Annotated in this window: 55 protein-coding genes (1 of these 55 only partly in view); 25 read left to right on the forward strand and 30 right to left on the reverse strand. The window is 75.5% G+C overall.

Going from position 1 to position 57,270, the window contains the following annotated elements:
- Nucleotides 1-106 precede the first annotated feature (106 nt).
- Complete coding sequence (locus ACRYRX_RS01270) at nt 107-1,771, reverse strand: alpha-keto acid decarboxylase family protein (protein ID WP_432509976.1); 1,665 nt, start codon at nt 1,769-1,771, stop codon at nt 107-109.
- A gap of 102 nt (nt 1,772-1,873) precedes the next feature.
- On the opposite strand from ACRYRX_RS01270, the gene ACRYRX_RS01275 reads away from it, so the two are divergent.
- The gene (locus ACRYRX_RS01275; RefSeq protein ID WP_432509977.1) at nt 1,874-2,329 is read left to right on the forward strand and encodes an Lrp/AsnC family transcriptional regulator; all 456 of its coding nucleotides are present in this window, start codon (nt 1,874-1,876) and stop codon (nt 2,327-2,329) included.
- A gap of 137 nt (nt 2,330-2,466) precedes the next feature.
- Complete coding sequence (locus tag ACRYRX_RS01280) at nt 2,467-4,482, forward strand: alkaline phosphatase (protein ID WP_432509978.1); 2,016 nt, start codon at nt 2,467-2,469, stop codon at nt 4,480-4,482.
- A 66-nt stretch (nt 4,483-4,548) separates the two neighbouring features.
- On the opposite strand, the gene ACRYRX_RS01285 is transcribed toward ACRYRX_RS01280, so the two are convergent.
- Together ACRYRX_RS01285 and ACRYRX_RS01290 are read right to left on the reverse strand one after the other, a co-directional pair.
- Nucleotides 4,549-5,265 carry a hypothetical protein gene (locus tag ACRYRX_RS01285; RefSeq protein ID WP_432509979.1) on the reverse strand — a complete coding sequence of 239 codons (717 nt, stop codon included), beginning with the start codon at nt 5,263-5,265 and terminating at the stop codon, nt 4,549-4,551.
- A 308-nt stretch (nt 5,266-5,573) separates the two neighbouring features.
- A complete protein-coding gene (locus tag ACRYRX_RS01290) occupies nt 5,574-5,945 on the reverse strand; it encodes a VOC family protein (protein ID WP_432509980.1) in 372 nt (123 codons plus the stop codon).
- Between the two features lie 116 nt (nt 5,946-6,061).
- Between ACRYRX_RS01290 and ACRYRX_RS01295 the strand changes: the two genes are divergently transcribed.
- Nucleotides 6,062-6,445: an ATP-binding protein gene (locus tag ACRYRX_RS01295; RefSeq protein ID WP_432509981.1), complete on the forward strand. Its 384-nt coding sequence runs from the start codon at nt 6,062-6,064 to the stop codon at nt 6,443-6,445.
- Nucleotides 6,446-6,648: 203 nt separating this feature from the next.
- Here the strand turns inward: ACRYRX_RS01295 and ACRYRX_RS01300 are convergent, their stop codons facing one another.
- Nucleotides 6,649-8,235 carry a methyl-accepting chemotaxis protein gene (locus ACRYRX_RS01300; protein WP_432509983.1) on the reverse strand — a complete coding sequence of 529 codons (1,587 nt, stop codon included), beginning with the start codon at nt 8,233-8,235 and terminating at the stop codon, nt 6,649-6,651.
- 134 nt (nt 8,236-8,369) lie between these two features.
- Between ACRYRX_RS01300 and ACRYRX_RS01305 the strand changes: the two genes are divergently transcribed.
- Nucleotides 8,370-8,876: a GyrI-like domain-containing protein gene (locus ACRYRX_RS01305; RefSeq protein WP_432509984.1), complete on the forward strand. Its 507-nt coding sequence runs from the start codon at nt 8,370-8,372 to the stop codon at nt 8,874-8,876.
- 15 nt (nt 8,877-8,891) lie between these two features.
- Here ACRYRX_RS01305 and ACRYRX_RS01310 read toward each other — a convergent pair whose 3' ends face one another.
- The 5 genes from ACRYRX_RS01310 to ACRYRX_RS01330 all read right to left on the reverse strand — a co-directional run bounded on the left by ACRYRX_RS01310 (nt 8,892) and on the right by ACRYRX_RS01330 (nt 16,362).
- Nucleotides 8,892-10,724, reverse strand: coding sequence for a SpoIIE family protein phosphatase (locus tag ACRYRX_RS01310; protein WP_432509985.1), 1,833 nt, complete (start codon nt 10,722-10,724; stop codon nt 8,892-8,894).
- Between the two features lie 103 nt (nt 10,725-10,827).
- Nucleotides 10,828-11,307, reverse strand: coding sequence for a DUF2382 domain-containing protein (locus tag ACRYRX_RS01315; RefSeq protein ID WP_432509986.1), 480 nt, complete (start codon nt 11,305-11,307; stop codon nt 10,828-10,830).
- 52 nt (nt 11,308-11,359) lie between these two features.
- On the reverse strand, nt 11,360-12,277 hold the full coding sequence (locus tag ACRYRX_RS01320; protein WP_432509987.1) for a DUF2382 domain-containing protein: 918 nt from the start codon (nt 12,275-12,277) through the stop codon (nt 11,360-11,362).
- A gap of 237 nt (nt 12,278-12,514) precedes the next feature.
- Entirely contained in the window at nt 12,515-13,675 is a 1,161-nt protein-coding gene (locus tag ACRYRX_RS01325) for an aminotransferase class V-fold PLP-dependent enzyme (protein ID WP_432509988.1), read from the reverse strand.
- A gap of 122 nt (nt 13,676-13,797) precedes the next feature.
- Nucleotides 13,798-16,362, reverse strand: a complete 2,565-nt coding sequence (locus tag ACRYRX_RS01330; protein ID WP_432509989.1) for a DEAD/DEAH box helicase — start codon at nt 16,360-16,362, stop codon at nt 13,798-13,800.
- Between the two features lie 118 nt (nt 16,363-16,480).
- Here ACRYRX_RS01330 and ACRYRX_RS01335 point away from each other — a divergent pair, with 118 nt between their 5' ends.
- The gene (locus ACRYRX_RS01335; protein WP_432509990.1) at nt 16,481-17,167 is read left to right on the forward strand and encodes a PAS domain-containing protein; all 687 of its coding nucleotides are present in this window, start codon (nt 16,481-16,483) and stop codon (nt 17,165-17,167) included.
- A gap of 46 nt (nt 17,168-17,213) precedes the next feature.
- Here ACRYRX_RS01335 and ACRYRX_RS01340 read toward each other — a convergent pair whose 3' ends face one another.
- From ACRYRX_RS01340 to ACRYRX_RS01365, 6 genes are all read right to left on the reverse strand, one after another.
- On the reverse strand, nt 17,214-17,618 hold the full coding sequence (locus ACRYRX_RS01340) for a helix-turn-helix transcriptional regulator (RefSeq protein WP_432509991.1): 405 nt from the start codon (nt 17,616-17,618) through the stop codon (nt 17,214-17,216).
- Nucleotides 17,619-17,857: 239 nt separating this feature from the next.
- On the reverse strand, nt 17,858-19,294 hold the full coding sequence (locus tag ACRYRX_RS01345) for a hypothetical protein (protein WP_432509992.1): 1,437 nt from the start codon (nt 19,292-19,294) through the stop codon (nt 17,858-17,860).
- Nucleotides 19,291-20,040, reverse strand: a complete 750-nt coding sequence (locus ACRYRX_RS01350; RefSeq protein WP_432509993.1) for a glycosyltransferase family 2 protein — start codon at nt 20,038-20,040, stop codon at nt 19,291-19,293. Before ACRYRX_RS01350 ends, ACRYRX_RS01345 begins: the two co-directional genes overlap by 4 nt.
- 10 nt (nt 20,041-20,050) lie before the next feature.
- The gene (locus ACRYRX_RS01355; RefSeq protein WP_432509994.1) at nt 20,051-22,174 is read right to left on the reverse strand and encodes a SpoIIE family protein phosphatase; all 2,124 of its coding nucleotides are present in this window, start codon (nt 22,172-22,174) and stop codon (nt 20,051-20,053) included.
- Nucleotides 22,175-22,323: 149 nt separating this feature from the next.
- Nucleotides 22,324-22,773, reverse strand: a complete 450-nt coding sequence (locus ACRYRX_RS01360; RefSeq protein ID WP_432509995.1) for an ATP-binding protein — start codon at nt 22,771-22,773, stop codon at nt 22,324-22,326.
- 106 nt (nt 22,774-22,879) lie between these two features.
- Nucleotides 22,880-23,227 carry a rhodanese-like domain-containing protein gene (locus ACRYRX_RS01365; protein WP_432509996.1) on the reverse strand — a complete coding sequence of 116 codons (348 nt, stop codon included), beginning with the start codon at nt 23,225-23,227 and terminating at the stop codon, nt 22,880-22,882.
- Between the two features lie 238 nt (nt 23,228-23,465).
- Between ACRYRX_RS01365 and ACRYRX_RS01370 the strand changes: the two genes are divergently transcribed.
- Together ACRYRX_RS01370 and ACRYRX_RS01375 are read left to right on the forward strand one after the other, a co-directional pair.
- Entirely contained in the window at nt 23,466-24,404 is a 939-nt protein-coding gene (locus ACRYRX_RS01370; RefSeq protein WP_432510242.1) for a ribose-phosphate diphosphokinase, read from the forward strand.
- Nucleotides 24,405-24,511: 107 nt separating this feature from the next.
- A complete protein-coding gene (locus ACRYRX_RS01375; RefSeq protein WP_432509997.1) occupies nt 24,512-25,234 on the forward strand; it encodes a hypothetical protein in 723 nt (240 codons plus the stop codon).
- A 37-nt stretch (nt 25,235-25,271) separates the two neighbouring features.
- Here ACRYRX_RS01375 and ACRYRX_RS01380 read toward each other — a convergent pair whose 3' ends face one another.
- Complete coding sequence (locus tag ACRYRX_RS01380; protein ID WP_432509998.1) at nt 25,272-27,311, reverse strand: HelD family protein; 2,040 nt, start codon at nt 27,309-27,311, stop codon at nt 25,272-25,274.
- Nucleotides 27,312-27,525: 214 nt separating this feature from the next.
- Here ACRYRX_RS01380 and ACRYRX_RS01385 point away from each other — a divergent pair, with 214 nt between their 5' ends.
- From ACRYRX_RS01385 to ACRYRX_RS01395, 3 genes are all read left to right on the forward strand, one after another.
- Nucleotides 27,526-28,029 carry an SSI family serine proteinase inhibitor gene (locus ACRYRX_RS01385; protein ID WP_432509999.1) on the forward strand — a complete coding sequence of 168 codons (504 nt, stop codon included), beginning with the start codon at nt 27,526-27,528 and terminating at the stop codon, nt 28,027-28,029.
- Between the two features lie 205 nt (nt 28,030-28,234).
- Nucleotides 28,235-29,167 (forward strand): ferritin-like domain-containing protein, encoded by a 933-nt coding sequence (locus ACRYRX_RS01390; protein ID WP_432510000.1) that lies wholly within the window; start codon nt 28,235-28,237, stop codon nt 29,165-29,167.
- Nucleotides 29,168-29,187: 20 nt separating this feature from the next.
- The gene (locus ACRYRX_RS01395) at nt 29,188-30,213 is read left to right on the forward strand and encodes a cell wall-binding repeat-containing protein (protein ID WP_432510001.1); all 1,026 of its coding nucleotides are present in this window, start codon (nt 29,188-29,190) and stop codon (nt 30,211-30,213) included.
- A gap of 41 nt (nt 30,214-30,254) precedes the next feature.
- Here ACRYRX_RS01395 and ACRYRX_RS01400 read toward each other — a convergent pair whose 3' ends face one another.
- The 3 genes from ACRYRX_RS01400 to ACRYRX_RS01410 form a co-directional block, all read right to left on the reverse strand.
- Nucleotides 30,255-30,518, reverse strand: a complete 264-nt coding sequence (locus ACRYRX_RS01400; protein WP_432510002.1) for a hypothetical protein — start codon at nt 30,516-30,518, stop codon at nt 30,255-30,257.
- 111 nt (nt 30,519-30,629) lie between these two features.
- Nucleotides 30,630-31,775, reverse strand: coding sequence for a glycerophosphodiester phosphodiesterase family protein (locus ACRYRX_RS01405; RefSeq protein WP_432510003.1), 1,146 nt, complete (start codon nt 31,773-31,775; stop codon nt 30,630-30,632).
- A 62-nt stretch (nt 31,776-31,837) separates the two neighbouring features.
- On the reverse strand, nt 31,838-32,725 hold the full coding sequence (locus tag ACRYRX_RS01410) for an Fpg/Nei family DNA glycosylase (protein ID WP_432510004.1): 888 nt from the start codon (nt 32,723-32,725) through the stop codon (nt 31,838-31,840).
- Between the two features lie 135 nt (nt 32,726-32,860).
- Here ACRYRX_RS01410 and ACRYRX_RS01415 point away from each other — a divergent pair, with 135 nt between their 5' ends.
- A complete protein-coding gene (locus tag ACRYRX_RS01415; protein WP_432510005.1) occupies nt 32,861-33,478 on the forward strand; it encodes a TMEM165/GDT1 family protein in 618 nt (205 codons plus the stop codon).
- A gap of 163 nt (nt 33,479-33,641) precedes the next feature.
- A complete protein-coding gene (locus ACRYRX_RS01420; RefSeq protein ID WP_432510006.1) occupies nt 33,642-34,034 on the forward strand; it encodes an ATP-binding protein in 393 nt (130 codons plus the stop codon).
- A gap of 43 nt (nt 34,035-34,077) precedes the next feature.
- Here ACRYRX_RS01420 and ACRYRX_RS01425 read toward each other — a convergent pair whose 3' ends face one another.
- The 4 genes from ACRYRX_RS01425 to ACRYRX_RS01440 all read right to left on the reverse strand — a co-directional run bounded on the left by ACRYRX_RS01425 (nt 34,078) and on the right by ACRYRX_RS01440 (nt 36,709).
- The gene (locus ACRYRX_RS01425) at nt 34,078-34,521 is read right to left on the reverse strand and encodes a hypothetical protein (protein WP_432510008.1); all 444 of its coding nucleotides are present in this window, start codon (nt 34,519-34,521) and stop codon (nt 34,078-34,080) included.
- 168 nt (nt 34,522-34,689) lie between these two features.
- Nucleotides 34,690-35,889 (reverse strand): MFS transporter, encoded by a 1,200-nt coding sequence (locus ACRYRX_RS01430; RefSeq protein ID WP_432510009.1) that lies wholly within the window; start codon nt 35,887-35,889, stop codon nt 34,690-34,692.
- Nucleotides 35,890-35,933: 44 nt separating this feature from the next.
- Complete coding sequence (locus tag ACRYRX_RS01435) at nt 35,934-36,350, reverse strand: hypothetical protein (protein WP_432510010.1); 417 nt, start codon at nt 36,348-36,350, stop codon at nt 35,934-35,936.
- Entirely contained in the window at nt 36,347-36,709 is a 363-nt protein-coding gene (locus tag ACRYRX_RS01440; protein WP_432510011.1) for a class II glutamine amidotransferase domain-containing protein, read from the reverse strand. Before ACRYRX_RS01440 ends, ACRYRX_RS01435 begins: the two co-directional genes overlap by 4 nt.
- A 259-nt stretch (nt 36,710-36,968) precedes the next feature.
- On the opposite strand from ACRYRX_RS01440, the gene ACRYRX_RS01445 reads away from it, so the two are divergent.
- The gene (locus tag ACRYRX_RS01445) at nt 36,969-38,045 is read left to right on the forward strand and encodes an alkene reductase (protein ID WP_432510012.1); all 1,077 of its coding nucleotides are present in this window, start codon (nt 36,969-36,971) and stop codon (nt 38,043-38,045) included.
- Nucleotides 38,046-38,171: 126 nt separating this feature from the next.
- Here ACRYRX_RS01445 and ACRYRX_RS01450 read toward each other — a convergent pair whose 3' ends face one another.
- Nucleotides 38,172-39,200 (reverse strand): CapA family protein, encoded by a 1,029-nt coding sequence (locus tag ACRYRX_RS01450; RefSeq protein WP_432510013.1) that lies wholly within the window; start codon nt 39,198-39,200, stop codon nt 38,172-38,174.
- A gap of 111 nt (nt 39,201-39,311) precedes the next feature.
- On the opposite strand from ACRYRX_RS01450, the gene ACRYRX_RS01455 reads away from it, so the two are divergent.
- From ACRYRX_RS01455 to ACRYRX_RS01480, 6 genes are all read left to right on the forward strand, one after another.
- On the forward strand, nt 39,312-40,118 hold the full coding sequence (locus tag ACRYRX_RS01455) for an Fpg/Nei family DNA glycosylase (protein ID WP_432510014.1): 807 nt from the start codon (nt 39,312-39,314) through the stop codon (nt 40,116-40,118).
- Between the two features lie 150 nt (nt 40,119-40,268).
- Nucleotides 40,269-42,038: a PP2C family protein-serine/threonine phosphatase gene (locus ACRYRX_RS01460; protein WP_432510015.1), complete on the forward strand. Its 1,770-nt coding sequence runs from the start codon at nt 40,269-40,271 to the stop codon at nt 42,036-42,038.
- A gap of 108 nt (nt 42,039-42,146) precedes the next feature.
- A complete protein-coding gene (gene pgm, locus ACRYRX_RS01465) occupies nt 42,147-43,802 on the forward strand; it encodes a phosphoglucomutase (alpha-D-glucose-1,6-bisphosphate-dependent) (RefSeq protein WP_432510016.1) in 1,656 nt (551 codons plus the stop codon).
- Nucleotide 43,803: 1 nt separating this feature from the next.
- A complete protein-coding gene (locus tag ACRYRX_RS01470; protein WP_432510017.1) occupies nt 43,804-44,166 on the forward strand; it encodes an RNA-binding S4 domain-containing protein in 363 nt (120 codons plus the stop codon).
- Entirely contained in the window at nt 44,163-45,191 is a 1,029-nt protein-coding gene (locus ACRYRX_RS01475; protein WP_432510018.1) for an oxygenase MpaB family protein, read from the forward strand. The genes ACRYRX_RS01470 and ACRYRX_RS01475 overlap by 4 nt, the downstream gene beginning before the upstream one ends.
- Nucleotides 45,192-45,306: 115 nt before the next feature.
- A complete protein-coding gene (locus ACRYRX_RS01480) occupies nt 45,307-47,253 on the forward strand; it encodes a SpoIIE family protein phosphatase (RefSeq protein ID WP_432510019.1) in 1,947 nt (648 codons plus the stop codon).
- 22 nt (nt 47,254-47,275) lie between these two features.
- Here the strand turns inward: ACRYRX_RS01480 and ACRYRX_RS01485 are convergent, their stop codons facing one another.
- Nucleotides 47,276-48,184: an aldo/keto reductase gene (locus ACRYRX_RS01485; RefSeq protein WP_432510243.1), complete on the reverse strand. Its 909-nt coding sequence runs from the start codon at nt 48,182-48,184 to the stop codon at nt 47,276-47,278.
- Nucleotides 48,185-48,281: 97 nt separating this feature from the next.
- On the opposite strand from ACRYRX_RS01485, the gene ACRYRX_RS01490 reads away from it, so the two are divergent.
- The 4 genes from ACRYRX_RS01490 (at nt 48,282) to ACRYRX_RS01505 (ending at nt 51,916) form a co-directional block, all read left to right on the forward strand.
- Nucleotides 48,282-49,721 (forward strand): glucose-6-phosphate dehydrogenase, encoded by a 1,440-nt coding sequence (locus tag ACRYRX_RS01490; protein WP_432510020.1) that lies wholly within the window; start codon nt 48,282-48,284, stop codon nt 49,719-49,721.
- 112 nt (nt 49,722-49,833) lie between these two features.
- Complete coding sequence (locus tag ACRYRX_RS01495; RefSeq protein ID WP_432510021.1) at nt 49,834-50,196, forward strand: PadR family transcriptional regulator; 363 nt, start codon at nt 49,834-49,836, stop codon at nt 50,194-50,196.
- A complete protein-coding gene (locus ACRYRX_RS01500) occupies nt 50,193-51,221 on the forward strand; it encodes a hypothetical protein (RefSeq protein WP_432510022.1) in 1,029 nt (342 codons plus the stop codon). The genes ACRYRX_RS01495 and ACRYRX_RS01500 overlap by 4 nt, the downstream gene beginning before the upstream one ends.
- Before the next feature lie 281 nt (nt 51,222-51,502).
- Entirely contained in the window at nt 51,503-51,916 is a 414-nt protein-coding gene (locus tag ACRYRX_RS01505) for an ester cyclase (RefSeq protein ID WP_432510023.1), read from the forward strand.
- A 24-nt stretch (nt 51,917-51,940) separates the two neighbouring features.
- Here the strand turns inward: ACRYRX_RS01505 and ACRYRX_RS01510 are convergent, their stop codons facing one another.
- Complete coding sequence (locus ACRYRX_RS01510) at nt 51,941-52,495, reverse strand: MOSC domain-containing protein (protein WP_432510024.1); 555 nt, start codon at nt 52,493-52,495, stop codon at nt 51,941-51,943.
- A 24-nt stretch (nt 52,496-52,519) separates the two neighbouring features.
- The gene (locus tag ACRYRX_RS01515; protein ID WP_432510025.1) at nt 52,520-53,185 is read right to left on the reverse strand and encodes a TetR/AcrR family transcriptional regulator; all 666 of its coding nucleotides are present in this window, start codon (nt 53,183-53,185) and stop codon (nt 52,520-52,522) included.
- A 103-nt stretch (nt 53,186-53,288) separates the two neighbouring features.
- On the opposite strand from ACRYRX_RS01515, the gene ACRYRX_RS01520 reads away from it, so the two are divergent.
- Nucleotides 53,289-54,191 (forward strand): SDR family NAD(P)-dependent oxidoreductase, encoded by a 903-nt coding sequence (locus ACRYRX_RS01520; RefSeq protein WP_432510026.1) that lies wholly within the window; start codon nt 53,289-53,291, stop codon nt 54,189-54,191.
- Between the two features lie 24 nt (nt 54,192-54,215).
- Here the strand turns inward: ACRYRX_RS01520 and ACRYRX_RS01525 are convergent, their stop codons facing one another.
- Together ACRYRX_RS01525 and ACRYRX_RS01530 are read right to left on the reverse strand one after the other, a co-directional pair.
- Nucleotides 54,216-54,752 (reverse strand): hypothetical protein, encoded by a 537-nt coding sequence (locus ACRYRX_RS01525; RefSeq protein WP_432510027.1) that lies wholly within the window; start codon nt 54,750-54,752, stop codon nt 54,216-54,218.
- A 200-nt stretch (nt 54,753-54,952) separates the two neighbouring features.
- Nucleotides 54,953-55,918 (reverse strand): cupin domain-containing protein, encoded by a 966-nt coding sequence (locus ACRYRX_RS01530; RefSeq protein WP_432510028.1) that lies wholly within the window; start codon nt 55,916-55,918, stop codon nt 54,953-54,955.
- 80 nt (nt 55,919-55,998) lie between these two features.
- On the opposite strand from ACRYRX_RS01530, the gene ACRYRX_RS01535 reads away from it, so the two are divergent.
- Nucleotides 55,999-56,820 (forward strand): NAD(P)H-dependent oxidoreductase, encoded by an 822-nt coding sequence (locus ACRYRX_RS01535; RefSeq protein WP_432510029.1) that lies wholly within the window; start codon nt 55,999-56,001, stop codon nt 56,818-56,820.
- A gap of 98 nt (nt 56,821-56,918) precedes the next feature.
- On the opposite strand, the gene ACRYRX_RS01540 is transcribed toward ACRYRX_RS01535, so the two are convergent.
- Nucleotides 56,919-57,270 carry the 3' portion of a patatin-like phospholipase family protein gene (locus ACRYRX_RS01540; RefSeq protein ID WP_432510245.1) on the reverse strand. Its footprint extends 518 nt past the window's final position, so only the last 352 of its 870 coding nucleotides appear in the window; the start codon falls outside the window, past its right edge — the gene reads right to left on this strand; the stop codon is at nt 56,919-56,921.

The raw sequence follows: 57,270 nt of genomic DNA on the forward strand, positions 1-57,270 counted from the left end.
GCCGATCGAGGACACAGCGGCGTCGCCGGAGGGCTGTGTCCTCGATCGGCGCGCGGTAGTCCTTGATCGGCGCGCGGTAGTCCTTGATCACCGCCGGGGTGGGGGGTCAGCGGACGGAGCGCGCGAGCTGGAGCAGGGAGTCGGGGGCGTCGTCGCGCGGCAGGACGAGTTCGACGAACGCCGCGTGGTCCGGGTCGGCGCGCACCTTCCCGAGGACGTCGCACAGCTCGGCGGGCGTCCGGGCCCGGAACACCGGCGTGCGCGGGGCGCCGAGGGCGGCGGGCAGCTTCGTCCAGTCCCAGGCCACGACGTCCTGGTACACGGCCTCGGGGCTGCGGATGGCGCGTTCCACCGTGTACCCGGAGTTGTTGACCAGCAGCACCGTCGGGGTCAGGCCCAGGGACAGCAGCCGCCCCAGTTCCTGGATCGTCAGCTGCGCCGAACCGTCGCCGATGACGAGCACCGTCTCGCGCCCCGGCGCGGCCAGCATCGCGCCCAGCGTCGCGGGCAGCGTGTAGCCGATGGAACTCCACACGGGCTGGCCCAGCAGGTCGCACCCGTCGGGCACCGTCATCTCCAGCGCCCCGTAGAACGACGTCCCCGCCTCGGCGACCAGCAGCGTCCCGGGGTTCAGCCAGCGCTGCAGCAGCGGCCACAGGTCGGCGTGGGTCAGCGGCCCGTCGGGGTCGGCGGGCACGTGCGGGGCCGGGTCGGCGACCGCCCGGGGCGGCAGCGGCGCCGGACGGGGGGACCGCGCCTCCAGCACCTCCTCGAGGATGCGCAGCGACTCCTCCAGGTACAGCCCGTAGAACGCCGACCCGGCGATCCGGGCGTGGTCCAGGTGCAGGTCGACCGCCGCGTCGGGGTCGAAGCCGTGGCTGAAGGAACCCGTGAGGAAGTCGGTCACCACGACCCCGGCCAGCACCAGCGGGGACGCCTCGTCCACCCGCCGCCGCGTCTGCGGGTCGCGGGTGAACCGGCCCGCGTACACGCCCAGCGTCGCCGGGTGCGACTCGTCGAGCATCGCCTTGGACGCCGACTGCGTCGCGATGCGCACCCCGTTCTGCGCCGCCAGGGCCCGCACCCGGTCCTCCAGGTGCCGACGGTGCAGGCGCGGGCCGGCGAGCACGGTGACCTCGGGGGCCTGCCCGAGGAACCGCGTCAGCGCGGCCCGGAACTCCTCGGCGACGGCGGGGTCGGAGTGCAGGACCCGCAGCGGCCGGTCCAGCGGCGCGGCGGGCACCGGCGCGACCGCCACGTCGGCGGGGATCCCCAGGTAGACGGGCTGGGAGGACCCGACGGCCGTCAGCAGGGCCCGGTCGATCGCCGTGCACGCCCCCTGCGCCCGGACGACGACGGCCGCGGCGCTGACCTCCGCCGCGATCCGCACGAAGTGGCCGAAGTCGCCGTCGGCCAGGGAGTGGTGCAGCAGCGCCCCCTCGGCCATCGCCCGGGTCGAGGGCAGCCCGACGACGTGGACGACGGGGACGTCCTCGGCGCGGCTGCCCGCGGTCGCGTTGACGGCCGACAGCTCCCCGACGCCGAAGGTCGTCACCAGCGCCGCCGGCCCCCGTCGCAACCGAGCGTGACCGTCGGCGGTGTACCCGGCGTTCAGCTCGTTGCTGGACCCGACCCACCGCAACCCCGACCCGCCGAGCAGCTCGTCGAGCAGCGCGAGGTTGAAGTCACCCGGCAGGCCGAACAGGTACCGGACGCCGAGCTGCTCCAGGCGGCGGGCCAGGTACGCCCCGACGGTGACGGTGTGAGTCATGGGGCTGATGACACGACATCCCGTCGGAACGTACAAGAGTCGTGCGTGTCGTTGGTCGTTCCGACCAGTCGCGAACGTGATCCGCTGCCTAGGGTGGTCGACGTGACCACTCTCGACGACACGGACCGGCGCATCCTGCTGGCGCTGGACCGCGACCCCCGCGCGACCGTGGCCCAGCTGGCGCTCGACCTGGGCCTGGCCCGGGGGACCGTCCACAGCCGCCTCGAACGCCTCGGCGCCGACCGCACCCTGCGGCCCAACTCGACCCGGCTGGACCCCGCGCGCGTCGGGTTGCCGATGCGCGCGCTGGTCACAGCGGGTGTCGAGCAGGGCGAGTTCGCCGGGCTCGTGGAGGACGTCGCCCGCATCCCCGAGGTCGTGGAGTGCCTCGGGATCTCCGGGGAGGCCGACCTCATGATCCAGATCGCCGCCCGGGACGCCGACCACGTCTACGACATCACCCAGCGCCTCATGCGCTGCCGCGGGATCCGCCGGACGTCGACCTCCATCGTCCTGCGCGAACTGCTGGCGTACCGGATGGACCACCTGCTCGCCTGAGCGCGGGGACGCGACGCGCGCACCGTGCACCGGCGGTTCCCGGCGCGTTCTCCTCGCGTTCGCCGCGCACTGCCACGTTGTGCCTGCCCCCGGAGCCGGCGCGTGGTCGCCGGAGAGCTCGAACGAGAGGTACCTCGGTGACCGACCCCCAGTCCAGCCCCCACGACGACGGCACGCAGGAGCGTCGCGGGTTCTTCACCCGCCGCGGCCTGCTCGGGACCGGTGGTCTCGCGACCGCCGTCGTCTTCGGCAAGGGCCTCGTCGACGCCTCCTCCGCGTCCGCCGCCCCCGCCTACGTGCCGGCGCAGCTGAACGCCAAGGACGCCCACTACTCGACGACCTTCCGCCGCATCGCGCTGCCCGCCGGCACCGGCAGCGCCGTGAGGGTCCTGCCCATCGACCGCGCCAAGTTCCAGGTCGGCGCGACGTTCGACCTGCGGGTCGAGGCCACCGGCGTCGACCCCGAGACCACGAAGATCGTCGTGAAGGTCAGCGACGGCAGCGGCCCCGCCCCCCTGCTGAGCCCGGCGCCGGTCCGCACCAGCTCCGCCGCCGACTCCGTCGAGGTCACCTTCGAGGACCTCGTCTACCCCGCCGAGGGCACCTACACGATCGCCGCCGCGGTCTCCTCCGCCAACGGCTCCGCCTCCCAGGAGGTGGAGCACGAGGTCGTCCTCAGCGAGGCCGGCGGCAAGACCGCGAAGAACGTCATCTTCTTCCTCGGCGACGGCATGGGCCAGGCCGCCATCACCGGCGCCCGGATCCTGTCCAAGGGCATCACCGAGGGCAAGTACGACGCGCTCCTGGAGATGGACACCCTCGACTTCCGCGGGAACGTCACCACCTCCGGCTGCGACTCGATCGCGACGGACTCCGCGAACTCCATGTCCGCGTACATGACCGGCCACAAGTCGGCCGTCAACGCGATGGGCGTCTACCCGGGCAACTCCGAGGACCCGACCGCGAGCCCGCGCGTCGAGACCCTCGCCGAGATCCTCAAGCGCTCGCGCGACATGTCGATCGGCATCGTCACCACCGCCGAGATCCAGGACGCCACGCCCGCCGCGGTGTTCGCGCACACCCGCCGCCGCTCCGAGTACCTGGACATCATGGACCAGGCCCTCACGCCGGGGCAGATGCCCGACGTGTTCATGGGTGGTGGCCGCGCGTCGCTGCTGCCGCAGTCGGTCGAGGGGTCGCGCCGCGAGGACGACCGCGACCTCGTCGAGGAGTTCAAGGACAAGGGCTTCGCGTACGCGGGGACCCGCACCGAGCTGTCGGCCGTCATGGCCGCCGGGACCCCCGACAAACTGCTGGGCACGTTCCACAACGGGAACCTCAACGTCTACATCGACCGCGAGATCACCCCGAACCCCGACGTGCTCGAGCAGTTCGACGACCAGCCCGGCCTGGTCGAGATGACGAAGGCCGCGCTGAAGGTCCTGGAGAAGAACGACAAGGGCTTCTTCCTCATGGTCGAGGGCGCCTCGATCGACAAGTCCGAGCACCCGCTCGACGGCCCCCGCGCCGTGTACGACACGATCGAGCTCGACCAGGCCGTCGGCATCGCCAAGGAGTGGGCGAAGGACCGCGACGACACCCTCATCGTCGTCACCGCCGACCACAACCACGCCATGAGCATCGCCGGGACGCACACCCTCTCGAAGGAGGGTTCGCCCGCGCGCCAGCAGAACGGCGTGTACGCCGACGCCGGGTTCCCGACCTACGTCGACTCCGACGGCGACGGGTTCCCCGACGACCCGAACCCCGACGTGCAGCTGTTCTTCGGCTGGTCGAACCACCCCGACCACCCGGACGACTTCGCGCACAACGCCGTCCTGGCGCAGCCGGCGCTGGAGGACCCCGCCACCGAGCAGGCGTTCCCCAACCCCGACCGCGACCCGGGCGCCGTCGTCCAGATCGGCAACCTGCCGCTGGAGGAGACGAACTGCGTGCACACCGTCGAGGACGTCTTCATCGGCGCCTCGGGCCCGGGCGCGCAGCGCTTCGCGAAGCTGCTGGACAACACCGAGGTGTTCCACAACGTCTGCGCCGCGCTGGGTCTGCAGATCCCCACCTACGCGCTGAAGAGCACCGGGAGCAGGACGGCCGAGGCCGAGGTCTCGGCGCAGCAGGCCGAGCTCGTCGGCTGACGCACGCCCCGGGGCCGTCGCCCGGTGCCGAAGTCGGCACCGGGCGGCGGTCCCTCGCGCGCCGGGTCAGACGTCCACGAGGACGTCGAGCGCCGCGACCTCGCGGAAACCCAGCCGGGCGAACCCCGCCGCCTCGCCGTCGTCGCCGGGGTGGGTGTGCGCGACCTCCGCACCGGTCTCGAAAGCCCTGCGCAGCAACCAGTCCGCCAGCGCCGGGACGGGACCGGCCAGCCCCGCCAGGTACGCGGCCGGGCCCGCCCAGCCGTCCGAGCGCAGCACGTACCCGGTCCCGACCGCGACGCCGTCCCGGTGCGCGAGCACGACGTCGGCCTCGGGCGCGGCCAGCAGCGGGGCGCACCAGGCGGCGGTCGCCGCGCGGTCCCCGCCGAACGCGGCGTGGTCCACCGCGACGACGGCGTCGAGGTCGGCGGGGCCGGCCGGACGCAGGTCCAGGCCGGCCGGGGCCCGCGCGGGCCGCGCGTCCGCCCGGTGCAGCAGCACGAGCCGCTTGCGGAACAGGTGGGTCCCCCACGGCCACGCCGACCCGGCGGGGACCCGCACCCCCCAGGGCACGCCGCGCGCGCCGTACCAGGAGCGCAGGGCGCCGACGTCGACGTCCGCGGCGTCGTGGACGTCGGCGTTGTTCCACTGCGCGTGCGCGAGCCCGCTCGCCATCACCCGCGCGCCGGGCAGCTCGGCCGCGCCCGCGCGCAGCCGGCCGTGCACCTGCCAGGCGTCGCCGTGCGCCGCCAGCGCCCGCCACCGGTCCGTCCCCCCGATCACACTGAGCAGTGTGACGCAGGACACGTCCGGGGGTCGTAACGCTCCCGGGGGCTGCCGCGATGTCGTGGGTGAGTCCGGGGGGCGTGCCCAGATCCGGGGGGACCTGTTCGCGTCGGACTCGTGGGGGAAGCAGTACCCGTGCTCGGTGGTCGGGGGGTCGACCACCGGGGACGAAGCCCGGGAGTCCGGGGGGTGCGTCCCGACCGGGGGGTCGGTGAGGACGCATCGGGCTCGCGGAGCCGCGGTGTCAGCCTGGTGGCCGGGGGGTCGGCCACCAGGCAACCCCGGCGGACCCTCCCTCCGGCAGGTCACTCCGGCAGGTAGAGGCAGAACAGGTGCCCGTGCGGGTCCCGCATCACGCGGACCGTCTCCTGCGGCTGGAACTCCTCGACCACCGCTCCGCCGGCGACGGCGTGCTCCACCGCGGCGACGAGGTCGTCGACCGCGACGTCGAGGTGCACCTGCATCTGCTGGTCACCCGCCTGCGCGGGCCACCGCGGCCGCACGAACGACTCCTCCCGCTGGAACGACAGCCCCGGACCGCCAAGAGGGTCGGCCAGCACGACCCAGTCCGGGTCCTCCTCGCGGGTCCGCAGACCCAGCAGGTGCCGGTAGAACGCCGCCAGCGCAACGGGTTCGGGGCTGTCCAGGACGGTCGAGGTCAAACGCAGGTGCGCCACCGCACCAGGGTCGTCCGTCCCCGCCGCACCCGCACCCCGGCGCTCGTCCCCCGGCCGCCGACACGCGGAGGGCCCCCGCGCCCGGCGCACGGCCCCCGGTGGTCCACCATCGTGACGTGAGCGCCCGGTCCGAACCGTCGTCGCTGAGCCTCGAACGCAGCCGCCGGGCCGCCTCCCGGGCCCGCGCGTTCGTGCGCGAGCGCTGCCTGCGCGAAGGGGTCCCCGAGTCCGTCTGCGACACCGCGGTGCTGCTCGTCAGCGAACTCGTCACCAACGCCGTCGAGCACGCCCGCAGCCGCGTCGACCTGGCCGTCGCGGTCACCCCGGCCCGGGTCCGCGTCGAGGTCGGGGACCACGACGGGGCCCTGCCCGCGATCCAGCGGGCCGACCCCGGCGCCGTCCACGGCCGCGGCATGGCGATCGTCGACGGCCTGGCCGGGGACTGGGGCGTGCGTCCCGTCGCCCGCGGCAAGACCGTCTGGTTCGAACTGCCCCGCTGACCCGCGGGGAGGGCGCTGCGGCGCCGATGCAGGGGGTGGCGAACCCCCCCGGCCCGTGAGGACGGGCAGCGCTGCCCGGCCCGCGGGACCCGCTGCACGCCCCGGCGGTCCTGGTGCCCGGTGCGCTCCGCGCCTGTCCGCGTCCCCCGTGGTGCTGGCGACGTCCGGCGGCGGCCCGACGCCGGGGCCGCCGCCGGTGCGGGTCAGATGCGGAAGCGCCCCACGACGTCGCGCAGCCGCCCCGTCACGGTCCGGACGTCGTCGGCGGCGGCCCGGGTGGTGACGACCGAGGCCCCGGTCGCGTCGGTCGCGTCGGAGACCTGCCCGATGCTCCCGTCGATCCGGTGCGCGCCGTCGGACGCCTCGCCGAGGGCGCGGCTGATCTCCGACGTCGTCGCCGACTGCTCCTCCACGGCCGAGGCGATCGAGGTCTGCAGGTCGTTGACGCGGGCGATGACCTCGGCGATGGAGCCGATCGCGGCGACGGCGCCCTGGGTGTCGGCCTGGATCGTGCCGACCCGGCGCGAGATGTCCTCGGTGGCGCGGGCCGTCTGCTGCGCCAGTTCCTTCACCTCACCGGCCACGACGGCGAAGCCCTTGCCCATCTCCCCGGCCCGGGCCGCCTCGATGGTCGCGTTGAGCGCCAGCAGGTTCGTCTGCTCGGCGATCGCGGTGATGACCTTCACGACGTCACCGATCTCCGCGGAGGACTCCCCCAGGCGGGTCACGACGGCGTGGGTGGTCTCCGCCGTCTCCACGGCCTGCGCGGCGACCCCGGTGGCCTGCGCGGCGCTCTGGGAGATCATCCGGATCGCCGACTCCATCTCCTCCGACGCGGCCGAGACGGTCTGCAGACCCGAGGTGACCCGGCTGACGTCCTCGGTGACCGCCCGCACCTGCACCCCGGCGCGACCGGCGGCGCCGTCCGCCTCGGCGCTGCTGTCCAGCAGGCCCCGGGCGGAGCGGTCGAGGTCGTCGGCGGCCGCGGCCACCGCGGAGAACTGGCCGCGCAGGTCGGCCAGGGCGCCGTCCAGGGCGGTGGCGATGGTGCCGAGCTCGTCGCCGCGCTGGACCCCGCTGCCACCGGTGAGGTCCCCGCGACGCAGACCGTCGGCGGCGGCGGCGATGGCACGAGCGTCGCGGCGGACCCGCCGCACCACGGCGACCGTGGTCAGCAGGGCCAGCCCCAGCCCCGCCACCAGGACGGCGACCGTGACGACGGTGGCCCGCTGCGCCGCCGCGTGCCCGGCGGCGACCAGGTCGTCGACCTGCTGCTGGGTCAGCTGCCGCAGCTCGGTGAGGGCCTCGGCGACGGCGGCCTCGGCCGCGTCGTAGTCGTCCACGGACTTCTTCAGCTCCGCCGGCGGGGCGTCGAAGGGGACCTCCAGGGCGGCGTCGCTGATCGCCAGCTGCTCGGTGAGGGTGTCGACCAGCTCGGCCTGGCGGCCGGTGGTCCGCTCGTCCAGCAGGGCCAGGCTCTCCTCGACCTTCCCCCGCGCGACGTCGTGCGCCGCGCTGAAGCGCGCGATCTGCTCCGCGGTCATGTCGGGGGTCGCGGTCGCCACCGACAGGAAGTTCAGGTTGGCCGAGGCGTGCTGGGCGGCCAGCTCCTGGGAGGCCGCCTGGACGGCGATCCCCTGGTGCTGCAACGTGGTCAGCGCGCTCGCCTGCTGGTGGGCCTGGACGGCGCTCGCCCCGCCCAGGAGCACGGCGACCGCGGCCATCGTGCCGGTCGAGAGGGCGAAGCCGCCGGTGAGGCCGACGCGGGTCCGCTTGCCGTGCTGTGCCACTGGTCCTCCTGCCGTCGAACCCGGGATCGGGCCTTCGAGGGGAGATCGACCCGGCGCGGACCGGACTTGAGCCCGGCGCACCGGCGCGCTCCCGGCCGGCGGTGAGTTCCGCGGCGCCCGGAGGTCCACCCCCCGTGCACACCACGCTGACCCGAGACCCCGTCGTCGTCGACCGCCCGGCCGTCCCGCACGTCGGGGTCCGCCGGACCGTCACCCCGACCACGATCGCCTCGGTCGCCGACCGCATCGGCGACCTGGTCGGGCTCGTCCTGGACGCCGGGCGGGCCCCGGCCGGGGCACCGTTCCTGCGGTACGAGGTGATCGACGCGGCGGCGGGGATGGTCGTGGTGGCCGGGGTCCCGGTCGACGGCCCCGTCCCCACGACCGGCGACGTCCACACCGCGACCCTGCCGGCGGGCCGGTACGCCACCGTCGTCCACCGCGGCCACCCCGACAGCCTCGTCGGGGCCACCGGCGACCTGCTGGCCTGGGCGCGGGACCGGGGCCTCACGTTCGACGTGACCCCCTCCGCGGACGGCGACCGCTGGGGCTGCCGGCTGGAGAGCTACCTGACGGACCCCGCCACCGAACCGGACCTGGACCGGTGGGAGACCGAGCTGGCGTTCCGGCTCGCCGGCTGAGCCCCGGGCGCGCCGTCAGGTGCGCAGGGCCAGCAGGACCACGTCGTCCTCGACGTCCCCGACCTCCCCCACCGCCGCCAGCAGCCGGTCGCACAGCCCGTCCAGGTCCACCGGCTGCGCCGGGGGCAGCCCGCGGACGTGCTCCTCGACGGTCAGCGCCAGCCAGGCCAGGCCGTCGTCGATGTCCGTCGAGCGCCGTTCGATGAGCCCGTCGCTGTACAGCAGCACCGTGGAACCGGCCTCGAGCACGACGTCGTGGTCGCTGCGGGCCGTGCCGTGGTCCAGCCCCAGCAGCAGCTCGGCCTCGGTCCGCAGGATCCGCACCCGGCGGTCCGGACCCGCCACCACCGGCGGCGGGTGCCCGGCGTTGGACCAGCGCAACCGGTGCCGCCCCGCGGCCCGCAGCTCCTCGTCCTGCTCCACGCAGAGCACGACGGCCGTCGCCAGCGCCGGCACACCCAGCCCGGCCAGGGCCCGGTCCACCGCCCGCAGGACCCCCGCCGGGGGGTGACCGACCGTGTAGGCGATGCCGCGCAACAGGTTCCGCACCTGCCCCATGGCGGCCGCGGCCTCGCGGTCGTGACCGCAGACGTCCCCGACCACCAGCGTGCTCACCCCCGCGGAGGTGACGAAGCTGTCGTACCAGTCACCCCCCACCTGGGCCCGCTCGGCCGCGGCCCGGTAGCGGGTGACGACCTGCAACCCGTCGGGTTGCACCGGCTCGGCCAGCAGGCTGCGCTGCAGGACCTGCGCCAGCCGCCACGTCCGCTCGGCCTGCACCTGCTCCGCCTCCCGGACCCGGAGCCGGGCCAGGGTCTGCGCGCACTGCGCGGCGAACGCCTCCAGCACCCCCAGCGCCGCGGCGGAGAACGTCTGCGGCTGCTTCCACCCCACCAGCAGCGCCCCCAGGACGACCTGGTCACCGACCTCGTCGACGGAGGTCAGGGGCAGGCAGACCCACGCCTGGCAGCCGCTGATCTCGACGATCTCCCGGGCCCCGTGCCCGTAGGCGAGCGTGGACTCCAGGTCCGGCAGCAGGATGCGCCGCCCGGTGGCCACGGTCACCGCCACCGGCAGCGGGTCGTCCAGCCGCAGCTGCGCGTACCGCAGCTGGATGCCCGCCCCCAGCGACGCCGTGATCGTCAGGTCCACCACGTCCCCGGAGCGCACCCCGACGGCGCCGCCCTGCGCGCCCAGCGCGGCCAGCCCGCGGTTGACGACGACGTCGGTGAGCTCGGCGACGTCGGCGGCGCGCGCCACCCCCACCGACGCCTCGGCCAGCGCGGTCAGTTCCCGGGCGCGGGCCCGCTCGGCGTCCCGGGCGACCTGGAGCTCGCGGACGCGGTCGAAGAGCTCCGCCTCGGACGTCAGCGTCCGCGCCTGCCAGCGTTCCTCGGCCAGCCGGCGGCGCCGGCTGTCGTCCCGGTCGCTGAGGTAGTCGGTGATGTCCTCGACGCGGTGGATGAGGACCGCGACCTCGCCGGTGTCGTCCACGACCGGCGCGACCACGGACGACCACCACCGCTGCCGGGGCTGCCCGGTACCCGGGTCGACCTGGGGGAAGGGCTGAGGGGACAACGATTCCGGGCGGCCGGTCGCGAGGACGTGCTCCAGGCACTCGCGCAGCCCGGTCAGCCCGGCGTCCTCGGCGTCGCGGGGGTGGTCCGGCGGTGCCCCGTGCTCGCGCAAGACGTCCAGGAGGGGCCGGCCCTCGACGTGGGCGGCGTCGCGGCCCAGCAGCCGCAGGTAGGCGTCGTTCGCGCGGACGACCCTCAGCCGCCGGTCCAGCAGGACGTGGGGACTCGGCAGGGCGTGGAACACCCGCAGGTCGTCCAGCTGGACGTCCACCAGCCCTCCCGTGGTCGGAACGCTCGTGCGAGCGGGTCCCGCTCGGCACACCACTGTGCCAGCGTGCGCGCGACGGTGCCGGACGGCGCGGTTCGCGCGGTCGTCAGCCGGCGTCCGGTCCGCTGCCGGGCCGGGTGTCGGGCCGGGTGTCGGGCCGGGTGTCCAGGACCTCCACGTCCACGGCCTCGCTGCGCAGGTCGGTGCTGAGGACCTGCTCGCCCGCCACGGTGCGCACCCGGACGCGCACCTCCTCCACCGGCACGACGTCCAGCGTCACCCGGGGGACCTCCTCGTGCAGCACGATGACCAGTTCCTCGTCGCCGCGCGGGGCGCCGGGCCCCCCGGCCGCCACCGCCTCGCCGTCGGTGAACGGTTCGCGCGAGACGACGAGCTGCTCGACGCGGACGGGCACCTCGACGGTGCGGGTGGTGGTCACGACGCGCTTGGAGAAGCGCACCCGTTCCACCGGGACCCGTTCGGTGCCCACCCGCAACCGCTCGCCGTGCAGGACGACCCCGACGTCAGGTCCAGCGTCACCGGCCTCGTCCACGGGGACGTGCGCGCCGGGGGAACTGTCGTCCATGCTGGGTCCTGACGTCGGGTCGGCCTGCGGTCAGCGGCGGTTCAGCAGCGGGTCAGCGACGGTCGTCGCGGCCGCGGGTGGCGTCGACCTCCGTGTCGGTGTCGACGTCGATGACCTCCTCGCGCACCGTGGCCTCGACGGTCTCGGTGCCCTCGACGGTCTCGGTGCCGAGCTGGACGCGCTCGACCGGCACGGTCTCCTTGGCGGCCACGGCGCGCTCCTCGGTGAGGACCACCTCGTGCTCCTCCTCGGTCAGGTCCCCGCCGGACAGGGCCGCACCGCGGTTCTCCTCGGTGATCGGCTCGCGGGTCACCACGACCTCCTCGTGGGAGACCGGGACGGTCCGGGTGACGTTCTCGCTGGTGATGTACTTGCGCAGCCGCGCCCGGCCCGCCTCGCGGGTCTCGGTGCCGACGTGCAGCTCCTCCTTGGAGCGGGTCATCGCGTCGTCGGTGTCCGGGCCGGAGGTGTCGTGGCCCGCGGCGCGCTCGGTGCCGTGCCCGGTGCCGTGCCCGGTGGTGAGGTCGCTCACTCCGGCGGTGCCCGTCGTGGCGGTCTCGGTGCCGGTGGTCGCGGTGCCGGTCGTCGCGGTGCCGGTGGTCGCGGTGCCGGTCGTGTCCGTCACCGTGTCCGTCGTCCCCGTGGTGGTGGACGAGGAGTCGGCGATGCCGTAGTAGCGGTACAGGTCCGCCTCGTCGGACTCGCTCAGCTCGCGGCCCGGGTCGTGGTGGGGGGCGTCCTTGACCTTGCTCTTGTCGAACGGCACGGTCAGGACGTCGCCGGAGAGGCTGGCCGAGGCCAGCGGCAGCAGGGAGACGTTGGAACCGAACAACCCGGTCTTGACCGAGACCCACTCGGGGCGGCCGGTCCGGTTGTCCAGGAAGACCTCGTCGACCTTGCCGATCTTGTCGCCGTCGGAGCCGGTGACGGTCGTGCCGAAGAGGGTGTCGGGGGCGAAGTCGTGCGCCATGGGTGTTTCCCTTCCGAGGAATTCCCCGCGGCGGTGGCCACGGGTCGGACAGTTCAGCGGCCCTCGGTCTGGACCAGAGCGTGTTCCGCCGGCCTCGCGGCCGGTGTGCCGAGTACGATGCTGGCCCCTCCAGCAACGGCCGCAACCCGAAACGGGATCGCCGCAGGACGTGATCGCGAAGACGTTGCGGGACAAGAGGTCCTGCCCCGACCGACGGGCGGGGGAGCGTCCGGGCGGTCAGCCCTCGCGCGCCCAGGCCACCAGCGCGGGAACGACACGCCCGGCGAAGTCGGCGTAGTCGTCGGGCGTGTTGTAGGCGTGCGCGGTCAGCCGCACGAAACCCCGGCCGCCGAACGCCGTGAAGGCGGCCTCGACGCCGAACCGGGCCAGGACCCGGTCGCGGACCGCGTCGGTGCCGCCGGGTCCCGCGCCGAGGCGGCCCGGCAGCGCGAGGAGGCGGAACGGGCCGGCGGGGGTGCCGACGTCGACGCGGTGGTCCTGCCCGGTGTGCCGGGCGAACGCGTCGGCGACGAGGTCGGCGCCCTGCGCGACGAGCGCGGCGGCGTCGCGGCGCACCACGTCCCAGCCGACCTCGCGCTCCACCACGTCCAGCGCGTCGGGCGCCGCGAGCCAGCTCGTGAAGTCCAGCGTGCCCTGGGCGTCGAACCCCTCGGGGAAGGGCCTTCCCGCCCCCCAGGAGTCGATGAGCGGGTGCAGGTCGTCGCGCAGCGGGCCGCGGGCGACGAGGACCCCCGTCCCGCGCGGCGCGCACCCGAACTTGTGCAGGTTGCCGACCCACGCGTCGCAGTCGACCCCCGCCAGCGGGTCGGCCAGCAGGAGCGGGACGTGCGCGCCGTCGACCAGGAACGGGATCCCGCGGGCGCGGGCGGCGGCGCCCACGAGGTCGACGGGCAGGAAGCGGGCGGTGGGGGACGTCACGTGGTCGACGACGGCGAGGACCGTGCGGTCGGAGAACTCCGCCGTGATCGCCTCCGCCGCCTCCTGCGGGTCGGCGGCGAGCGGGACGTGGGCGGTGCGGACGGTGCAGCCCCAGCGCCGCGCGAAGCGGTGCGCGCCCATCGTCACCGCGCCGTACCCGTGGTCGGTGACGACGACCTCGCCGCCGGGCGCGGCCCGCAGCGAGCCGTGGACGACGCTGGCCCCCGCGCTGGCGTTCGGCACGAACGCGAGGTCGTCCGCGGACACCCCCAGGTAGGGGGCGACGCGGGCCCGGGCCGCGGCGATGCGTTGCGGCACACCGACGAACCACTTGACCGGGGAACCCTCCATGAGCCGGCGGTACTCCGACTGCCGGTCGAGGGCGGGACGGGGCACGGCCCCGAAGGACCCGTGGTTCAGGTGGCGGACGTCGGCGTCCAGGTCCCAGGTGAGCGTCACCCGCCCATCCAACCCGCCCACCCCCCGGTGATCAAGGACTCCCCCACTGCGATCAAGGACAGCCGCTGCGCGGAGGCACCGGGTTTCCTTGATCGCGGTGGGGGTTTCCTCGATCGCCGGGGTCAGAGGCGCAGGAGGCCCGCGACGCGCAGGACGGCGGCACCGGCCTCGTCGGAGGCGTCGAGGTCGACCTCGGCGACGATGCCCCAGTCGCGGTCACCGGCGGGGTCCTCCAGCACCTGCCGCACGTACCAGTTCCGCGGCGAGCCCTTCGGTTCGGGGCCGGACCCGTCGTCGACCTGGAGCAGGTGCGGGCCGCGGGCGTCGGGGCCGGTGCCGATCGAGTCGTGCTCCTCGTAGTACGCGTCGAGCTGGTCGGCCCAGGTGTCCTCGTCGGGGGAACCGTCCAGCTCGGCCAGCGCGGCGGGCCGGTCGAGGGCGCACAGCTCGACGAACCGGAACACCGCGTTGCGCACCAGGACCCGGAAGGCGCGCCGGTTCGCGGTGACCGGCGGCGCCTCCTCCTCCTGCGGCGCCACCACGTTCTCCACGTCGTCCACGTCGACGCCGTCGCGCAGCGCCTCCCACTCGGCCAGCAGCGAGGAGTCGGTCTGCCGCACCACCTCCCCCAGCCACTCGACGAGGTCGGTGAGCTCCTCGGTGCGGGCGTCGTCGGGCACGGTCTGCTTCAGCGCCTTGTAGGCGTCGGACAGGTACCGCAGGACCAGGCCCTCGGAGCGGGCGAGCTGGTAGTGCTGGACGTAGTCGCCGAACGTCATGGCGCGCTCGTACATGTCCCGCACGACCGACTTGGGCTTCACCTCGTAGTCGGCGACCCACGGGTTCCCGCTGCGGTACGTCTCGTACGCGGCGCGCAGCTCCTCGTCCAGCGGGCGCGGCCACTCGACGTCCTCGAGGAGTTCCATGCGCTCCTCGTACTCGATGCCGTCGGCCTTCATCCGCTGCACCGCGTCTCCCTTGGCCTTGGACCTCTGGGCCAGCAGCACCTTCATCGGGTCGTCGAGCGTCGCCTCGATGACGGACACGACGTCGAGGGCGTACGTGGGCGACTCCCGGTCCAGGAGGTCGTCGACGACGGCGAGCGCGAACGGCGACAGCGGCTGGTTGAGGGCGAAGTCGAGCTGGAGGTCGGCGACGAGGCGGACCTGCCGGCCGTCGGGCAGCGGCGCGGGCAGCTTCTCCACGATCCCGGCGTCGAGCAGGGCGCGGAACAGCTCCACGGCCCGGCGGACGTGCTTGAGCTGGTTCTTGCGGGGTTCGTGGTTGTCCAGCAGCAGGTGCCGCATCGCCTCGACGGGGTTCCCGGGGCGCTGCAGGACGTTGAGCAGCATCGAGGTCGTCACGCGGAAGTGGGAGGTGAGCTGCTCGGGTTCACCGGTGACGAGCTTGTCCATCGTCTGCTGGGACCAGGAGACGAAACCCTCGGGGGCCTTGACGCGCTGGACGCGCTTGAGCTTCTTGGGGTCGTCGCCGGCCTTGGCGACGCGGCGGGCGTTCTCGACCTCGTGCTCGGGGGCCTGCACGACGACGGTGCCGGCGGTGTCGAAACCGGCGCGGCCGGCGCGGCCGGCGATCTGGTGGAACTCCCGGACGCGGTAGTGCCGGTTGCGGCGGCCGTCGAACTTCGTGAGCCCGCCGAACAGCACGGTGCGGATGGGGACGTTGATGCCGACGCCGAGGGTGTCGGTGCCGCAGATGACCTTCAGCAGCCCGGCCTGGGCGAGCGTCTCGACGAGGCGGCGGTACTTGGGCAGCATCCCGGCGTGGTGGACGCCGACGCCCATCCGCAGCAGCCGGGACAGGACCTTGCCGAACCCGGCGGCGAACCGGAACCCGCCGATCGCCTCGGCGATGGCGTCGCGCTGCTCGCGGGTGGCGATCCTGGCGCTGGTCAGGGCCTGGGCCTGCTCGACGGCGGCGGCCTGGGTGGCGTGGACGACGTAGACGGGCGCGCGGTCGGTCTGGAGCAGTTCCTCGACGGTCTCCTGCAGGGGGGTCGTCGCGTAGGAGTAGTGCAGCGGGACGGGCCGCTCGACGGACGTGACGAGCGCGGTGGACCGCCCGGTGCGCCGGGTCAGGTCGTCGCGCAGGGCGGTGACGTCGCCGAGGGTGGCGGACATGAGCAGGAACTGCACCTGCGGGAGTTCGACCAGCGGGACCTGCCAGGCCCAGCCGCGGTCGGGGTCGGCGTAGAAGTGGAACTCGTCCATGACGACCTGGCCGACGTCGGCGAAGGCCCCCGAGCGCAGCGCGAGGTTGGCGAGGACCTCGGCGGTGCAGCAGACGATCGGGGCGCCGGGGTTCACCGAGGCGTCGCCGGTCATCATGCCGACGTTCTGCGCGCCGAAGACCTCGATGAGCGCGAAGAACTTCTCGCTGACCAGGGCCTTGAGGGGGGCGGTGTAGAAGGAGCGGACCCCGCCGGCGAGCGCCGCGGCGTGGGCGCCGGCGGCGACCAGGGACTTGCCGGAGCCGGTGGGGGTGGCGAGGACGACGTTGGAGCCGGAGACGACCTCCAGGAGGGCCTCCTCCTGCGCGGGGTACAGCGTGATGCCGCGGGAGGTCACCCAGGTGGTGAAGGCCTCCAGGACGGTGTCGGGGTCGGTGGCGGCGGCGCTGCCCGCGGCGGGGAGCAGGTCGGGGAGGGTGGGGTCGGTGATCGTCATGGCGGTCCCATGGTCCCACCGGTGGCGGGCGGGGGGCGGGTGGTTCCCGACCGTGGTGCTGGACCCCCCTCCTGCGTCATCCTGGCCCCCGGTCCGTGATCAGCGGGATCAGGAGGGGGTGAGCACCGTCGACGACGACCGCCTGTCGCGCGAGCACCACGTCCGGCGGCGCGCCGAGCAGGTGCGGGCCGACCTCGAGGGCCTGTGGGGCGACGAGCCGCCGCCGGGTCCGGACCCGGAGCTGACGTCGCTGGTGGACGCGCTGGCGCTGGACGACGACCACGGCCGGCGCGCGGGCCTGCTGGTGCAGGGGGACGCGATCCCGTTCCACGTGCTGGTCCGGTTGCTGCTGACCAGTTCGGTCGGGGAGGCGGTGCTGCCGGAACTGCCGCCGGAGCTGCGGGCGCGCATCGACCTGGTGGCGGCGACGCTGGACCCCGACGCGCTGGCGACGTGGGTGGCGAACCGGGGGCTGCCGCAGACGCCGTCGGGGGCGTTCGCGCTGCACCTGGAGCCGCCGGTCGTGGACCTGGACGAGCGGGTCAGCGGGTTGCTGGGGTTCGCGGCCCGTCAGCAGCGGGTGAGCTGGGGCGAGGTGCTGTCGCGGGTGCACCCGCAGGACCGGGAGGACGTGCGGCGGGCGACGGTGGAGGCGCTGGGGAAGGCGTCGTCGCTGGGGATGCGGTTCCGGGTGCTGCACGCGGACGGGTCGGTGCGGTGGCTGTCGACCGTGGCGCACGCCCTCACGGGCGAGGACGGCCGGACGACGCGGCAGATCGTGGGGTTCACGATGCCCAGCCCGTGAGGGCGGCACCGCCGCGACCGGCCGGGGGTCGCGGCGGTGCGGGCGGTCAGGAGATGAGGCCGTCCTGGCGGGCGACGGCGGCCGCGGCGGCGGAGGAGCGGACGCCGTACTTGCGGCGGACGGAGGCGAGGTGCTGGGCGACGGTGTTGGGCGCCAGGCCGAGGCGCTCGGCGACGACGGAGCCGGGGCAGCCGTCGGCGATCATCTGCAGGATCTCCTGCTCGCGGGCGGTGAGCGTCACGCCGGGGCGGCCGGGGGTCTGCGCGCGCTCGGCGGCCTCCAGGACGCGGTAGCGGGCTTCGGAGACGAGGACGAAGCGGTTGCCGGCGGCGTCCTCGACGATCATGCGGCGATCACCGCCGGCGACCGTGCGCAGGACGTCGCTCCACCAGTCGTCGGGGACCTGGACGCCGTCGCCGTCCACCACCGCCGTGCCACCACCGTGATCCATGTGTTCGCGCCCCTCAGCCGTTCGTTCGACGTGGTTCGATCCCCGGGGCGGGCCCCGGGTCCTGACGAGGTTCGGGCGGTCGCGGCTCACCCTTGACCGGTGGCCGGGTGGAGCCACCCGACCGGATGAACCGTTCCAGCGGGCCGGTGACCGCCCCGATGGACCCATCAGCGTCCCCGATGGGGGTCCGCCCGTGCGGGCCCGGTAGGTGAGCCCTCACCGAGAATGCCACAGAGTGACTACGCAACGACCCTGCGTCGGCATCGGAGTCCCCAGAACACCGTCAGCAGCAGCGCCGCCCACGCCACCCACGGCCCCACCTCCCGCCGGTACCCCAGCGTCACGGCCTCGACGGCCGGGCTCATCCCGTCCACCAGCCCCGGCACGTACGCCACCGCCAGCAACGTCAGCCGCCCCACCAGCACGCCCGTCCACACCCCCGGCACCACCGCCAGCGCCAGCGGCCCCCACAGCAGCAGGTCGTACCAGGGCAGCTCGTACGCCGCCCCCAGCAGGTACCCCGCCGCCACGACCGCGCTGACCCCCGCCGCGCGCTGCAGCTCGTCGCCGCGCACCAGGACCGGCCACCACAGCACCGCCACCAGGGCCACCACCGCCACCATCCCCGGCAGCAGCACCCCCCGCGGCACGCCCGCGTCCACCAGCGGCCGCCAGACCGTCGCCAGCGACACGTACCGGCTCGCCGTCCGCGTCTGGTCGTACGCGTGCGCCCCCGCCCACAGGTGCGCCGGCACCAGCACCACCACGGCACCCGCGACGCCCCGCACCCACCAGCCGGGCCGCACCCGGCCCGCGGCCAGCGCCGCCACCACGATCCCCAGCCCCACCGCGCCGTACGGCAGCTTCGTCCCCACGGCCACCGCGAGCGCCACCCCCGCCCACCCCGGGCGGTCCCGGGCCAGCAGCAGCGCCGCCACCGCCGCCGCCCCCGCCAGCACGTCCGCGTGCGCGCCGCCCAGCCCCACCGTCAGCAGCAGCGGGTTCGCCGTCCACAGCACCGCGAACCGGGCCCGCGCGGCGTCCTCGCGCAGCAGCCGGTGGGCCAGGACCGCCACCGCCGCCCACGCCAGCAGCAGCAGCAGCTGCCACGCCCACACCGTCGTGCGCACCGAGTCCCCGCCGGCCAGCGACGAGGCCGCCATCAGCAGCCCCCCGACCGGCCCGTACACCGACGTCGTCGACCGCCACGGGTCCCGCACCGCCGACGCCACCGGGTCCGCGCCGCCCGCGAACGCGTCCGGGGCCTGGCTGTACGGGTCGCCCCCCAGAGCCGCGATCCGGCCGTACGCCGCGTAGCTGAGGTGGTCGGCCGACCCGACCGGCGGCAGGAGCGTCAGGACCAGCGCGGCCAGCGCGGCCAGCAGCAGGGACCGGCGCGGGCGCCAGCCGCGGTGCACCGCGCGGACCCCCGCCCCCAGCCCCACCCCGCCGGACAGCACCGACACCGCCAGCAGGACCGTCACCAGCGCCGAGCCCGGGCGCACGCCCAGGTCGAACGCCCCGGCCCCCGGCCCCAGGTCCGGCACCGCCGCCGACGGCCCCAGGACCGCCACCACCGCCCAGCCCAGCAGGCACACCGCGCTCGCGGCGCCGGCCAGCCGGACCGGGCGCACGGCGGGACCGCCGGCCGCCCCCGCGGCGCGCAGGACCGTCACCGGGTGAGGCGGCGCAGCGCGTCCTGGACGCGGCGGCGGCCCAGCGCGCGGGCCACGTCCCGGAACTGCGCCGCCCGGTGCAGCTGCCCGCGCAGGTCCGCGCCCGAGACCCGGTGGTGCAGGTCGCAGGGGACCTCGCGGACCACGAACCCCGCGCGCAGCAGGTCGATCGTCAGCGCCGTCTCCACGCCCCACCCCGGCGCCAGCGGCAGCGCCGCCTCGAACGCGGCCCGCGTCAGGCAGCGCATCCCCGACAGCGGCTGCTGCGGCGACCACCCCGCGGCCGCCAGGGTCCCCCGGCGGGACAGGCCCACCACGAACCCGTGACCGCCCCCGGCGGTGGCCTGCCGCGGCAGCACCGCGATCGTCATGTCCGCCTCGCCGGACAGCACCGGGACCGTCAGCGGGGCCGTCGCGGCGGCGCTGGCGCCCAGGTCCGCGTCCACGAACAGCAGCGGCCGCGGCCGCACGCCCTCGCGCGGGCGGGCCCGCTCCCACTGCGCCACGGCCTGCGCCCCGGTCCGCATCGCCGCCGCCTTCCCCCGGTTGCGGGGGTGCGCCACGACCACCGCCCCCGCGTCCCGCGCCACCTTCGACGTCAGGTCCGACGACCCGTCGTCCACGACGACGACCACGTCGACGACGTCCAGCGCGGCGACCGCGCGCACGGTCGCGGCGATCCGCTCCTGCTCGTCCTTGGCCGGGACGACGACCGCGACGGTCGGGGACGGGCGCAGAGCAGGCACGGCGGCGACGCTAGCGCAGCCGCAGGCCCAGCACCGTGACGTCGTCGTCGACGGTCGCGTCCGGGCCGACCATCCGGGACACCAGCAGGTCGACGATCTCGGTCAGCTCCCCCCGGGCCGCGCCCCGGAAGTGCTCCAGGACCTCGCCCAGCCCGGCCGTCAGCGACCGCTCCCGCGTCTCCACCAGGCCGTCGGAGAACACGATCAGCGCGCTGCCGGGGGTCAGCCGCACGTCCACCACGTCGGTGCGCGGGTCGCCGCCCACCCCGATCGGCACCCCCGGGGGCACGTCGAGGTAGTGCGGGCCGTCGTGGCACGTCAGCGGGGGCAGGTGCCCGGCGCTGGCCGCCAGCAGCCGCCCGTCGCGGTGCAGGACGCCGTAGAAGATCGTCACGAGGTCGTCGCCGCCGCCGACGCGGGCCAGCGTGTCCAGCCCCCGCAGGACCGCGGTGGGGTGGGGGTCGACGAGGGCCAGGGTGCGGACCTGGGTGCGGACCACGCCCATGACGGTCGCCGCGCGCGCCCCGCGGCCCATGACGTCGCCGAGCACGACGGCCACCCGGTCCTCGTCCAGGGGGACGAGCTCGGCCCAGTCGCCGCCGACCTCGACGCCCGCGCTGGTCTGCGCGACGCGGTGGGTGCTCAGCCAGTCCACCGGCGGCAGCGGCCCCGGGCGCAGGGCCTCGGCCAGGACGGTCGCGGTGTCGCGCTGCTGCTGGAGCAGCTGCATGCGGTCCAGCGCCCCGGCGACCTGCCGGGCGAAGGCGAGGAGGAAGTCGCGGTCGTCCTCCTCGTGCACGCCGGAGTCGGTGAACCCCAGGGTCAGCGCGCCCAGCCGGCGGGTGCGGGAGTTCAGCGGCAGCACCGCCCACGACGTCTCCCCCAGCCGCAGCGCCGCCTCGAAGTAGGGCCGCACGAACGCCGGCAGCGCGGCCACCCCGGCCGCGCCCACGGGGTACGCCCCGCGCTCGCCGGCGACGGCTCCCAGGTCGTCCAGCGTCAGGTCGGTCAGGTCGTCGGTGGTGCGGGTGCCGTCGGCCAGCATCCGGTGCACCCTCAGGCCCGTCTCGCCCTGCCCCTCGGCGACGGCGAGGGTGCCGCGGACGGCGCCGCCGTCCAGGCAGGCGCGCAGGACGGCGTCGAGCACCTGCGGGTACGTCGTCGCGGTCGCGAGCGCCGCGGTGAGGGCGTTGAGGGTGCGGGTCCGGCTGCGGGCGCGGGCGCGCTCGGTGACGTCGTCCAGGGAGCCGACCCACTCCACGATGCGGGAGGCCGGGTCGGTCGGGTCGGCCAGCACCGGGACGGCGACGGCCGTCAGGGTCCGCCACCCGCGCAGCCCCCGCACCCGCATCCGGAACCGGGCGGCGGACCGGTCCTGCACGGACCGCTGGAAGGTGTCCAGGACGGCGGGCAGGTCCTCGGGGTGCACGTCCTGCTGCCAGGCGCTGCCGCGGACGTCGGCGCGGCCGGTCAGCGCGGACCAGCCGGGCACGTCGCTGGTGACGCCCTCCCCGGGGCGGGCGGTGAAGACGTCGAGCGAACCGGCCTCGGCGAGGGTGCGGTAGCGGCGGGCGGTGCGCCGGGCCTCGCGCAGCAGCCGGGCCCGTTCCAGCGCCAGGGCGCACTGCCCGGCGAGGGTGGCGGCGAAGACCTGCTCGGCGGGGTCGAGGGACCCCTCGCGGGCCAGGCCGAAGCGCAGGACCCCGACGAGGCGCTCGCGCGCCACCAGCGGGTACATGGCCCAGGAGTGCTCTCCGAGCTCCAGGACGCTGTCGTTGAGGCCCGGGCCGGTGCCGGGACCCGGTGCGGTCCCGAAGCGGGCGGCGAGCTCGGCGCGGTCGCGCAGCAGGACGGGGCGCAGGGTGCGGGCGGCCTCGGCGCTGGGGGTGGCGGAGTCCAGGGGGACGGGGCGGCCGCGGCCGAGGCCGGCGAGGTCGTCGTCGTGCGGGTCCTGGGGGACGAGCAGGGTGCCGGTCTCGTCGAGCAGCGCGACGCCGCAGGTGCTGGTGCGCAGCACGTCGCGGCCGGTGCGCAGGACGGCGGTGACGGCGTCCCGGACGTCGAGGGCGGCGGCGAGCTCGGCGGCGGTGCGCTGGAGCAGTTCCAGGGGCGGGGCTGCCGCGGGCACGTCCACGCAGCGGCCTCCGGTCCGGGTCCACGACCCGGCCCGGTGCCGGATCGTGACCTGACCGTATCCGACCGAGCGCGCTGCGTGTCTGATCACGGGCGCTGGGTCAGCTGAACGGGTGACGCGGCCCCGTCCCGGCGGACGAGGGCGGGGGGTCAGTGCGGGTGGTGCCGGGTGGGCCCCCCGAACGACGCCCACACCGTCCGGCTCAGGTCGTCCACGTTCTCCACCACGCCCCACTCGTGGGCCAGGCCGTCGACGATCAGCAGCCCGCGGCCGCTGGTGTCCCCGTCCCCCGCGGTGCGGCGCGAGACGACCCGCCCCGGCGCCCCGCCGTCGGTCACGGAGATCTCCACGTGCGGCCGGTCGGCCGGGATCACCTCGCACTGGACGTGGATCTCGCCGTCCCCCAGCGGTCGCGCGTGCCGGACGGCGTTCCCGACGATCTCGGAGAGGACGATCTCGATCTCCGCGGTCGCCATCTCGTCCAGACCGGCCCCGTCGAGCACCGTGCGCACCACGTGGCGCGCCCGGGGCACGGAGGCCGCGTCGTGGGCGAAGGTCGCCCAGTGCGTAGCCGGGACCGGCCGCGCTCCCGTCGGCATGTACACGTGTTCCCCTCCCACCCCTGACGCAGCGGTGGGTACCCGAGCCCCCGGGAGGTCAAACCTCGCCGCCACCCGGACGGGCGAGCCGGCTGCCGGCGCGCGGTCAGCGGACGAACGGCTCGTGACCGTCGTCGGCGACCATCGCGAGCCCCGCCTCGGACCACGCGGCCATCCCGCCGTCGACGTTCACCGCGTCGTACCCGTTGCGCTGCAACCACTCCGCAGTGCGCCGCGACCGGCCGCCGGACCGGCACACGATGTTCAGCTCACCCTCGGGCAGCTCCTCCAGCCGCTGCGGGACCTGCCCCATGGGGATGTGCACGGCTGAGGGGATGTGCCCGGCCGCCCACTCGTCGTCCTCCCGGACGTCGATGATCACGGCGTCGGGGGCCAGGTCGGACACCGCGACGGTGGGCAGGCCGTCGACGTCGAAGGTGCGCGGGTCGCTCATGCGCCGAGCCTACGCGCGCCCGGGCGACCCCTCCCCGCCCCGCCCGCACCCCCGCGATCAAGGACAGCCAGTCCGCGATCAAGGACAGCCAGTCCGCGATCAAGGACAGCCGCCGAGATCGCCGCGCCGGTGTCCTTGATCGCGGGGCCGGTGTCCTTGATCGCGGGGCCGGTGTCCTTGATCGCCGTGGGGGTGGGCGTGCGCGGGGCGGCTAGCGTGGCCCACCGTGCCCCACAGCCTGCGCGACATCGCCGTCTTCAGCGGCTCCGCCCACCCCGAGCTCGCAGCCGCCGTGGCCGCCGAGATGGGGATCGAGCTGTCGCCGACGCGGGTGAGCCGGTTCTCCAACGACTGCCTCGAGGTGCAGCTGCAGGCCAACTGCCGCCAGCGCGACGTCTTCGTCGTCCAGCCGCTCGTGCCCCCGGTGCAGGAGGCCCTCGTCGAGCTGCTGCTGATGGTCGACGCCGCCCGGCACGCCTCCGCGGGCCGGGTCACGGCCGTCGTCCCGCACTACGCGTACGCGCGCTCGGACAAGAAGGACGCCGGGCGCATCTCGATCGGCGGCCGGCTCGTCGCGGACCTGCTGGAGACCGCCGGCGCCGACCACGTGCTCGTCATGACGCTGCACTCCCCGCAGGTGCACGGGTTCTTCCGCGTCCCGGTCGACCACCTGCACGCGCTGAAGCAGCTCGCGACGCACTTCGAGGGCGAGGACCTGTCGAACGCCGTCGTCGTCTCCCCCGACCTGGGCAACGCCAAACCCGCCGCCGCGTTCGCGCGGGTGCTGGGCTGCGGGATCGCGACGGGCGCCAAGCAGCGCTTCCCCGACGACCGGGTCGTCATCGCGAACGTCATCGGCGACGTCACGGGCAGGGACGTCATCGTCCTGGACGACGAGATCGCCAAGGGCAGCACCGTCTTCGAGCTGGTCGCCCGGCTGAAGGAGCTGCACGCGCGCAGCATCCGCGTCGTCTGCACCCACGGGATCTTCGCCGGGGACGCCCTGGACCGGCTGCTCGCGCACCCGGACATCTCCGAGGTCGTCTGCACCGACACGGTCCCGCTGCGCGGCGGACCGCGGGAGGGCCTGTCGGTGATCTCGGTGGCGCCCGCGCTGGCCGCGGCGATCCGGCACATCCACGAGGGCGAGTCGGTCAGCGCGCTGTTCGAGCACTGACCCGCCCCCGCGGGGCGCCGGGCGCGGTCCCCGGTGCGCACGGGATGCGCCGAGGCCCCGCGCGTGGTGTCGTTCCCCGCGCACGCAGGTACCGGGGAGGAGACGTCATGGGGCTGCTGGACCGCCTGTTCGGGCGACGCCGGGACGATGCGGAGCACGTCCCCCACCCGGCGCCGCAGCACCCCCCGTACCCGCCGCCGGGGCCCGCCGGCGGTGGGCGTCCCGCCCCGCAGGACCCGGACCGCGCGGCGATCGAGCGGTACCGCTACCTGCTGCGCACGGCTCCGCCGGACCAGCTGGAGGAGGCGCACGCCGAAGCCTTCGCCCGGCTCACCCCCGACCAGCGCCGGCAGGTCCTGCAGCAGCTGTCCTCCGTCGTCCCGGCCTCCGAGCGGGGCTCGGACGACCCCCGGAGCCTGGCCCGGGCCGCCACCCGCGCCGAGGTCCGGCAGCCGGGGACGCTGGTGCAGGTCTTCAACGGCCCCGGCGGCTACGGGGGCGGGTTCGGGCGCGGGTTCGGGGGCGGCTACGGGGGCGGGTTCGGGGGCGGCTTCGGGGGCGGCCTGGGCGGGACGCTGCTCACGAGCGTCGCGGGCGCCTTCATCGGCACGGCCATCGCCGACGCGCTGATCCCCGACGACTTCGGCAACGAGCACTGGGGCGACGACCAGGCCTACGAAGCCGGCGAGGACCAGGGGTACGAGCAGGGCTACGAACAGGGGTACGACGCCGCCGACGACGCCGGGTACGACCCCGGGTACGACGACGGGGGTTTCGACCCCGGGGGTTTCGACGGCGGGGACTTCGACGGCGGCGACGTCGACGTCTGAGGGGGGCGGGGGCCCACCGGCGGGCCCCCGCGCCGGCTCAGGCGGCCAGTTCCGCGGGCAGGTCCCGCGCGTGCAGCACCACCATCGCGCTGACGGCCCGCGTCAGGCTCACGTACAGCCGCCGCAGCCCGGTCCGCGCGTCGGGTTCGCCGTCGACGATCGCGGCGGGTTCGACGACGACGACGCGGTCGAACTCCAGGCCCTTCACCAGCCCGGCCGGGACGAGGGAGACCCGCTGCTGGTGGACGTCGGGCTCGTCGAGCCGGGAGAAACCCACCCCGGCCGCGGTGAGCGCGGCGGCGACGGCCTCCACCGCGTCGGCGGCGGCGACGACCCCCACCGAGCCCGGCACGTCCAGCAGCCCCGCGGTGACGGCGGCGGCGCGGGCGACGGGGTCGGCGACCTCGACGACCTCCAGCAGCCCGGGGTCCTCGCGCACCGACCGGGGCACCGACAGGTCCGGCGCGATGCTCGGCAGGAGCCGGGCGGCGTAGTCGATCACCGCGGAGGGGACGCGGAAACCCCGGTCCAGGACCTCCAGGGAACCGCCGGGTTTGCCCAGGTGGTCCAGCACGTCGTCCCAGCTGCGCGCCGACCACGGCGTGGTCCCCTGCGCGATGTCCCCCAGGACGGTCGCGGCGCCCGTCGTGCAGCGGCGGCCGACGGCGCGCAGCTGCATGGCCGACAGGTCCTGCGCCTCGTCCAGCACGACGTGCGCGCGCGACGGGGTGCGCTGCAACTGGTCCGCGACCTCGTCCAGCAGCACCGCGTCGGCCGCCGTCCAGCGCGCCGAACCGGCGGTGCGCGGGGGGTCCGGCCAGAGCAGCAGGTCGCGCTCGGCCCCGGTGAGCACGTCCTGCGAGCACGCGGTGAGGAACTCCCGGTCCGACAGCAGCCGGAACAGGACCTTCGCCGCGTCCTGGGCGGGCATCAGGGCCTTGACGGCCCGCTTCACCTCGGCGCTGCGGGCCACGGAGTCCTGCACGACGTCGTCCGGGGAGTCCCCGGCGGCCTCGAGCAGCTGCAGGACGGCGTGCGCGAGCCGCTGCGGCAGCAGGTTCCGCGCCGCCTCGTAGCGGATCCCGCGGGTGGTGAGCTCGTCGAGGACGTCGCGCACGCGGTACCCCGGGACCCGCCAGCGCCGCGCGCCGCGCGTCACGACCACGGCCCCGGACTCCAGGACCCGCGCGGGGTCCCCGACGGCCGACCACACGGCGCGGCGGACGACCTCGGCCATCCGCCGGTCGCCCTTGAGGGTCGCGACGACGGCGGGTTCGGTGCCGCGCACCCTCACCTGCTTGCGGCCGTCGAGCGCGGCGGTGAGGAGCTCGTCGACGGTGCGCTGCTCGACCTCGACCTCCCCGAGCGCGGGCAGGACGGCGGAGATGTGCGACAGGAACGCCCGGTTGGGGCCGATGACGAGGACCCCCTGCCGGGTGAGCCGCTCGCGGTGGGCGTAGAGCAGCCACGCCGCGCGGTGCAGCCCGACGGCCGTCTTCCCGGTGCCCGGGGCGCCCTGGACGCACACGGTGGTCTGCGCGTCGGCGCGCACGAGGGCGTCCTGCTCGGGCTGGATGGTGGCGACGATGTCGCGCATCGGCCCGGACCGGGGGCGCTCGATCTCGCGGGCCAGGATGGCGCTGGAGGTGTCGGCCTCGTCGCGGTCGACGAGGTGCTCGTCCTCGTAGGCGGTCAGCCGCCCCTCCTCGACCCCGAACCGGCGCCGCAGGACGACGCCGGCGCGGTCGTCGCGGGTGGCGCGGTAGAAGCCGCGGGAGACGTCGGCGCGCCAGTCGACGACGACGGGGTCGCCGGCGGAGTCGGTGACGTGACGGCGGCCGATGTGCAGCGACTGGCCGTCGTCGTGGTCGGTGCGGCCGAAGAACAGGGTGCTGGACGGGTCGTCGACGAGGCTGGCGGCGCGGCGGTGCAGCGTCCAGGCGAGGGCTTCGTCGGCGATCGCGTCCCCGCCGTCGGGGACGAGGGACAGGGTGTGCTCGCGCATGCGGGCGAGTTCGGCGCGGGCGTGGTCGAGGTGGGCCTGCTCGGCGGTCAGGACGTGGTCGGGTGCGGACACGGTTCCTCCGGGGTTTCGGCGGTCGATTCTGCCGGAACCGGTGCAGGACAACAACGTTGTGATCACCGGGGGTCCCGCGGGAGGATGTCCGTGGTGATACCGGGGAAACCCGGAACCGGGCAAACTCTCACCGTACCGCCGGCCCTGACGGCCTGTCACCCCCCGCGCGTCGCCCCCGGGGGAACCGCCGGCCGGCACGGGACGTCCCACTCCCGTGACCGCACGCAGGACCGTCCAGCGCAGCGCCCGGGCCGGCGCCGCCGCCCTCGCGGTGGTGGGCCTCGCCCTCCTCGGCGGCTGCGGCGACCAGCAGGCAGGAGGACCGGGCATGAACAGCAGCAGCAGCCCGTCGGGGTCGGTCTCGGCGAGCCCGGCGGACGGTTCGCTCACCGTGGTGGTGGACGACGGCAACGGCTCGACCCGCACCTGGCAGCTGACCTGCTCCGCCGACGGCGTCGGTGGCGACCACCCCGACGCGGAGAACGCCTGCGCCGCCATCGCCGCCGCCCGCGACCCGTGGGCGCCGGTCCCGGCGGACATGGCCTGCACGATGGTCTACGGCGGCCCGCAGACGGCCACCGTCACCGGGACCTGGGACGGCGTCGCCGTCGACGCGAGGTTCGCCCGGAACGACGGCTGCGAGATCGGCCGCTGGGACCGCCTCGCGCCCCTCCTGCAGCCCGGCACGCGCGCCGGGACCCCCAGCGGCCCCACCTGACCGGCGGCGGCGAGGCGAGGGGCCGGGGGTTCGGATCGTCGGCACGACGCTCCCGATCATCGCGAGCGTCGTGCCGACGATCCGAACCCCGACCCAATCCGCGCGGCCCGCGGCTCCGAACACCGGGCGTCCGATCACGACGACGTGACACCTGCCGCGTCGAGCACCGGCGTCGACGTCCGACGCCCAGAGCCGAAGGCCGCCCATGTTCCAGAAGACACTGCTCGTCGACATGATCAACCGGAGTTCGGAGACGCCCGCGGACCGCAGGAACTTCCTGCGCGGGATGGGCCTGCTGTCCGCCGGGGCCGTCGGCGCCGGCCTGGTGGGGACCGCCGCGGCCGCCCCCGCGGCCGCCGCCACCGCCGCCCCCAGCGAGGGCAGCGTGCTGAACTTCGCGCTGAACCTGGAGTACCTGGAGGCGGAGTTCTACTGCTACGCCGCCTACGGCCACGGACTGGCCGACGCCCTCGCCACCGGGACGGGGACCCAGGGCGGGGTCACCGGGGGCCACCGGGTCCCGTTCAAGTCGCGGTCGATGCGCTACTACGCCGAGGAGATCGCCAACGACGAGATCGCCCACGTGAAGTTCCTGCGCAAGGCCCTCGGGAACGCCGCCGTCTCCCGCCCGGCCATCGACCTGCAGGCCTCGTTCACGGGGGCCGCCGTCGCGGCCGGGGTGATCGAGCAGGGCCAGACGTTCGACCCGTTCTCCTCCGAGGCGTTCTTCCTGCTCGGCGCGTTCCTGTTCGAGGACGTCGGGGTGACCGCCTACAAGGGCGCCGCGCCGCTCATCTCCACCCCCGCCTACCTCGAGGCCGCCGCCGGCATCCTCGCCGTCGAGGCGTACCACTCCGGGATCGTGCGGACCCTGCTGTACGAGAACGGCCTGAGCGCCCCCACGAACCTCATCTCCGACGCCCGCGACGCCCTCGACGGGTCCGGCGCGGACAAGGACCAGGGCATCACCACCGGTCCGAGCGGCCGCGCGAACCTCGTCGCCGCCGACGAGAACGCCATCGCGTTCAGCCGCACCCCGCAGGAGGTCCTCAACATCGTGTACCTGACCCCGGGTCCCGGCGTCACCAAGGGCGGGTTCTACCCCGCCGGCCTCAACGGCGAGATCGCGACCAGCTGAAACCCCGGAGGAGAAGAACGATGAAGAAGACGCTCGCCACCACCGCCACCACGACCGCCGCCGCCGCCCTGCTCGTGGGCCTGGTGGCGGCCCCCGCCCAGGCCGCACCGGGGTTCGCGTTCGACCAGCGCATCTCCGGCCCCGACCGGTTCGCCACGGCCGTCGCCGCCTCGAAACTGCTCGAACCCGTCGACGGGAACGGCACCGACGTGGTCGTCGTCAACGGGTACGCCACCGTCGACGGCCTCACCGCCTCCTACCTCGCGGGGTTGAGGTCGGCCCCGATCCTCTACACCGACACCGGTTCGGTGCCCGCCGTGACGGCCGCGGAGATCGAGCGCCTCGGCGTCCGCGACGTGTGGATCGTCGGCGGGACCGACCGCGTCCCGCAGGCCCAGCAGGACGCCTGGGCCGCGGCCGGCAGGACGGTGCACCGCATCGCCGGCGCCGACCGGTACGAGACCGCGGCGATGGTCGCCACGGCCGACGACTCCGGCGACGCCCCGGAGCAGGTGTTCATCGCCACCGGCACCGGCACGGCCGACGCGCTGGCCGCGGGCCCGATCGCGTGGGCGCGGAACTACCCGGTCCTGCTCACCGAACCCGGGACGGTCCCGGCGGCCACGGCCGCCGCCCTCACCGAGCTCGGGACGGCGAACCGCGTCGTCCTGGGGAACGCCGTCACCGACGCCGTGTACGGCCAGGTCGCCGGCACCCAGCGCCTGGCCGGCGCCGACCGCCAGGAGACGGCCGCGAAGATCGCCGACGACGCGATCGCGACGGAGAACTTCGACAGCCAGAGCGTCGCCCTGGTCGGCGGCACGGACGCGACCGCGGCCGACGCCCTGGCCGCGGCCCCCGTCGCGGGCGCCGGCGGGGTCCCGCTGCTGTTCACCGGTTTCGACGGCGGGCTCGGCGACGGCACCTCGGCGTACCTGACCGCGCACGAGGGGAACTACGTCTCCGCCGGCGACGGCTGGGTCTTCGGCGGAGAACCGTCGGTCCCGCAGCGGGCCGTGGACGCCGCCACCGCCCTGGTCCAGTGACCGGCTGACCCGCGGGCCACGTCCCCCGGCCCCGCGAGGGGTCAGGCGGCGTGGCCCGCCGAGGCGCCGCGCCGGGCCCGGTGCTCGTGCAGGTCCACGACCGGCGCGTGCTGCGCGGCCTCGGCGCGGGCGGCGGCCAGCACGAGGTCGGTCGCCTCGCCGAAGCGGGCGCCACGCGGGGCGACGAGCAGCTGCCCGTCGCCCCTCCCCTCGCGCGCGGCCCGGCCCCCGGCGGCCGTGAGGAGGAGCAGCACGGCGCCCACCGGACCCGTGAAGCCCACCACGATCCCCACCACGATGTCCATCTCGTCCCCCTCACCCGCACCGCGAACCCGACACCACGAGCATCGGGCGGGACGGGGGTGGGGCGCATCGTGCCGGAGGGTGAACCTCGGCGTCATCCCGCGGGCGGAACCTCAGCCGAGGAAGTGCTCCCGGGCGACGACCCCGACGTCGGGGGCGTCGGTGAAGATCCCGTCGATGCCGGTCGCGAACAGCTGCTGGGCGTAGTCGAGGACGTCGCCCCAGGCCGCCGGGTCGTCCCCGACGCGGAACTCCTGCGGCAGGAACTCGTTCTCCGGGCGCAGCGTGTAGGGGACGACCTGGAGCCCGGCGGCGTGCGCGTCGTCCACCAGGTCGGCCGTCAGCTGCGCCAGGGACGGGCCGATCTGGTTGACGTACCGGGCCAGGTCGCGCAGCGAGGACGGGATGAGCAGGTCGGCGTACTGGCGCGGGTCGCCGGCGGCGGCGAGGTCGGCGGGCGCCCCCTCGGCCGAGGTGAGGAACACGGTGGGCGTGCGCAGGCCGTACCGGGTGCGCAGCTCGACCAGGTTGGTCAGCTCGAACGACTGCACGACGACGGGGGCGTCGGCGGCGTTCAGGCCGTGCTCGGCGAGGGTCGCGACGACGGACGCCTCGACGTCGAACCCGAGGGACCGGAAGTAGCTGGAGTGCTTGATCTCCGGCACGATCCCGACGGTCCGGCCCAGCTCGGTGGACAGCCGCTCCCGCGTCGCCAGCGCCTCGGCGAACGTGGGCACCTGCCACCAGCCGTCGTAGACCGTGTTGCGCTGGCGCAGCTCGGGCAGCCGTTCCACCGCGCGCAGGGTGCGCAGCTCGGCGAGCGTGAAGTCCTCGGTGAACCACCCCTCGTACTCGACGCCGTCGATGACCTTGGTGGCGCGGCGGCCGGCGAACTCGGGGTGCGCGGCGACGTCCGTCGTCCCGGAGATCTCCGGTTCGTGCCGGCACACCAGGACGCCGTCCTTCGTGGGGACGAGGTCGGGCTCGACGACGTCGGCGCCGATGCGGGCGGCGAGCTCCCAGGAGGCGACGGTGTGCTCGGGCCGGTACGCGCTCGCGCCGCGGTGCCCGACGACGAACGGGGTGGGCCAGCCGTGGTCCCCGGAGGACGCGGCGGCGGTGGTGTCGGCGGTGGTGTCGGCGGAGGCGGCGGCGGGCGTCAGCGGCAGCGCGGCCAGCAGCCCGGCGCCGAGGCCGGTGGCGGTCAGCACCGTGCGGCGCGAGGGACGGGGGGCGACGGTGTCCACGTGGTCTGTCACGCGGACAGTGGACCGCCCGCCGCGCCACCTGTCGAGGACCTCACAGCGAACACCTGGAGAACTCACTTCAGGAGCCGCGACAGCCGCCGGTCCGCGAGCGTCCTCCCGCCGGTCTGGCACGTCGGGCAGTACTGCATCGACCGGTCGGCGAACGACACCTCCCGCACGACGTCCCCGCACTCCGGGCACGGCTGCCCGGTGCGGCCGTGCACGCGCATCCCGGCGCGCTTGGCGTCCTTCAGCTCCTTCGCGGGCTTGCCGCCGGCCGCGGCGACGGCGTCGCGCAGCGTCGCGCGCAGCGCCGCGTACAACCGCCGCACGTCCTCGTCGGGCAGCGTGCCGGCCAGGGCGTACGGCGACAGCTTCGCGACGTGCAGCACCTCGTCGGAGTAGGCGTTGCCGACGCCGGCCAGCACGGACTGCTCGCGCAGCAGCCCCTTGACCTGCTGGCGCGAACCCACCAGCAGCGCCCGGAACGCGTCGAGGTCGAAGGCGTCGTCGAGGGGGTCCGGGCCCAGGGAGGCGATCGCGGGGACCTGCGCGACGTCGCGGACGACGTGGACGGCGAGGCGCTTCTGAGTCCCGGCCTCGGTGAGGTCGAACCCGGGCGGGGCGCCGGGGTCGTCGTCGCCGTCGGGGGCGAACCGCACCCGCAGCGCCACCGGGTTCTTGCCGCCGGGCCGCAGCGGGGTCCTCGGCAGCGCGTCGGACCACCGCAGCCACCCGGCCCGCGACAGGTGGACCAGCAGGTGCAGGCCGTCGACGTCGAGGTCGAGCCACTTGCCGTGCCGCGCGACGCCGGTGACGGCGAGGCCGTGCAGCGCGGTGGGCGGCGGGTCGAAGGTCTTCAGGACGTTCAGGGCGCCCACCTCGACGCCCGCGACGACGCGACCGACCGCGCGCTCGCGCAGGAACGCGGCGAGCCCTTCGACCTCGGGGAGCTCCGGCACGGGCCCAGTGTGGATCACCGGGTGCTCCCGAACCACTTCTTCGGCCCGCCGAAAGGCAGTGCTGGAGCTGTCGCGGCCGGGCCCCGGCGTGGTCGCATGGGCCGCTCCGCCCGTTGGACCCCCCGAGAGGAACCCGTGGACCTCACCGTCCTCGCGGCCAGCTTCCTGCCGATCCTGCTGCTGGAACTGCCCGACAAGACGTTCGTCGCGACGCTCGTGCTGGCGACCCGCTTCAAGCCCCTGACGGCGTGGACCGGGGTGGCGCTGGCCTTCGCCGTGCAGTGCTTCATCGCCGTCGTCGCCGGCCGGTTGCTGGCGCAGCTGCCGGACCGGCCGGTCGCCGCGGCCGCCGCCGTCCTGTTCGCGGTGGGGGCGTTCACCCTCTTCCGGGGCGCGGCGAAGGCGAAGCAGGCCGAGGAGGAGGCCCTGGAGGAGTACGAGCAGAAGGTGCGGGGCGGCGCGCCGGGCTGGCGCGGTGCGCTGACCTGCTTCGGGGTGATCTTCCTGGCCGAGTGGGGCGACCTGTCGCAGCTGTTCACCGCGGGCCTGGCGGCCCGCTACGACGACCCGGTGTCGGTGTTCGCGGGGGCGTGGGCGGCGCTGCTGGTGGTGTCCGGGCTGGCGGCGGCGGCGGGCGCGACGATCGTGCGCAAGCTCAGCGTGGCGGCGGTGAGCCGGATCGGCGGGGTCGTGTGCGCGGTGCTGGCGCTCGTGACGGCGCTGGAGGTGGCCGGGCTCGACCTGCCGGTGTGAGGGCCGCCACCCGACGCGGTGCGGACGCGTGCGGACAACCGGGGGACCGAGTGATTGACTGTGCGTCACGCATTGATGACTGTGCTGACATGCGCGAAGGTGGGGACGCCGTGGAGGGGCCGCGGCGGGCGGGCGCTGGGGAGGTCGAGGACCGTTGTTCCAGGTGGTCCTCCCCCCCAACCCGCGGTCGGTGGGGGTCGCCCGCTGGCTCATCACCGAGTGGTGCGCCCCCTGGGTCGCCTCCGCCGAGATCCTCGAGGACACCGTCGAGGCGGCGCTGCTGCTGGCCAGCGAGGTCGTCACGAACGCCGTCGTCCACGGCGACGGGATGGTGCAGCTCGCCGTCAGCCGCGTGAACGGCTCCTCGCTGCGGGTGGAGGTCTCCGACGACGGCGGCGGGATGCCGCTGGTCGGCGCCCAGCGCGCCGACGCCGAGAGCGGCCGCGGCATGGCGATGGTGGAGCTGCTGTCCACCCGCTGGGGCACCGACCTGGCCGTCGGCCCCCTCGGCAAGACGGTCTGGTTCGAGCTGTCGAACGAGTCCGTCCAGTCCTAGGGCCCGGCTGGTCGGACACCTCCCGCGCCTCCGGGTCCCCGCGTCACGCGAAGACCCTCTCGGCGAGCGCCGTCTCCACGCTCTCGACGAGGAGGTGGACGACGCCGGCGACGAACGGCGCCACGGGCCACACGAGGACGTGGGGACCCCACCGCGCGAGCAGGTGCGCGGCGGCCAGCCCGGCGAGCACCGAGACGATGTTCAGGCTCGTGCCCAGCGCCAGCGTCCTGGTGCGGTGCTGGGGCACGGGCGCGCGGAAACCCCGGGACAGCACCGCCTCGAGCAGCGTGAACGACATGACGGCGCCGACGGCGTACAGCACGATCCGCAGCACGTCCGGGCTGCCCTGCACCGTCTGCAGCAGCCCGAACGTCACCGTGACCAGGATGGAGAAGCCGAACGTGGTGCTCTCGCGCCCCACGGTGCTGCGCATGCCGCGCACGAGGGTGCTGCCCCCGCCGCCCCCGCTGTCCCCCGTCTCGGCCACGACCGCCCCTCCTCGTCCCGCCACGCCGCGGGTCGGACGACCCGGGCCCGACGCGTCGGCCGTTCGATCATGCGGCGCGCCCGGGGCCGGCTCCAGTCGAACCCGCGCCGGGGCGCCGTGCTCGGACGGCGCGGTCGCCCGGAGCCCGCGAGGTCGGGGGGCCCGCCCCTACCCGCGCCCGGCGCGGACGGTCGCGTCGCGGTGCGCGGCCCACGCCGACCACAGCTGCGCGACGGCGACGACGGCCAGCGCCGCCAGCGGCACGTCCCAGCCGCCGGTGAGGGAGTGCAGCCCGCCGAAGGCGACGGGCCCGACGGCGGCGGCGAGGTACCCGACGGCCTGGGCCATCCCGGACAGCGCGACGGCCGTCGGCCCGTCGGCGGCGCGGGAGGACACCGACGCCAGCGCCAGCACGACGGACCCGCCCCCGCCGAGCCCCGCGAGCGCGACCGCGGCGAGGGCGGCGGAGGGGGCCACCAGCAGCAGGACGACGCCGCTGATCGACAGCGCGGTCGAGCCGACGGCCGCCCAGCGCGTGCGCGTGGCCGAGCGGCCCGAGACGACCGGGACGAGCAGCGACCCGGCGACCCCCGCGACCTGCAGGACGGACAGCAGGACGCCGGCCGCGGTGGGGTCCAGGCCGGAGCGGTCCCGGGCGATCGTCGCCAGCCAGGACAGCAGGACGTAGAACAGCAGCGACTGCGACCCCATGAACGCCGTGACGGCCCACGCCAGCGGCGACCGCCACGGGGTGCGGGCGTGCGCGCGCTCGACCCGTTCGGCGTGGGCGCGGCGGATCAGGGGCAGCCACAGCAGCGCGGCGAGCACCGCGGGCGCGGCCCACACCACCAGCGCCGTGCGCCAGCCGCCGGTGACGTGCTCGGCCAGCGGGACGGCGACCCCGGACGCGGCCCCGCCGACGACCTGCATGAGGACGACGTAGGTGCTGGTGAGGATCGGGATGCGGTGGGGGAACTCGGCCCGGACGAACGCGGGCATCAGGACGTTCGCGACGGCGATGGCGACCCCGATGAGGGCGGTGCCGGTGAACAGCGGCACGACGCCGGGCACCCAGCGCAGCGCGGCCCCGGCGCCGAGCAGGAACAGGGCCAGGACGAGGGTCAGCCGGTGCCCGAGCCGGGCCGAGACCCGCGGCACGACGAGGGAGCTGGCGGCGAAGGCCAGCAGCGGCAGCGAGGTCAGCGCCCCGGCGGCGGCGGGGCCGAGGCCGAGGTCGTCGGAGACGAGCGGCAGGACCGACCCGACGCCGGTGATGGGTGAGCGCATGGCGCACGCCACGAGGACGAGCCCGGCGAGCAGGACGAGGGCGGTGCGGCGGGTGGGCTCAGCGGGCCGGGAGGTGTGCATGGCGGGACCATCGTCGCCCACGGGTGGTTCGCCGGGGAAACCGCTCAGGTGCGGGCCGCGCGGCTCTCCCGGCGCAGGTAGACGAGCCCGAGGACGGGCAGGACCAGCGGGACGTACCCGTAGCCCTGTCCGAACCCGGACCACACGGTCGCGCGGGGGAAGGCCTCCGCGTCGGCGAGGCTGAGGACCCCGACGGTGAGGACGCCCAGCAGCTCGACGCTGCACGCGACCCACGCGACGGTCCGCCAGCGGCGCCCCGTGCGGCCCAGCCCGACGGTCGCCAGGACGTAGACGACGCCGGCGAAGGCGGACAGCGCGTACGCCAGGGGGGCCTCGTGGAAGTCGGTGGCGATCTGCACGCCCGCGCGGGAGACCGCGGCGATCGCGAACACGGCGTAGAGCGCGACGAGGACGCGCCCCAGGCCCGTGGTGCGCGGCCGCGGTGCGGGGGCGGCGCTCACCGGGTCACCGCGAACAGCAGGAAGGCGCGGTAGGCGATGACGACGACGGCGAAGCAGGCCACGACGATCACGAGGGTGCTGGGCCGGGACCGGTCGGCCAGCGCCCAGAACGCCCCGGCGGGCAGGATGAACGGCGCGACGACGAGGTACGCGATCGCGGTGGCGGTCTCGACGGGGCGGGTCCCGCCGGCGAGCGCCGCGACGCCGTCGGCCACGAGGGCGAGGACGGCGAGCTCGACGACGCCGAGGCCGACGAGCATCGGGCGCCCGACGCGGCGGTCGCGGGCGACGATGGCGACGGCCCACGCACCGGCGAGCAGGCTCAGGGCGCAGACGACCGCGACGAGGAGACCGGACACGGGGGTGAACTCTACGTCCGCCGCCTCCCACCCCCTCCCGGCGATCAAGGACAGCCACCCCCTCCTCCGCGGCGATCAAGGACAGCCGGGCGGCGATCAAGGACAGCCGGGCGGCGATCAAGGACAGGGGCCATCGTGCGCATCACTGTGTCCTTGATCGCCGTGGCTGTGTCCTTGATCGCCGTGGCTGTGTCCTTGATCGCCGCGAGTCGGCCCGGGGGCGGGAATCCGGACCGCGGTCCGCTTGTTGCAGCCGACCATGGACCTCTTCTCCCCCGTGACGCTCGGCGACCTCACCCTGCCGAACCGCATCGTGATGGCCCCGCTGACGCGGACCCGCGCCGGAGCCGACGGCGTCCCCGGGCCGCTCGTGGCCGAGCACTACGCCCAGCGCGCCTCGCTGGGCCTGATCGTCGCCGAGGGCACCTACCCCAGCGCCGAGTCCCGCTCCTACCCCGGCCAGCCCGGCCTGGTGACCGCCGAGCAGCAGGAGGGCTGGCGGGCCGTCGCCGACGCCGTGCACGCCCGCGGCGGCCGCATCGTCGTCCAGCTCATGAACGGCGGCCGGGTCTCGCACACCGACATCACCGGCACCGACCGCATCGTCGCGCCGAGCGCCGTCGCGATCGCCGGGGAGGTCCACACCGCCGAGGGCAAGAAGCCGTTCCCCGTCCCGCACGCGCTGACCGAGGCCGAGATCGGCGACGTCGTGGCCGAGTTCGTCGCCGCGGCGCGCCGCGCCGTCGACGCCGGCCTGGACGGCGTGGAGATCCACAGCGCCAACGGGTACCTGCTGCACCAGTTCCTCGCCCCGGGCTCGAACCGGCGCGAGGACGCCTGGGGCGGTTCCCCGGAGAACCGCACGCGGCTGACCGTGGAGGTGGCGCGGGCCGTGGCGGCCGAGATCGGCGCCGGTCGCGTCGGGGTCCGCACCTCCCCCGCGCACAACATCCAGGACGCGCTGGAGACCGACCCCGCGGACGTCGAGGCGACGTACTCGCACCTGGCGGAGTCGTTGCAGCCGCTGGGGCTGGCGTACCTGAGCGTCCTGCACGCCGACCCGGCCGGGGAGTTCGTGCAGGGCCTGCGCAAGCGCTTCGGCGGCCCGCTCATGGTGAACACCGGGTTCGCGCAGGTGACGACCCGCGAGGAGGCGGCCGGCTACGTCGCCGACGGGGTCGCGGACGTCGTGGCCGTGGGCCGCGCGGTGATGGCGAACCCGGACCTGCCCGCGCGCTGGGCCGGTGGGCACCCGGAGAACGCGCTGGACCCGACCACTTCCTACGGCACCGGCCCGGAGGGTTACACCGACTACCCCACCCTCGACGGGAACTGACGCGCCGCGTCAGGAGGTGGTGAGGCCCTGGGGTTCGGATCGTTGGCCCCTCGCTGCCGATCATCGGGAGCGAGGGTCCAACGATCCGGACCCCGGGACCGCGCGGACGGGAACTGACCGACCGCGTCAGGAGGCGGCCAGGTCGGCGCAGGAACGCAGCGACTCCTTGTGCCGCAACGCCTCCTGCGCGGCCGCGCCCTCCAGCGGGACGGGGACTCCGGAGCGGGTGACCGCCGGTTCCCACCGCGCCGCCGACACCCCGCCGGTGCCGGGCAGCGTGAGCTCCAGGACGCCGGTCTCCGCGGTGACGGCCTTCTTCGCGTAGAACACGAAGTTCCCCAGGCCGTAGTCGACGAAACCCTTGCGCCCGCCCGCCTCCAGGTACCCCTGCCCGAGCTGGAGGTGGGCGTGCGACCCGACGACGGCGTCGGCCCCCGCGGCGACCAGGTCGTGCGCGAGTTCCTGCTGGCCGGTGGTCGGGCAGTCCTGCAACTCCCTGCCCCAGTGCAGGAACACCACGATCGAGTCGCTGCGGGACCGTTCGGCCGCGACGGCGTCGACGAGGCGGCGCGCGCCGGCCGCGGTCTGGACCGACGCCAGCCCGGGCTGGGTGGCGGTCGCGGTCCACGCCTGCGCCAGGGAGGAGTCGAGGACCTGCGTCGCGTCGAACACCGCGACGCGGTTGCCGCGGATCGTGGTGCGGTGGGGGGCGGAGGCGGCGTCGGCGTCCTCGCCGAGCCCGATGACCGGCAGGCCCTGCGCCCGCGCGGCGGCGAGGGTGTCGGTGAGCCCTTCCCGGCCGTAGTCGAGGCTGTGGTTGTTGGCCATGGCGGCGACGTCGACCCCGGCGGCCTTCAGCGCCCCGAGCCCGGCCGCGGGGGCGCGGAACGTGTACTGCTTGCCCGCCGGGGTGCCGCCGTCGGTGATGGCGGTCTCGACGTTGACGACGGTGAGGTCGGCGGCGCGCAGCAGGGGCGCGACCGCGTCCAGGCCGCCGGGTTCGAGGGCGGCGGCGCTGGACCCGGCGAAGTGGACGTCCCCGGCGACGGCGACCGTGACCGGCTGCGGCGCGGGGGCGGCGGGTTCGCCGGGACCGGAACACCCCGTGACCACCAGGACCGTCACCGCGAGCGCCGTCGCACACACCCTCCGCACCCTGCGCACTGTAGGTGGGCGGCACCGCGCGACAGGGGGGTTCCGCGGCGGCGGACCTGGCCCCCTCGGGGTCACCCGGCCGCGCCGCCCGGACCGGGGTAGGTTCCGCGGGTGCCCGAGCTGCCCGAGGTCGAGACCGCCCGCGCCGCCATCGAGGCCGGTGCGCTGCACCGCGAGATCGCCGACGTCGACGACACCGACACCTACGAGTGCCGCCCGCACGCCCCCGGGGACCTGCGCACCGCGCTGGTGGGCCGGACGCTGACGGCCGCGCACCGGCGCGGGAAGTCGATGTGGTGCGACACCTCCGGGGACGGCCCCGCGCTGGGCCTGCACCTCGGCATGAGCGGCCGGGTGTTCGTGACCGCCCCGGACGGGGGGCTCACCGTCGGCGGCGACTACGCCGGCCCGCGGCCGGACACCCCGCCCGCGGACAGCGTCTGGTACCGGTTCTCGATCGCCTTCGCCGACGGCGGGTCGCTGCGGCTGCTGGACAAGCGCCGCCTGGGGCGGGTCCGGCTCGACCCCGACGTGAGCGCCCTCGGCCCGGACGCCGAGCTCGTCGGGCGGGAGGAGTTCCGCGCCCGCGTCGGTCGCGGCGCCGCGCCCCTCAAGGCCCGGATCATGGACCAGTCGGTGCTGGCGGGGGTGGGGAACCTGCTGGCCGACGAGACGCTGTGGCGGGCCCGGCTCAGCCCGCGCCGACCCGCCGGGGAGCTCACCGCCGCCGAGCTCGACGAGCTGCGGCGCGAACTGCGCGCCGCGATCCGGCACGCGGTGCGGCACGGCGGCGTCCACACCGGTGAGGTCGTCCCGCACCGCACCCCCGGCGGCCACTGCCCGCGCTGCGGTGCGGGGATGGTGCGCGCCACGATCGGGGGCCGCACGACGTGGTGGTGCCCGGCCGAGCAGGTGTGAGCGCGCCGGACGGGCCGGTCGCCTCGTATCGTGGACGGGCACCGTCGAGGACGACACCACCCGTCGCGACCCCGCCCGCGAGCACGAGGAGGACGCGGTGGCAGCGCAGCGACCCGCACCGTCGCCGCACCGCCGTCCCCGGGGCCGGTCGTGAGCGCTGGACCGCCCCCCGGGAGGCGGGACGCGCGCGACACCCGCGTCGCCGTCGACGCCGCCCTGCTGCCCTCGGTGTTCGGCGGGGCCCCCGTGGCGATGATCGCGGTGGACCGCGACGGGGCCGTCACCGCCCTCACCCCCACCGCCGAACGCCTCCTGGGCCACGCCGAGGCCGAGCTCCTGACCCGCCCCCTGCACGAGCACCTGCAGCTGCAGCAGCTGGACGGGCGCGTCGTGCCCGCCGCCGACAGCCCGATCCTGCGGGCCCTGCGGCAGGCCCGCCCGGCCGCCGGCGAGGGGGTGTTCGTGCGCGAGGACGGTTCGACGCTGGTCACCTCCTGGGCCTTCGCCCCCACCGTCCTGGCGCACACCCTCACCGGCGGTGTGCTGACGTTCTCCGACAGCCACGCCCAGCACGCCGAGGCCGCCCGCCAGCGCGAGCGCCTGAACACGCTGGAGGAGGCCAACGTCCGGCTGGCCCTGCTGGCCGAGGTGTCCCGCGTCCTGAGCGAGGGCGGCGAGGCGGGCGACGACGTCGTGAGCGGGTTGCGCGCCCTGGCCGCCCTGCTGGTCCCGGCCCTGGCCGACTGGGTCACCGTCGACGTGCTGGCCGAGGACGGCACCGGCCTGGAGCGGGTGGCCCTGGCCCACCGCGACCCGGCCCTGCGCGCCGCCGCCGCCGCGCACCTCGGGCCGCTGCCGCCGCTGCGCCCGGGCATGACCAGCCGCCTGGCCCAGGTCCTGCACGGCGCCGCCCCGCAGCACCAGCGGATGCCGCCACCGGCGCAGGCGCCGGCCCTGGCCGTGGACGCCCTGGCCCGCGAGCGGCTCGCCCTGGCCCGCGAGTTCGGGGCCGCGGAGTGGATCACCACCCCGCTGCGGGCCCGGGGGCGGACGCTGGGGGCCATCACCCTGGTGCGCGCCGACGCCGCCCGCCCCTTCCGGCCCGGGGACCGCGACTTCACCGCGGACCTGGCCGCGCGCGCCGGTGCCCTGCTGGACACCACCCGCGTCCTGCGGCGGCAGGTGCTGCGCGCCGAGCAGATGCAGCGGGCGCTGCTGCCGGACCTGGCCGAGCGCATCGGGCCGCTGGAACTGGCCGGCCTGTACCAGCCCGCCAGCGACCTGGCCCAGGTCGGCGGCGACTGGTACGACGCGTTCGGCCTGCCCGACGGCAGCACCGGCCTCGTCATCGGCGACGTCGCGGGCCACGACCTGCACGCCGCCACGCGCATGGGCGCCATCCGCCACAAGCTGCGCGCCCTGGCCGGGGACCGCGTCGGGCCGCCCTCGGACGTGCTGGCCCGCCTGGACCGGGTGCTGCAGCGCTTCGCCCCCGACGACCTGGCCTCCGTCGTCTACGCCCGGCTGAGCACCACCGCCCGCGGCGCGCGGCTGCAGTGGTCCAACGGCGGGCACCTGCCGCCGCTGCTGCTGCCCGCGCAGGGGCCGCCGCGCCTGCTCGACGACGTCGTCGACCTGCCCCTGGGGGTGGCGGACCTGGCCCGCGCGGACGCCGAGGTGGACCTGGAGGGGTACGGCCCGGGTCCGGTGACGCTGGTCCTGTACAGCGACGGCCTGGTCGAGCACCCCGACGAGTCGCTGACCTCCGGCCTGCGGCGGCTCCTGCGGGCCGGCGCCGGCCTGTCCCGGACCCCCCTGCGCGACGTGGGCCCGGAACTGCTGCGCCGGATGCGGCCCACCGGCCTGGACGACATCGCGGTCCTGACCGCCCGGTTCGCGCTGGAACCCGGGCGCGGGTGAGGGAGCGGCGGCCCGGCGCGGGGGGCGGTGGCGGCCCGGCGGGGACGGGTGCAGCATCATCGGGCACGACCGACGCGAGCCTGGACCAGCAGGAGTGACGAGGAAGCCATGACGAACCCCCGCGCAGGACAGCACGCCGAGCCCTCGGACCTCATCGACGTCGCGCACGTCGTCACGGCCTACTACGCCACGCGGCCGGACCCCTCCGACGTCGGGCAGCGCGTCGCGTTCGGCACCTCCGGGCACCGCGGTTCCAGCCTCGACGGCGCCTTCAACGAGCACCACATCCTCGCCACGACCCAGGCGATCGTCGACTACCGCCGCGAGCAGGGCTACGACGGCCCGCTGTTCGTCGGCCGCGACACCCACGCCCTGTCCGAACCGGCGTGGGTGTCGGCGCTGGAGGTCCTGGCCGCGAACGACGTCACCGTCCTCGTCGACGACCGCGACTCCTGGACGCCGACCCCGGCGGTCTCGCACGCGATCCTCGCCGCGAACCGCGACGGTTCCACGATCCGCACCACGGGCCCGGGCCTGGCCGACGGCATCGTCGTCACCCCCTCGCACAACCCGCCCCGCGACGGGGGTTTCAAGTACAACCCGCCGAACGGCGGGCCCGCCGACACCGACGCGACGGGCTGGATCGCGAAGCGGGCCAACGAGTACCTGGAGAAGGACCTCGACGGGGTGCGCCGCATCCCGTTCGCGCGGGCCCGCGCGGCCGCGCAGGGCTACGACTTCCTCGGCACCTACGTCGACGACCTGCCGAACGTCCTGGACGTCGACGCGATCCGCGAGGCGGGGATCCGCATCGGCGCGGACCCGCTGGGCGGGGCCAGCGTGGAGTTCTGGCAGGCGATCGCCGACCGGCACCGCCTGGACCTGACGGTGGTGAACCCGCTGGTCGACCCGACGTGGCGATTCATGACGCTGGACTGGGACGGCAAGATCCGGATGGACTGCTCCTCCCCGTCGGCGATGCACTCCCTCATCGACCGGCGTTCGGAGTTCCAGATCGCCACCGGCAACGACGCCGACTCCGACCGGCACGGCATCGTCACCCCCGACGCGGGGCTGATGAACCCGAACCACTACCTCGCCGTCGCGATCCAGTACCTGTTCGGGAACCGCACGGGCTGGCCGGCCGGGGCGGCCATCGGCAAGACGCTGGTGTCGAGCTCGATGATCGACCGGGTCGCGCAGTCGCTGGGCCGTGAACTGCTGGAGGTCCCCGTCGGGTTCAAGTGGTTCGTGCCGGGTCTGCTCGACGCGTCGGTCGGTTTCGGCGGCGAGGAGAGCGCGGGCGCCTCGTTCCTGCGCAAGGACGGGTCGGTGTGGAGCACCGACAAGGACGGCATCCTGCTGGCCCTGCTGGCCTCGGAGATCACCGCCGTCACCGGCCGCACGCCCAGCGAGCACTACGGCGACCTCATCGGCAGGTTCGGCCGCCCGCAGTACGTCCGCAGCGACGCCGCCGCGACCCGCGAGCAGAAGGCGACGCTGTCGAAGCTGTCCGCGGACCAGGTCGGCGCGACGGAACTGGCCGGGGAACCCATCACCGCGAAGCTCACCGAGGCCCCCGGCAACGGCGCGGCCATCGGTGGCCTGAAGGTCGTCACCGAGAACGCGTGGTTCGCGGCCCGCCCCTCGGGCACCGAGGACGTCTACAAGATCTACGCCGAGTCGTTCAAGGGTGCCGACCACCTGCGCCACGTCCAGCACGAGGCGCAGGAACTGGTCGACGGGGTCCTGTCGGGGACGTGACGTGACGCGGATCGACCAGTGGACGTGGGCGGTCCGGCTCTTCAAGAGCCGGTCCGTCGCGACCGCTGCCGTCAAGGCGGGCCACGTCCGGCTCAACGGCGACCGCGCGAAACCCGCCTCCGCCGTGCACGTCGGGGACGAGGTGCGGGTCCGCGCGGAGGGCTACGAGAAGGTGTTCGAGGTGGTGCAGCTGCTGGAGAAGCGGGTGGGCGCACCCCTGGCGCAGGCCGCCTACGTCGACAAGTCGCCGCCTCCCCCGCCGCGCGACGAGTTCTTCGGCGCGTTCGGGACCCGCGACCGCGGGGCGGGACGGCCCACGAAACGCGACCGCCGCGAGATGGACGAGCTGAGAGGACGCCGGTGAACCTCGACGAGGCGCCGTTCCACGGGGACCCGCTCGCCGACGCCCTGGCCGACGCCGTGCGCGCCGACCCCGCGCTGCGCGCCGAGCTGGCGAAGGCCCTGGACGCCGGGTCGCGGGGCGCGCCGTCCCCGGTGCGGGAGTTCGTCGCCGACCTCGAGCGGGTCGCCGACGCCGCCGACCCGGACCTGCTGCGGGCCGGGGCGCGCGCCACGTTCACGACCCCGCAGGCCGTGCACGTCTTCGACGTGGGCGCGGGCGCGCTCATCAGTTCCTACCGGCCCCCGGGGCCGGCGACGATCCTGGTGGGCACGGGCCGGCTGGTGGGCTCGGCGCACCTGCGCCTGACCGACACGGCCCGCTGGCTGACGGCCGCGTCGCTGCCCGGCGGGCTGGTCCGCGGGGCGCCGGGGTGGCGGATGACGGCGCACGTGCGGCTCGGGCACGCCCTGGTGCGCCGCGCCGTGCGACAGGACGGCCCGCACACCCCCATCAGCCAGTTCGACTCGCTGCGGACGTGGCTGGACTTCACGGTGGTGGCGCCGCGCTCGGCGCACCGCCTCGGGTTCGGGACCACCGACGCGGAGTACGCGCAGTTCCTCGACCACTGGCGGGTGCTGGGGGAACTGCTCGGCGTCCACCCCGACCTGCTGGCCCCGGTCGTGGACCGGCCCTCGGCCGTGGCGCTGCTGGCCGAGGTCGACGCCCGCACCGGCCCGCCCAACGAGGACTCCCGCACCCTGACGGCCGCCGGGCTGGACGCGCTGGCGACGGGGCTGGCCGACCTGACGCCGGTGCCGCAGCGGGTGGGGCTGGTCGCGGCCCGGGCCGTGGCCCGCCGGTTGCAGGGCGAGCAGGCCGACGCCCTCGGGGTGCCCCGCGCCGGCGGGTGGGAGCGGGTGGTGCCGGTCGTCGCCGCGGCCGCCGCCGCGCACCGGGCGCTGCTGCGCCGCCGTCCCGCGGCGTGGGAGCGGATGGTCGAGCGCAACGTCGCCGCGAACCGGGCCTTCCTCGCGCAGACGGGGTGAGGGCGGCGCTCCCGGACCGGCTCGGCGAAACCGACTGTCGGAGAGTGCAGACACGGCCACGCGCCGTTGCGTAGGGTCGTGACACGGGAACCACCGATCTGGCGGAGGAAGCCGGATGACGAACGTCCTGCGGCTCGACGCCCTCTTCGCCCACCTCCCCACCGCGCACCTCGTGCTGGACCGCGACCTCGTGATCGTCGAGGCGAACCGGGCGTACACGACGATGCTGGACCGCACCCGCGAGGAACTCGTCGGCCGGCACGTCTTCGACGCCTTCCCCCCACCGGACGGGGACCTGGACGAGCACGGCGCCCACCGCACCGAACTGTCCTTCCGCCGGGTGCTGGCGGGCGAGACGGACGTGCTGCCCGCCGTGCGCTACGACGTGACGGACCCCGGGACCGGGCAGCTGCACCCGCGGCACTGGTCGGTCGTCAACGCCCCGCTGCGGGGCGCCGACGGCGAGGTGCAGTTCATCCTGCAGCGCGCCGAGGACATCACCGACTACGTCCTGGAACGGGCCCGCGCCGACGGCGCCGGAGCCGAGCTGTTCCTGCGGGACCGGGAGGTGGAGGCCGCGCGCCTGGCCGAGCAGGTCGCGGCCCGGACGGTCGCGGCGCAGGCGCTGGTGGCGCTCGACCTCATCGACGCCACCACCTGCGCCGAGGCCGCCGAGGTCCTGCGCCGGTTCGGCCGGTCCGTGCTCGGCGCGGCGACCGTGGCGGTGCACCTGCTGGACGAGCGGCCGGCCGGCAGCGCCGCCGCCGAGGTCACCGCCGCCGGGTGCACGACGCTGGTCCAGACCGCCGTCGTCGTCGACGGCGTCCAGCTCGGGGAGCTGGCGCTGGGGTGGAGGCGCCCCCACGAGCTGACGCCCACCGACCACGAGGTCGTGGGGGCCGTGGCCGCCCAGTACGGCCAGGCGGTGCTCCGGCTGCGTCGCCGCGACGCCGAGCGGCGGGCCACCGAGAACGCCCTGGTGATGTCGGAGACGTTGCAGCGCAGCCTGTTGTCCGAACCCGCGCGGCTGGACGGCCTGGAGCTGACCACCCGGTACCGGGCCGCGGCGCAGCAGGCCCGGGTCGGCGGCGACTGGTACGACGGGTTCCGCACCGCCGACGGGACGGCCGTGCTGACGGTCGGGGACGTCAGCGGCCACGACGGGGAGGCGGCCGCGCTCATGGGGCAGGTCCGCTCGCTGCTGCGGGGCATCGCCTACGCGGTGCCCGCCCACGCCGGGCAGCTGCTCGACGTCGTCGACGACGCCCTGTTCGACCTCGGCGTGGACGCCCTGGCGAGCGCGGTGCTGGTCACCGTCCACCACGGCGCCGACGGCGGGCGCACGGTGCGGTGGTCCAACGCCGGCCACCCGCCGCCGCTGGTGCAGCTGCCCGACGGCAGCGTGCAGGTCCTGGCCCGGACCCCCGAACTGCTGCTGGGCTGCCAGACGGGCACCGGCCGGACCGTGCACGAGCACCCGTTCCCCGACGGCGCGTCGCTGCTGCTCTACACCGACGGCCTCGTCGAACGCCGCGGCTCGACGATCGACGACGGCATCGACTGGTTGCGCCGGCGGCTGGAGTCCCTCGCGGGCCGGTCCGCCGAGGAGGTGTGCGACGAGTTGCTGACCGCCGTGGACGGGGAGGCCAAGGACGACGTGGTGCTGCTGCTGGCCCGGGCGGTCCCGGTGACCGCGGACCTCGTGGAGGCGACCCTGGCGGGTGGCCCGACGGCCGTGGCGCGGGCGCGGGAGCTGGTGACGACGGCGTGCCGGCGGGCGCAGGTGGCCGAGGGCACCCGGGACGCGGCGGTGCTCGTCGCGAGCGAGGCCGTCACGAACGCCCTCGTCCACGGCCGGGGGGCGGTGCGGCTGGCCGTGTCCGTCCGCGACGCCGCCGTGCGCCTGGAGGTCAGTGACTCCGAGCCGGCGACGCCGGTGCGCCGCGCGGTGGACCTGGACGCGCTGGGCGGTCGCGGGATGCAGCTCGTCGACGCGCTCGCCGCGGACTGGGGGGTGCGGGCCCGGCGCGACGGCAAGACCGTGTGGATCGACGTGCGCTGACCCGGTGCCCCGGACCGGGCGCTCAGGTCCAGGGCAGCGCGCTGCGCGTCGACCAGTACGCGGCGGGCGGTTCGGCCGCGCCGTCGGGCACGACGGCGGGGGGCCGCGCGGCGAGGTTCTGCGCCAGCTGGCCGGTCGTCACCGCGCCGCTGAGGACGACGTCGGCGAACGGCTGCCGCAGCACCGCCCCGAGGGCGAAGGCGTCCACCGTCTGCCCCTCGACGGCCGCCAGCGCCGCGATCGCCGGGTCGGCCCCGGCCGCGGTGAGCCGGCCGTTGGCGACGCCCTCCTTCACCACGACGAGCCAGCCCTCGTCGTGGGCCTGGGCGAGCACCGGCCCGACGGAGCGTTCCAGCAGGTTCCACGTGGACTGCACGACGCTGAACGGGGTGTCGGCGCGCAGGGCCCGTTCCAGCACCGCGCCCTGGGCCGGGCCGCTCGTGGACAGGCCCACCCGGACCCCGTCGGCGGCGAGGGCGCGCAGCGCGCCCAGCAGGGCGGTGTCGTCCAGGGCACCGCTGTCGGGGGTCACGGAGTGGACGAGGTAGACGTCCGGGGGGCCGCCGAGGGCTTCCAGCGTCTGCGGCCACTGCCGTTCGAAGGCGGCGAGGGAGTGGTCCTTGCGCTCGTGGACGGGCGCGTCCAGCGACCACCCGCCGACGTACTCGTAGCCCCACTTGGACCCGACGGTGAGCTGTTCCCGGCGGCCGGGGTGCGCGGCGAGCCAGCTGCCGAGGAAGCGTTCGGCGTGGCCGTAGGAGCGGGCGACGTCGACGTACCGGACGCCGGCCGCCCACGCCGCGTCGAGCAGTTCGTGGCAGCGCGCCTCGAGGTCGTCGACGGACCGTGACGGCGGGAGGTCCCCGTCGCGACCGGGGGTGAGGTAGGCGGGACGGCCGGCGGCGGCCAGCCCGAGACCGAGGCGGTGCACCCAGGGGGACGCGTTCGTCACTCGGCTAGCGTAGGCGCGGGTGCCGACCCCGCACCTCCCCCCGAGTCCCCCCGAGTCCCCCTGAGTTGGAGACGACATGAACAACGCGCTGGGCGCCACCACGAGTGCCGGCCCCACCGTCTTCGTGGTGTACGGCGCCAGCGGTGACCTCGCCAAGCGCCTGGTCATGCCGGGCTTCGCGGCGCTGGCCGCGGCGGACCTGCTGCCCGAACGGTGGGTCCTCATCGGTTCCGGTCGCCGCGCCACCCCCGACGACCGGTACCGCGACCACGTCCGCGCCGGGCTGGAGGAGTTCGCCCGCGGCAAGAACGGCGTGACCGACGAGGTCATCGCCTCGATCCTGCCGGGCCTGCGGTTCGCCGGGGGCGGTTTCAGCGCCGACGACCCCGGTGAGCTCCTCGACGCGATCGCCGCGGCGAAGGAGGAGGTCGGGGACGACGCGCAGGTCGTCCACTACCTCGCGCTGCCGCCGTCGACGTTCGAGGACTACACGAAGGCCATCGCCGCGCACGGTCTGGCCGAGGGCACCCGCGTCGTCTACGAGAAGCCGTACGGGACCTCGCCGCAGTCGTTCGAGGAGCTGGACCGGCTGGTCCTGTCGGTGTTCGACGAGCAGCAGGTGTTCCGCATCGACCACTTCCTGGGCAAGGAGGCGACCCAGCAGCTGCACGTCCTGCGGTTCGCGAACCGGATGATCGAGCAGTTGTGGTCCAACGAGCACGTCGCGCAGGTGCAGATCGACGTGCCGGAGGTCCTGGGCGTCGACGAGCGCGCCACGTTCTACGACGAGACCGGCGCGACCCTCGACATGCTGGTCACCCACCTCCTGCAGGTCGCGGCCGAGGTGGCGCTGGACCCGCCCGCGGACTGGACCTCCGAGGCGCTGGCCAAGGCCCGCGAGGACGTCCTGGCGAAGTTCCGCCCGATCGACCCCGACGAGGTCATCCTCGGCCAGGGCAGCGGGTACCAGGAGATCAAGGACGTCCGCGAGGGTTCCACGACGGACACGTTCGTCGCGGCGCGGGTGTGGGTCGACACCGAGCGCTGGAGCGGGGTGCCGTTCGTCCTGCGCACCGGCAAGAAGCTGGCCGAGTCCCACCAGCACGTGACGCTGGTGTTCAAGCGGCCGTCGAACTCCCCGCAGAAGGACGACGGGGCGGCGCCGGAGACGCTGACGTTCACGTTGTCGGGCAACGGTTCCGTGTTCGCCGGGGTGACCGCCCGCCGTCCGGGCGTGTCCGACGACCTGGTGCCGGGGAAGCTGTACCTGGACCTGGCGGAGCTGCCGAACGCCGAACCGCTGCCGCCGTACGCGGCGCTGCTGCGGGACGTCCTCATCGGCGACCGCGCCCTGTTCACCACCTCGAACGGCCTGCGGGACGCGTGGCGGGTCGCGGCGCCGATGCTGGACCGCCGTCCCGAGCTGCACCCGTACGAGCCGGGTACCTGGGGGCCGGCGGCGGCCGAGGCGATCGCCGCCCCGTACGGCTGGCTGACCGAGCAGCACCTGTCCTGAGGTTCGTCCTCCCGCGCGCCGTCGTCCCCCCGGGGGCGGCGGCGCGCTGTCGTTCCCGGGGGGTGCCACCCCACTAGTAGATTTTCCGACTAGTCGATGGCATGATGAGCGGGTGCCCGACACTTCGACCGCGCCCGAGTGGCAACGCGGCGTCCTCGCCGCCTGCGCCCTGGGGGTGCTCGAACGCGGCAGCGCCCACGGCTACGCCGTCGCCCAGCAGTTGCAGGCCGCCGGCATCGGCCCGGTCAAGGGCGGCGCGCTCTACCCCGTGCTGAACCGGCTGGAGCAGGAGGGCGCGCTCACCTCCGCGTGGCAGGAGGGCCAGGGCGGCCCCGGGCGCAAGGTGTTCAGCCTCACCCCCGCCGGCCTGACCCGCCTGGGAGAACTGCGCCGGCAGTGGCGACCGTTCGCCGCCGCCGTCGACGCCGTCCTCGGCGCGGACGACCGGACGACCCCCCCGAGGAGGACGACGTGAGCAGTGCCCTCGACCGACGCTGGCCCACCCCCGAGGACCAGGCCTGGGCCGACCGCGCGCTGTGGCGGCTCGTCGCCCGCGAAGGCGTCCCCGGCGACCTCGCCGACGACGTCCTCGCCGACGCGCACCAGGCGTGCCTCGAAGCGCGGCGCCCCGCCGGGGAACTGTTCGGCGACGCCGACCGGTACGCCGCCGACGCGGCCCGGGAACGGCTGCCGGAGGCCGACCGGGCCGCCGCCGACCCCGACGGCGCCTCCCCGCGGGACCGGTGGCCGACCTGGTTCCTCGCCCTCGGCTGGGCCACCCTGCTGCTCGGCCTGACCCTGCTCGCCCGCCACGGCTGGTCCCTGCCCGTCACCGCCTGGGGCCTGGCGGTCTACGCCGCCGCCGTCGCCCTCGGCACCGGCGCCCACCGGGGCCTGCGGGAACGCCGGGCCGGGCGGCTGCGGCGCGGCTGGGCCTGGTGGCGCGCCGGTGCCGCCGTCCTCGTCGGGGTGCTGGTCGTCGCCTCGCCCCTGCAGGACCGGCCCGCCCTCGCCGTCGTGCCCACCGCCCTCGTCCCCGCCGCCGGAGCCCTCGCGCTGGCCGTCGGGTTCCGGTGGCCGCACCGCACCCCGCGCCCCGACCTCGCCGACCCCACCCCGCAGCAGTGGTTCGACGACCTCGCGGGCCTGCTGCGCGGGCGGTACTCCCTGACCCGCCGGGAGGTCGCGCGCCACGTCCAGGAGACCCGCTCCTTCTGGGCCGACAGCGGCGCCGCGCACCCCGCCGAGGAGTTCGGGACCGCCGAGGAGTACGCGCTGCGGCTGACCGACGGCTCCCCCGCCGCCCGCCGGGGACGGGCCCGGGGCGCGGCGTGGCTGTGCACGGCGCTCGCCGCCTCCTGGTGCTGGACGGTGGCCGACCAGGCCCTCATCGAGGGGGCCGGCTGGGGCCTGGCCTGGCGCGTCGGCGGGCTGCTGCTGTTCACCTCCGTCGCGGTGCGCGAGTGGCGGCGGACGCTGCGGCTGCGCCCGGCCCGCTGACCCCGCCGGGCGGACGACGGGGAACTCACCGGCCGACGCCGCCGGTGACGAGCGCGGAGTTCGACCGCACCAGCCACAGGCTCACCAGCGACCCCGGCACCGCGGGCCCCGGCGCGATCACCGTCGCGAACCGGCACCGAGGAGGCGTTCGAGGGGGACGCGCGCCTCGTCGCGGAACACCGCCGGGGCGTCGATCACGGGCGAGGAGACCACCGTCGACGGCGGGACCGTCCCCACCACCTGACCGGGCGCCGGCACCGCACCTGTGGTCGCATCACCCCGTGGAACCCGAACCCCAGGACGTGACCGCCGTCTACGAGCGGTACCTGGCCTGCTGCAACGACCACCGCGTCGAGGACCTCGGCGAGTTCGTCGCCGACGACGTCAGCGGTTCCGGACCCGTCGACGGCCTGGCCGCGTACGTCGAGGGCGTCGCGGCGGTGATCAGGGGTTTCCCCGACTACCGCTGGGAGCTGCAGGAGAAGGTGGTGCAGGGGGACACGCTGTGCGCGCGCCTGGTCGGCCGGGGAACGCACACCGGGACCTTCAGCGGCATCGCCCCCACCGGCCGCACGATCAGCGTCCAGGAACTCGTGGTGTACCGCTTCGCCGGCGGGAGGATCGTCCGGTGCTGGGGCGACCTCTACCCCGTGGTGCGCGACGCGCTGAGGTCCGCCGGGGACACCGCGGGCTGAACCGTCCCCGGTGGCCGGTGCCGTTCAGACGCGTTCCAGGGCTTCCCAGGGGCGCGGCGGGACCTCGACCTCGACGCGGTCACCGGCCCGCACCGGCCCCCCGCTGAGGACGACGCCCATGATCCCGGCCTTGCGCACGGTCGCGCCGTCGGCGCCGCGGGAGACGACCGCCTCGAGCAGGCCGGGCTGGAAGGCGTCGATCTGCGCGCAGGGGTTGCGCAAGCCGGTGACCTCGACGACGGCCCGCTCCCCCAGGTGCAGCCGGGTGCCGCGCGGCAGGCCGAGCAGGTCCAGGCCGCGCGTGGTGACGTTCTCGCCCAGCCGGCCCGGGCCCACCGCGAAACCCCGCTCGCGCAGTTCGTCGTGCAGTTCGCCGTGGAGGAGGTGCACCTGGCGCAGGTTCGGCCGGTACGGGTCGGCGGCCACCCGGGAGCGGTGCTGGACGGTGACCCCGGCGTGGGCGTCGCCCTCGACGCCGAGCCCGGCCAGCAGGGTGATGCCCGCGGTGACGTCCTTGCTGAACCGGTGTTCCCCGTCGCGGCTGACCGCGGTGACCCACCCCCCCGGGATCTCGCTCACGCACCGATCATCGCGCACCCGCGGTCACTCGCGCGGGACGGCGCCCAGGAGCACGGTGCGGATCGCCAGCCGCAGGGAGTCCTCCAGCTCCCGGTGCAGGACGGCGAGCTCCGGTTCGGCCTCGTAGGCGGCGAGCACCCCGGGCGGCGGGGAGCTGTAGGGCGCCAGGGCGCCGGCCAGGACCATCGTCTGGAAGCCGGAGGTCTCGGCGGCGGCACCGAGCTCGGGCACGTACCGGCGCAGCAGGTCGGCCAGGACGCCGAGGTGGGCCAGGACGGTGCGCTTGTGCCGCCGGACGACCTCGGCGGTGACGTTGTGCTCCAGGACGCCGCCCTGCGCCCCCACCAGCTCGCACAGCACCCGCCGGCCCGCCAGGGACCGGGCGAGCACCGCGGACAGCTGCTCGGCGCGCGGCACCAGCGGCAGGCCGGGGTCGACGCCGGCGGCGAGTTCCCCGGCGAGCTGGGCGAGCCAGTCCCGCAGCACGGAGTCCATGAGCTCCAGGAGGACGCCCTCGCGGGAGTCGAAGTAGCGCAGCACGTTCGACTTCGCCAGGCCGACGCGGCGGCTGAGCTCGTTGAGGCTCACGTCGGCGACGGGCATCTCCTCGAGCATGGCGGCCGCGGTGTCGAGGATCGCCCGGCGCCGGATCTCGCGCTGCTCGGGGCTGCGGGCCCGCTGGAACGTCACGCCGGGACCCTAGCACTTTCAGACCGGCGGTCTCTTGACAGCGGACCGACGGTCTCTTAGCGTCGTCCCCACAACAGACCGATGGTCTCTTCAGGAGGACGACATGAGCACGAACTGGACCGCCCGCGACGTCCCGGACCAGCACGGCCGCGTCGCGGTCGTCACCGGCGCCAACACCGGGCTGGGCTTCGCCACCGCCGAGGTCCTCGCCGCGCGCGGCGCCACGGTGGTCCTCGCCGTGCGCGACCTCGACAGGGGCAGGCGGGCCGCGGCCCGCCTGCCCGGGGACGTCACCGTGCAGCAGCTCGACCTCACCTCGCTCGCCTCGGTCCGCGACGCGGCGGCCGCCCTGCGCGCGACGCACCCGCGCATCGACCTGCTCGTCAACAACGCCGGGGTCATGTACACCCCGAAGCAGACGACCCGCGACGGTTTCGAGCGGCAGTTCGGCACCAACCACCTCGGCCACTTCGCCCTCACGGGCCTGCTGCTGGACGCGCTGCTGCCCGTACCCGGCTCGCGCGTGGTGACGGTCAGCAGCGTCGGTCACCGCATCCGCGCCGCGATCCACTTCGACGACCTGAACTGGGAACGCTCGTACTCCCGGGCCGGCGCCTACGGGCAGTCCAAGCTCGCCAACCTGATGTTCACCTACGAGCTGCAACGCCGGCTCGCGGCGCACGGCGCGGGCACCGTCGCCGCGGCCGCGCACCCCGGGGTGTCGAACACCGAGCTCGTGCGCAACTCCCCGGCCGCGGTCCGCGCCCCGATGGACCGGCTGGCCCCGTTCCTCGCGCAACCGGCCGCGATGGGCGCCCTGCCGACGCTGCGGGCCGCGACCGACCCGGCCGTCCTGGGCGGGCAGTACTACGGCCCCGGCGGTCGCGGCGAGGTCCGCGGGTACCCGCGCGTGGTCACCTCCAGCCCGCAGTCCTACGACCTCGCGGTCCAGCGGCGGCTGTGGGCCGTCTCGGAGGAACTCACCGGCGTGCGGTTCCCCGTGTGACCGTCGGACCGCGCGAGGCGGCGCTCAGCCGGGGCCCTCGCCCTGCCCGGGGGAGGTGACCGGGGCCGGGTCGCTGCCGGCGGGCGGCGCCGCCCGGGGCGGGTGCGTCGCGCCGGACAGCGGCGCGAAGGCGTACACGCCCCGTTCTCCGCCCGGACGGGTCACGACGTCGGGCGCCGGCAACGGTTCGTCAGGCACGGCGGGGTCGGAGACGAAGGCGAGGTAGGGCTCGGCCAGCACGTGCCGGCGGGTCGGGTCCCGGTCGAAACCCACCTCGAGGGCCTCCTCCAGGTGGGTCAGGAGCAGGTTCAGCGCGGCCTGCACCGGTGCTCCCCCGAAGGCGCTGACGGCGTCGGTGGCCAGGCCGCGGCAGACGGTGCCCAGTTGCCCGGGGGTCACGTGGAACCGCAGGGGTGGGTCCAGGACGGTACCGGCCGGGGAGACGTCGGTGACGAAGTCCCAGCGGTGCAGCACGAAAGCGCCGTCGACGTACTGCACGTCGGGGTCGACGTGCTCGCGCAGGCGGCGCGTCAACCCGGCGAAGAACTCCTCGTCGTCCACCCCGGCAGCGTAGGACCGCGGTGCGGTCCGGCTACGGCCGGTGGTCGCCGGGACGCGGTCAGCCGGGACTCCCCCGGCCCAGGACGTCGACGCCGAGACCGTCGAAGAGGTGCTCGTGGTGCAGGGCCCGGGAGGTGACCTCGATCGGCACCGGCGCCGCACCGACCCGGGCGGCGAGGCCGTGGTGTCCAGGGCGCCCGTCAGCCGACCGCCGCGGAACCCGGGGCGGTGGCCGCCGCGCGCCGGAACCCGCTCGGGCTGATCCCGCGGACCCGCTTGAACGCCGTGCTGAAACCGAAGGGGTCGACGTACCCCACGGCGCGGGCGACCTCGGCGACGGTCGCCCCCGGGCGTTCCAGGAGCAGGTCCGCGGCCAGCGCCATCCGCCAGTTCGTGAGGTAGGTCAGCGGCGGTTCGCCGACCAGGTCGCTGAACCGCTTGGCCAGCGTGGCGCGCGAGACCCCCGCGCGCCGGGCCAGCGCGGCGACCGTCCACGGCGCGGCGGGATCGGTGTGCAGCAGTTGCAGCGCCGTGCCCGCCACCGGGTCGTGCTGGGCCGCCCACCAGGCCGGCGCCCGGCCGCCGGGACGGTCGAAGAACTCGCGCAGGGTGGTGACGAGCATCCAGTCCAGCAGGCGGTCCAGGACGATCTGCTGACCGGGGGCGTCCACGGCGATCTCGTCGGCGAGGTGACCGAGCACGGGGTCCAGCGCCCCGCCGGCGTCCACCCGCAGCACGACCGGCAGCGCCTCCACCAGCCGGCGGCTGATCTCCCCCCGCACCGGGTAGGCGCCGACGACGAAGACCGTCGACCCGTCCTCGCCCGCGCCGGGCCCACCGGGGTCGTACCAGCCCAGCCGGTGCCGGGTCCCGCCCAGTTCCGGCGTCGCGCACTCCACCCCGCACTCCACCGGGACCGCCGCCGTGCCGACCTCGTCGACGAAGGTGAAGGTCCCCGGGCCGCGCACCAGCACCGTGTCGTGCGCGCCGAGCCGCACCGGCGGCTCGTGCTCGGGCACGACCCAGCCCCCGCCGCGCACCACGGTGGCCAGGGTCAGCGGGGCCCCGTCCACGAAGTGCAGGGACCACGGCGGGGTCAGCGTCGTGCTGCCGAACAGCGAGCCGTGCGCCCGCACGCCCCGCAACAGGTCGCTGAACGCGTCCACCCCACGACGTTAGACGATCACGAAGGTCCACCGGCGTCCCACTCATGGATCCGTCCAGCGCCGCCGCGTGGGATGGACCCGTGAACGCCAGCACCGACCCCCGCGCGCCCATCGCGCACCCGCCGACCCCGGGGACGGCCCTGTGGGTGCACGCCCACCCCAGCCCCACCTCCCTCAACGGCCGCCTCTTCCGGGAAGGCGTTCGGGCCCTGTCCGCCCACCGCGACGTGGCGACCTCCGACCTGTACGCCCAGGGTTTCGACCCCGTCCTGCACCCGCGCGACCTCGGCCCCGGCGGCGACCGGCCCGGGAACCTCGCCGAACTCCTCGGCGAGGCGCACGCCCGCGGGGAACTGCCGGACGACGTGGTCCGGGAACAGGCGGAGCTCGCCCGGGCCGAACTGCTCGTCCTGCAGTTCCCGCTGTGGTGGTACGGGCCCCCGGCCATCCTCAAGGGCTGGTTCGACCGCGTCCTCACCGGCGGTTTCGCCTTCGGCGACCTCGACCCCGACCTCGGCGTGCCGCGGCGGTACGGCGACGGCGGCCTCGGCGGGCGCCGGGCGCTCGTGGTCGTGACCGCCGGCGAGGACGAGCGCTCCATCGGGCCGCGCGGCATCAGCGGGGACCTGGAGTCCCTGCTGTTCCCCCTCACCCACGGCGTGCTCTGGTACGTCGGCGTCGAGACCCTCGACCTGCACGTCGTCCACGACGCCGACACCCTCGGGGCCGAGGGCGTCGACCGCGAGGTCGAGCGGCTGACGCGGAGGCTGCGCACCCTCGACACCGAGACGGTCCGCCCGTTCCGCCGCCTGCGCGACGGCGACTACCGCGGGACCCGCACGTTGCGCGCCGACCTCGCGCCGGGGCGCACCGACCTCGGCATCCACCGGCTCACGACCTGATCGCGCCCACGGGCCCGGGGGTGGTGCCGGGATCGTCGGGGCGGTGCCGCCCCTCCCCGCTGCGACCGGGACGCTGACCCCACCGAGGCGGCACTCCTTCACGCGCCGAGCACGGGAGCGGCGGGGGCGTTGGCCGATCCGGCGACGTAGCGGCCGAACGGTTCCCCGTAGACGCCCGGGCCGTCGACGTGCAGCTGCGCGAGGAAGGCGTCGGCGCGTTCGCGAGCGTCGTGCACCAGTGCCGCGGTCTCGTCGAAGGAGGTCGGGTTGACGCGTCGGGCACCCGGCGCGGGGAGGCACACCACGGGGATGCGGGCCGCCACGGCCGGTAGGGCGGCGGTGAGCTGAGCGCGCAGCTGGACCTGGGCCACCCGGGCCAGGATGCTGCTGATGCTGAGGCCCCCGGGCGCCACGGGCGCTGGGACGGTCGCGTCGAGGACCACCAGCGAG

It is taken from the genome of Kineococcus lubricus (genome assembly GCF_050871965.1).
Classification (GTDB): Bacteria; Actinomycetota; Actinomycetes; order Actinomycetales; family Kineococcaceae; genus Kineococcus.

Coding starts and splice junctions, on each gene's coding strand:
- ACRYRX_RS01270 (WP_432509976.1), bottom strand. CDS start 1,771: ATGACTCACACCGTCACCGTCGGGGCGTACCTGGCCCGCCGCCTGGAG.
- ACRYRX_RS01315 (WP_432509986.1), bottom strand. CDS start 11,307: ATGGACGACAGTTCCCCCGGCGCGCACGTCCCCGTGGACGAGGCCGGT.
- ACRYRX_RS01320 (WP_432509987.1), bottom strand. CDS start 12,277: ATGGCGCACGACTTCGCCCCCGACACCCTCTTCGGCACGACCGTCACC.
- ACRYRX_RS01330 (WP_432509989.1), bottom strand. CDS start 16,362: ATGACGATCACCGACCCCACCCTCCCCGACCTGCTCCCCGCCGCGGGC.
- ACRYRX_RS01340 (WP_432509991.1), bottom strand. CDS start 17,618: ATGGATCACGGTGGTGGCACGGCGGTGGTGGACGGCGACGGCGTCCAG.
- ACRYRX_RS01360 (WP_432509995.1), bottom strand. CDS start 22,773: ATGCCGACGGGAGCGCGGCCGGTCCCGGCTACGCACTGGGCGACCTTC.
- ACRYRX_RS01365 (WP_432509996.1), bottom strand. CDS start 23,227: ATGAGCGACCCGCGCACCTTCGACGTCGACGGCCTGCCCACCGTCGCG.
- ACRYRX_RS01375 (WP_432509997.1), top strand. CDS start 24,512: ATGGGGCTGCTGGACCGCCTGTTCGGGCGACGCCGGGACGATGCGGAG.
- ACRYRX_RS01390 (WP_432510000.1), top strand. CDS start 28,235: ATGTTCCAGAAGACACTGCTCGTCGACATGATCAACCGGAGTTCGGAG.
- ACRYRX_RS01395 (WP_432510001.1), top strand. CDS start 29,188: ATGAAGAAGACGCTCGCCACCACCGCCACCACGACCGCCGCCGCCGCC.
- ACRYRX_RS01400 (WP_432510002.1), bottom strand. CDS start 30,518: ATGGACATCGTGGTGGGGATCGTGGTGGGCTTCACGGGTCCGGTGGGC.
- ACRYRX_RS01430 (WP_432510009.1), bottom strand. CDS start 35,889: ATGCACACCTCCCGGCCCGCTGAGCCCACCCGCCGCACCGCCCTCGTC.
- ACRYRX_RS01445 (WP_432510012.1), top strand. CDS start 36,969: ATGGACCTCTTCTCCCCCGTGACGCTCGGCGACCTCACCCTGCCGAAC.
- pgm (WP_432510016.1), top strand. CDS start 42,147: ATGACGAACCCCCGCGCAGGACAGCACGCCGAGCCCTCGGACCTCATC.
- ACRYRX_RS01480 (WP_432510019.1), top strand. CDS start 45,307: ATGACGAACGTCCTGCGGCTCGACGCCCTCTTCGCCCACCTCCCCACC.
- ACRYRX_RS01490 (WP_432510020.1), top strand. CDS start 48,282: ATGAACAACGCGCTGGGCGCCACCACGAGTGCCGGCCCCACCGTCTTC.
- ACRYRX_RS01520 (WP_432510026.1), top strand. CDS start 53,289: ATGAGCACGAACTGGACCGCCCGCGACGTCCCGGACCAGCACGGCCGC.